The sequence below is a fragment of the Cytobacillus sp. FSL K6-0265 genome (genome assembly GCF_038003465.1).
Classification (GTDB): Bacteria; Bacillota; Bacilli; order Bacillales; family Cytobacillaceae; genus Cytobacillus; species Cytobacillus stercorigallinarum.
The window spans coordinates 288,358-345,455 of the sequence record NZ_JBBOPE010000001.1; the positions used below are offsets into that span (position 1 = coordinate 288,358).

70 protein-coding genes, 2 riboswitches and 1 other annotated feature (2 of these 73 only partly in view) are annotated in these 57,098 nt (G+C 37.4%); of the genes, 57 read left to right on the forward strand and 13 right to left on the reverse strand.

The genetic code is table 11. The features are described 5' to 3' along the window. The 14 genes from MHH73_RS01500 to MHH73_RS01565 form a co-directional block, all read left to right on the forward strand. Positions 1–432, forward strand: partial view of a DUF4256 domain-containing protein gene (locus MHH73_RS01500; protein ID WP_341064157.1) — the 3' portion only. The gene continues 126 nt to the left of window position 1, outside the view; only the last 432 of its 558 coding nucleotides appear in the window; its start codon lies off the left edge, out of view; the stop codon is at positions 430–432. 313 nt (positions 433–745) lie between these two features. Continuing rightward, entirely contained in the window at positions 746–1,066 is a 321-nt protein-coding gene (locus tag MHH73_RS01505) for an HTH domain-containing protein (RefSeq protein WP_341064159.1), read from the forward strand. A 24-nt stretch (positions 1,067–1,090) separates the two neighbouring features. Continuing rightward, the gene (locus MHH73_RS01510; protein ID WP_341064160.1) at positions 1,091–1,405 is read left to right on the forward strand and encodes an antibiotic biosynthesis monooxygenase family protein; all 315 of its coding nucleotides are present in this window, start codon (positions 1,091–1,093) and stop codon (positions 1,403–1,405) included. Positions 1,406–1,486: 81 nt separating this feature from the next. Beyond that, positions 1,487–2,185: a hypothetical protein gene (locus tag MHH73_RS01515; protein ID WP_341064162.1), complete on the forward strand. Its 699-nt coding sequence runs from the start codon at positions 1,487–1,489 to the stop codon at positions 2,183–2,185. A gap of 104 nt (positions 2,186–2,289) precedes the next feature. Then, complete coding sequence (locus MHH73_RS01520; RefSeq protein WP_341064164.1) at positions 2,290–2,439, forward strand: hypothetical protein; 150 nt, start codon at positions 2,290–2,292, stop codon at positions 2,437–2,439. Positions 2,440–2,544: 105 nt separating this feature from the next. Next, complete coding sequence (locus tag MHH73_RS01525; RefSeq protein WP_341064165.1) at positions 2,545–2,772, forward strand: hypothetical protein; 228 nt, start codon at positions 2,545–2,547, stop codon at positions 2,770–2,772. 70 nt (positions 2,773–2,842) lie between these two features. After that, entirely contained in the window at positions 2,843–3,346 is a 504-nt protein-coding gene (locus MHH73_RS01530; protein ID WP_191813842.1) for a phosphoribosylanthranilate isomerase, read from the forward strand. After that, positions 3,340–3,540 carry a hypothetical protein gene (locus tag MHH73_RS01535; RefSeq protein ID WP_341064166.1) on the forward strand — a complete coding sequence of 67 codons (201 nt, stop codon included), beginning with the start codon at positions 3,340–3,342 and terminating at the stop codon, positions 3,538–3,540. The genes MHH73_RS01530 and MHH73_RS01535 overlap by 7 nt, the downstream gene beginning before the upstream one ends. A gap of 240 nt (positions 3,541–3,780) precedes the next feature. Continuing rightward, complete coding sequence (locus tag MHH73_RS01540) at positions 3,781–3,963, forward strand: hypothetical protein (RefSeq protein WP_341064167.1); 183 nt, start codon at positions 3,781–3,783, stop codon at positions 3,961–3,963. A 10-nt stretch (positions 3,964–3,973) separates the two neighbouring features. Continuing rightward, complete coding sequence (locus MHH73_RS01545; RefSeq protein ID WP_341064169.1) at positions 3,974–4,294, forward strand: cytochrome C biogenesis protein; 321 nt, start codon at positions 3,974–3,976, stop codon at positions 4,292–4,294. Between the two features lie 146 nt (positions 4,295–4,440). After that, a complete protein-coding gene (locus MHH73_RS01550) occupies positions 4,441–4,686 on the forward strand; it encodes a DUF4190 domain-containing protein (protein WP_341064170.1) in 246 nt (81 codons plus the stop codon). A 134-nt stretch (positions 4,687–4,820) separates the two neighbouring features. Beyond that, the gene (gene aspA / locus MHH73_RS01555; RefSeq protein WP_341064171.1) at positions 4,821–6,248 is read left to right on the forward strand and encodes an aspartate ammonia-lyase; all 1,428 of its coding nucleotides are present in this window, start codon (positions 4,821–4,823) and stop codon (positions 6,246–6,248) included. 139 nt (positions 6,249–6,387) lie between these two features. Next, positions 6,388–6,690 (forward strand): hypothetical protein, encoded by a 303-nt coding sequence (locus tag MHH73_RS01560; RefSeq protein WP_341064172.1) that lies wholly within the window; start codon positions 6,388–6,390, stop codon positions 6,688–6,690. 1 nt (position 6,691) lies between these two features. Then, the gene (locus MHH73_RS01565; RefSeq protein WP_341064173.1) at positions 6,692–6,886 is read left to right on the forward strand and encodes a helix-turn-helix transcriptional regulator; all 195 of its coding nucleotides are present in this window, start codon (positions 6,692–6,694) and stop codon (positions 6,884–6,886) included. A gap of 352 nt (positions 6,887–7,238) precedes the next feature. Here the strand turns inward: MHH73_RS01565 and MHH73_RS01570 are convergent, their stop codons facing one another. The 5 genes from MHH73_RS01570 to thiT form a co-directional block, all read right to left on the reverse strand. Next, complete coding sequence (locus MHH73_RS01570; protein WP_191813825.1) at positions 7,239–7,553, reverse strand: YbjQ family protein; 315 nt, start codon at positions 7,551–7,553, stop codon at positions 7,239–7,241. Further along, positions 7,534–7,752: a sigma-Y antisigma factor component gene (locus MHH73_RS01575; RefSeq protein WP_191813823.1), complete on the reverse strand. Its 219-nt coding sequence runs from the start codon at positions 7,750–7,752 to the stop codon at positions 7,534–7,536. The genes MHH73_RS01570 and MHH73_RS01575 overlap by 20 nt, the downstream gene beginning before the upstream one ends. Then, complete coding sequence (locus MHH73_RS01580; RefSeq protein WP_341064174.1) at positions 7,739–8,098, reverse strand: YxlC family protein; 360 nt, start codon at positions 8,096–8,098, stop codon at positions 7,739–7,741. Before MHH73_RS01580 ends, MHH73_RS01575 begins: the two co-directional genes overlap by 14 nt. Beyond that, complete coding sequence (sigY, locus tag MHH73_RS01585; RefSeq protein ID WP_341064175.1) at positions 8,052–8,609, reverse strand: RNA polymerase sigma factor SigY; 558 nt, start codon at positions 8,607–8,609, stop codon at positions 8,052–8,054. The genes MHH73_RS01580 and sigY overlap by 47 nt, the downstream gene beginning before the upstream one ends. Positions 8,610–8,960: 351 nt before the next feature. Further along, a complete protein-coding gene (gene thiT, locus MHH73_RS01590) occupies positions 8,961–9,539 on the reverse strand; it encodes an energy-coupled thiamine transporter ThiT (protein WP_341064177.1) in 579 nt (192 codons plus the stop codon). A 104-nt stretch (positions 9,540–9,643) separates the two neighbouring features. Further along, positions 9,644–9,748: riboswitch (TPP riboswitch) on the reverse strand. Between the two features lie 136 nt (positions 9,749–9,884). On the opposite strand from thiT, the gene MHH73_RS01595 reads away from it, so the two are divergent. Next, the gene (locus MHH73_RS01595) at positions 9,885–10,124 is read left to right on the forward strand and encodes a hypothetical protein (RefSeq protein ID WP_341064179.1); all 240 of its coding nucleotides are present in this window, start codon (positions 9,885–9,887) and stop codon (positions 10,122–10,124) included. Between the two features lie 23 nt (positions 10,125–10,147). Beyond that, a complete protein-coding gene (locus MHH73_RS01600; protein ID WP_341064180.1) occupies positions 10,148–11,122 on the forward strand; it encodes a M23 family metallopeptidase in 975 nt (324 codons plus the stop codon). 1,014 nt (positions 11,123–12,136) lie between these two features. Here MHH73_RS01600 and MHH73_RS01605 read toward each other — a convergent pair. From MHH73_RS01605 to MHH73_RS01625, 5 genes are all read right to left on the reverse strand, one after another. Beyond that, complete coding sequence (locus MHH73_RS01605; RefSeq protein ID WP_341064181.1) at positions 12,137–12,748, reverse strand: GNAT family N-acetyltransferase; 612 nt, start codon at positions 12,746–12,748, stop codon at positions 12,137–12,139. A gap of 30 nt (positions 12,749–12,778) precedes the next feature. After that, positions 12,779–13,375 carry a TetR/AcrR family transcriptional regulator gene (locus MHH73_RS01610; protein WP_341064183.1) on the reverse strand — a complete coding sequence of 199 codons (597 nt, stop codon included), beginning with the start codon at positions 13,373–13,375 and terminating at the stop codon, positions 12,779–12,781. A gap of 319 nt (positions 13,376–13,694) precedes the next feature. After that, positions 13,695–15,749 carry a HelD family protein gene (locus MHH73_RS01615; protein WP_341064184.1) on the reverse strand — a complete coding sequence of 685 codons (2,055 nt, stop codon included), beginning with the start codon at positions 15,747–15,749 and terminating at the stop codon, positions 13,695–13,697. Between the two features lie 51 nt (positions 15,750–15,800). After that, positions 15,801–16,640, reverse strand: a complete 840-nt coding sequence (locus MHH73_RS01620; protein ID WP_341069610.1) for an AraC family transcriptional regulator — start codon at positions 16,638–16,640, stop codon at positions 15,801–15,803. A gap of 273 nt (positions 16,641–16,913) precedes the next feature. After that, positions 16,914–17,786, reverse strand: a complete 873-nt coding sequence (locus MHH73_RS01625) for a LysR family transcriptional regulator (RefSeq protein WP_341064185.1) — start codon at positions 17,784–17,786, stop codon at positions 16,914–16,916. A gap of 112 nt (positions 17,787–17,898) precedes the next feature. On the opposite strand from MHH73_RS01625, the gene MHH73_RS01630 reads away from it, so the two are divergent. From MHH73_RS01630 to MHH73_RS01700, 15 genes are all read left to right on the forward strand, one after another. Next, entirely contained in the window at positions 17,899–18,900 is a 1,002-nt protein-coding gene (locus MHH73_RS01630) for a YeiH family protein (RefSeq protein ID WP_341064186.1), read from the forward strand. 89 nt (positions 18,901–18,989) lie between these two features. Further along, complete coding sequence (locus MHH73_RS01635; RefSeq protein ID WP_191813803.1) at positions 18,990–19,403, forward strand: hypothetical protein; 414 nt, start codon at positions 18,990–18,992, stop codon at positions 19,401–19,403. Beyond that, the gene (locus MHH73_RS01640; protein WP_341064188.1) at positions 19,400–20,677 is read left to right on the forward strand and encodes a hypothetical protein; all 1,278 of its coding nucleotides are present in this window, start codon (positions 19,400–19,402) and stop codon (positions 20,675–20,677) included. Before MHH73_RS01635 ends, MHH73_RS01640 begins: the two co-directional genes overlap by 4 nt. Before the next feature lie 7 nt (positions 20,678–20,684). Next, a complete protein-coding gene (locus MHH73_RS01645) occupies positions 20,685–21,131 on the forward strand; it encodes a DUF4275 family protein (protein WP_341064189.1) in 447 nt (148 codons plus the stop codon). Between the two features lie 71 nt (positions 21,132–21,202). After that, positions 21,203–21,688, forward strand: a complete 486-nt coding sequence (locus MHH73_RS01650; RefSeq protein ID WP_341064190.1) for a GNAT family N-acetyltransferase — start codon at positions 21,203–21,205, stop codon at positions 21,686–21,688. Beyond that, a complete protein-coding gene (locus MHH73_RS01655) occupies positions 21,685–22,263 on the forward strand; it encodes a nucleotidyltransferase domain-containing protein (protein ID WP_191813797.1) in 579 nt (192 codons plus the stop codon). Before MHH73_RS01650 ends, MHH73_RS01655 begins: the two co-directional genes overlap by 4 nt. A 39-nt stretch (positions 22,264–22,302) precedes the next feature. Continuing rightward, positions 22,303–22,455: a hypothetical protein gene (locus MHH73_RS01660; protein ID WP_341064191.1), complete on the forward strand. Its 153-nt coding sequence runs from the start codon at positions 22,303–22,305 to the stop codon at positions 22,453–22,455. Continuing rightward, on the forward strand, positions 22,452–22,646 hold the full coding sequence (locus tag MHH73_RS01665; RefSeq protein WP_341064193.1) for a hypothetical protein: 195 nt from the start codon (positions 22,452–22,454) through the stop codon (positions 22,644–22,646). Before MHH73_RS01660 ends, MHH73_RS01665 begins: the two co-directional genes overlap by 4 nt. A gap of 263 nt (positions 22,647–22,909) precedes the next feature. Next, positions 22,910–23,186 (forward strand) — a binding site (T-box leader). A gap of 80 nt (positions 23,187–23,266) precedes the next feature. Next, positions 23,267–24,910 (forward strand): methionine--tRNA ligase, encoded by a 1,644-nt coding sequence (metG, locus tag MHH73_RS01670; RefSeq protein ID WP_341064194.1) that lies wholly within the window; start codon positions 23,267–23,269, stop codon positions 24,908–24,910. A 59-nt stretch (positions 24,911–24,969) separates the two neighbouring features. Continuing rightward, on the forward strand, positions 24,970–25,833 hold the full coding sequence (locus MHH73_RS01675) for an aminoglycoside 6-adenylyltransferase (RefSeq protein WP_341064195.1): 864 nt from the start codon (positions 24,970–24,972) through the stop codon (positions 25,831–25,833). 34 nt (positions 25,834–25,867) lie between these two features. Next, positions 25,868–26,206, forward strand: coding sequence for a hypothetical protein (locus MHH73_RS01680; protein WP_404826088.1), 339 nt, complete (start codon positions 25,868–25,870; stop codon positions 26,204–26,206). Positions 26,207–26,217: 11 nt separating this feature from the next. Then, complete coding sequence (locus MHH73_RS01685) at positions 26,218–26,679, forward strand: helix-hairpin-helix domain-containing protein (protein ID WP_341064196.1); 462 nt, start codon at positions 26,218–26,220, stop codon at positions 26,677–26,679. Between the two features lie 153 nt (positions 26,680–26,832). Then, the gene (locus MHH73_RS01690) at positions 26,833–27,309 is read left to right on the forward strand and encodes a VOC family protein (protein WP_341064197.1); all 477 of its coding nucleotides are present in this window, start codon (positions 26,833–26,835) and stop codon (positions 27,307–27,309) included. Positions 27,310–27,513: 204 nt separating this feature from the next. After that, positions 27,514–29,991, forward strand: a complete 2,478-nt coding sequence (locus MHH73_RS01695; RefSeq protein ID WP_341064198.1) for a peptidase G2 autoproteolytic cleavage domain-containing protein — start codon at positions 27,514–27,516, stop codon at positions 29,989–29,991. An 84-nt stretch (positions 29,992–30,075) separates the two neighbouring features. Continuing rightward, positions 30,076–30,465 (forward strand): DUF2283 domain-containing protein, encoded by a 390-nt coding sequence (locus MHH73_RS01700; protein ID WP_341064199.1) that lies wholly within the window; start codon positions 30,076–30,078, stop codon positions 30,463–30,465. Between the two features lie 12 nt (positions 30,466–30,477). Here MHH73_RS01700 and MHH73_RS01705 read toward each other — a convergent pair whose 3' ends face one another. After that, entirely contained in the window at positions 30,478–31,116 is a 639-nt protein-coding gene (locus MHH73_RS01705; protein WP_341064200.1) for an alpha/beta family hydrolase, read from the reverse strand. 83 nt (positions 31,117–31,199) lie between these two features. On the opposite strand from MHH73_RS01705, the gene MHH73_RS01710 reads away from it, so the two are divergent. From MHH73_RS01710 to MHH73_RS01795, 18 genes are all read left to right on the forward strand, one after another. Next, entirely contained in the window at positions 31,200–32,423 is a 1,224-nt protein-coding gene (locus MHH73_RS01710; protein WP_341069614.1) for an MFS transporter, read from the forward strand. A gap of 64 nt (positions 32,424–32,487) precedes the next feature. Continuing rightward, positions 32,488–32,883, forward strand: coding sequence for a VOC family protein (locus MHH73_RS01715; protein WP_191813779.1), 396 nt, complete (start codon positions 32,488–32,490; stop codon positions 32,881–32,883). A 554-nt stretch (positions 32,884–33,437) separates the two neighbouring features. Next, positions 33,438–33,593: riboswitch (cyclic di-AMP (ydaO/yuaA leader) on the forward strand. A gap of 128 nt (positions 33,594–33,721) precedes the next feature. Next, positions 33,722–34,984 carry a cation:dicarboxylate symporter family transporter gene (locus MHH73_RS01720; RefSeq protein WP_341064202.1) on the forward strand — a complete coding sequence of 421 codons (1,263 nt, stop codon included), beginning with the start codon at positions 33,722–33,724 and terminating at the stop codon, positions 34,982–34,984. Positions 34,985–35,177: 193 nt separating this feature from the next. Beyond that, positions 35,178–35,651, forward strand: coding sequence for a GNAT family N-acetyltransferase (locus MHH73_RS01725; RefSeq protein ID WP_341064203.1), 474 nt, complete (start codon positions 35,178–35,180; stop codon positions 35,649–35,651). Positions 35,652–35,666: 15 nt separating this feature from the next. Beyond that, on the forward strand, positions 35,667–36,677 hold the full coding sequence (locus MHH73_RS01730) for a DUF1835 domain-containing protein (protein ID WP_191813774.1): 1,011 nt from the start codon (positions 35,667–35,669) through the stop codon (positions 36,675–36,677). A gap of 102 nt (positions 36,678–36,779) precedes the next feature. After that, complete coding sequence (locus MHH73_RS01735) at positions 36,780–37,475, forward strand: response regulator transcription factor (protein ID WP_341064205.1); 696 nt, start codon at positions 36,780–36,782, stop codon at positions 37,473–37,475. After that, complete coding sequence (locus MHH73_RS01740; RefSeq protein WP_341064206.1) at positions 37,472–38,824, forward strand: sensor histidine kinase; 1,353 nt, start codon at positions 37,472–37,474, stop codon at positions 38,822–38,824. Before MHH73_RS01735 ends, MHH73_RS01740 begins: the two co-directional genes overlap by 4 nt. A gap of 7 nt (positions 38,825–38,831) precedes the next feature. Further along, the gene (locus MHH73_RS01745) at positions 38,832–39,512 is read left to right on the forward strand and encodes a PepSY domain-containing protein (RefSeq protein WP_341064207.1); all 681 of its coding nucleotides are present in this window, start codon (positions 38,832–38,834) and stop codon (positions 39,510–39,512) included. Positions 39,513–39,618: 106 nt separating this feature from the next. After that, complete coding sequence (locus tag MHH73_RS01750; protein WP_191813766.1) at positions 39,619–40,182, forward strand: PepSY domain-containing protein; 564 nt, start codon at positions 39,619–39,621, stop codon at positions 40,180–40,182. A gap of 214 nt (positions 40,183–40,396) precedes the next feature. Further along, on the forward strand, positions 40,397–41,296 hold the full coding sequence (locus MHH73_RS01755) for an NAD(P)/FAD-dependent oxidoreductase (protein ID WP_341064208.1): 900 nt from the start codon (positions 40,397–40,399) through the stop codon (positions 41,294–41,296). A gap of 18 nt (positions 41,297–41,314) precedes the next feature. Beyond that, the gene (locus tag MHH73_RS01760; protein ID WP_191813762.1) at positions 41,315–41,740 is read left to right on the forward strand and encodes an RrF2 family transcriptional regulator; all 426 of its coding nucleotides are present in this window, start codon (positions 41,315–41,317) and stop codon (positions 41,738–41,740) included. Positions 41,741–41,926: 186 nt separating this feature from the next. Continuing rightward, a complete protein-coding gene (locus MHH73_RS01765) occupies positions 41,927–42,472 on the forward strand; it encodes a glycerol-3-phosphate acyltransferase (RefSeq protein WP_341064210.1) in 546 nt (181 codons plus the stop codon). Continuing rightward, positions 42,469–44,070, forward strand: coding sequence for an aminotransferase class V-fold PLP-dependent enzyme (locus MHH73_RS01770; protein WP_341064211.1), 1,602 nt, complete (start codon positions 42,469–42,471; stop codon positions 44,068–44,070). The genes MHH73_RS01765 and MHH73_RS01770 overlap by 4 nt, the downstream gene beginning before the upstream one ends. Next, positions 44,067–45,908: an LTA synthase family protein gene (locus MHH73_RS01775; protein WP_191813758.1), complete on the forward strand. Its 1,842-nt coding sequence runs from the start codon at positions 44,067–44,069 to the stop codon at positions 45,906–45,908. The genes MHH73_RS01770 and MHH73_RS01775 overlap by 4 nt, the downstream gene beginning before the upstream one ends. A gap of 12 nt (positions 45,909–45,920) precedes the next feature. Next, on the forward strand, positions 45,921–46,208 hold the full coding sequence (locus MHH73_RS01780; RefSeq protein WP_191813756.1) for a DUF4190 domain-containing protein: 288 nt from the start codon (positions 45,921–45,923) through the stop codon (positions 46,206–46,208). 138 nt (positions 46,209–46,346) lie between these two features. Then, positions 46,347–47,162 carry a lipid II flippase Amj family protein gene (locus MHH73_RS01785; RefSeq protein ID WP_341064213.1) on the forward strand — a complete coding sequence of 272 codons (816 nt, stop codon included), beginning with the start codon at positions 46,347–46,349 and terminating at the stop codon, positions 47,160–47,162. A 16-nt stretch (positions 47,163–47,178) separates the two neighbouring features. Further along, entirely contained in the window at positions 47,179–48,210 is a 1,032-nt protein-coding gene (locus MHH73_RS01790) for a S66 family peptidase (protein ID WP_341064215.1), read from the forward strand. A gap of 581 nt (positions 48,211–48,791) precedes the next feature. Next, on the forward strand, positions 48,792–49,055 hold the full coding sequence (locus MHH73_RS01795) for a hypothetical protein (protein ID WP_191813750.1): 264 nt from the start codon (positions 48,792–48,794) through the stop codon (positions 49,053–49,055). Between the two features lie 335 nt (positions 49,056–49,390). Here MHH73_RS01795 and MHH73_RS01800 read toward each other — a convergent pair whose 3' ends face one another. After that, the gene (locus MHH73_RS01800) at positions 49,391–50,020 is read right to left on the reverse strand and encodes a hypothetical protein (protein WP_341064217.1); all 630 of its coding nucleotides are present in this window, start codon (positions 50,018–50,020) and stop codon (positions 49,391–49,393) included. A 349-nt stretch (positions 50,021–50,369) separates the two neighbouring features. Then, on the reverse strand, positions 50,370–51,347 hold the full coding sequence (locus MHH73_RS01805; RefSeq protein WP_341064219.1) for an NAD(P)H-dependent flavin oxidoreductase: 978 nt from the start codon (positions 51,345–51,347) through the stop codon (positions 50,370–50,372). Between the two features lie 336 nt (positions 51,348–51,683). On the opposite strand from MHH73_RS01805, the gene MHH73_RS01810 reads away from it, so the two are divergent. From MHH73_RS01810 to MHH73_RS01845, 8 genes are all read left to right on the forward strand, one after another. After that, complete coding sequence (locus MHH73_RS01810; protein ID WP_191813746.1) at positions 51,684–52,862, forward strand: acyl-CoA dehydrogenase family protein; 1,179 nt, start codon at positions 51,684–51,686, stop codon at positions 52,860–52,862. Between the two features lie 17 nt (positions 52,863–52,879). After that, the gene (locus MHH73_RS01815; protein WP_341064220.1) at positions 52,880–53,359 is read left to right on the forward strand and encodes a flavin reductase family protein; all 480 of its coding nucleotides are present in this window, start codon (positions 52,880–52,882) and stop codon (positions 53,357–53,359) included. A gap of 20 nt (positions 53,360–53,379) precedes the next feature. Continuing rightward, entirely contained in the window at positions 53,380–53,781 is a 402-nt protein-coding gene (locus tag MHH73_RS01820; RefSeq protein WP_341064221.1) for an FAD synthetase family protein, read from the forward strand. Beyond that, a complete protein-coding gene (locus MHH73_RS01825) occupies positions 53,778–54,212 on the forward strand; it encodes a hypothetical protein (RefSeq protein ID WP_341064222.1) in 435 nt (144 codons plus the stop codon). Before MHH73_RS01820 ends, MHH73_RS01825 begins: the two co-directional genes overlap by 4 nt. Positions 54,213–54,246: 34 nt before the next feature. After that, positions 54,247–55,203 (forward strand): 3,4-dihydroxyphenylacetate 2,3-dioxygenase, encoded by a 957-nt coding sequence (hpaD, locus tag MHH73_RS01830; protein ID WP_191813741.1) that lies wholly within the window; start codon positions 54,247–54,249, stop codon positions 55,201–55,203. Between the two features lie 20 nt (positions 55,204–55,223). Next, positions 55,224–56,081 carry an alpha/beta fold hydrolase gene (locus tag MHH73_RS01835; RefSeq protein ID WP_191813739.1) on the forward strand — a complete coding sequence of 286 codons (858 nt, stop codon included), beginning with the start codon at positions 55,224–55,226 and terminating at the stop codon, positions 56,079–56,081. 63 nt (positions 56,082–56,144) lie between these two features. Then, positions 56,145–56,936, forward strand: a complete 792-nt coding sequence (locus tag MHH73_RS01840) for a 2-keto-4-pentenoate hydratase (RefSeq protein ID WP_341064223.1) — start codon at positions 56,145–56,147, stop codon at positions 56,934–56,936. Between the two features lie 64 nt (positions 56,937–57,000). Next, on the forward strand, positions 57,001–57,098 hold the 5' portion of the coding sequence (locus tag MHH73_RS01845; protein ID WP_191813734.1) for an MFS transporter. It continues 1,192 nt past the right edge of the window; the window shows 98 of its 1,290 coding nt (coding positions 1–98); it begins with the start codon at positions 57,001–57,003; its stop codon lies beyond the right edge, outside the window.

Here is a 57,098-nt window from a genome sequence, read left to right on the forward strand (position 1 = left end):
CAACCGGACAAGTTGTGGTCCCTTCATGAAATGGAGAGAACAGAAGGTGAACCTGATGTGGTGGGCTATGATGAATCCACAGGCGAATACCTCTTTTACGACTGCTCTAAGGAAAGTCCAAAGGGGCGCCGTAGTGTTTGTTATGACAGAGAGGCACTTGAGGCTAGAAAAAAACATAAGCCAGAAACGAGCGCGATGGATTTAGCAAATGAGATGGGCATTACCATTCTTACTGAAGAACAGTATGAATCATTACAGCAGCTAGGGAACTTTGACCTGAAAACATCTAGCTGGATACAGACTCCAGAGAATATTAGAAACCTCGGGGGTGCATTATTTTGTGACCGCCGCTATGATCATGTATTTGTCTACCATAACGGCGCCGATTCATACTACGGGGCTAGAGGTTTCCGTGGTGAGTTGAGGGTTTGATTTTGTTAATGATTGATGGTTCGAGAAAAGCTGATATGACTCCAAACCCACGTTTGAAAAATGGCATCTACTCTGTTCTCTAGCTCTTCGGTTGACATCTGTTTATGTAGAGATAGTTCTTCAAGCGTAAAGGTTTCGGTAAGTGGGGAAGACAATCCTTTTACTTGCATGGAGAATGGATAAATACAACCATTATCAAATAGGCGGTGTTGTGATTGAAAGATTCACAAATACTTTTTTCCATTAATGACCCAAGGGATTTTATCACTGTATTGATGAATGAGTTGAGAATGGATGTGCTGGCATTAATCAGATGGCTATAGAGACGTATCGAAAAAAAGACAGTACGTGTGATTGCGGAGAGCTTAATGATGTAAATAGGCGTATGGATTTCGATCGCCTTTTAGCTTTATTAACGACTGGCATGTTTGCTTGTGATATGGATAGTCGTTTGCAAGCGGTCATTGACGTTTTGCTCACGAATAAGAGTTTTAACGTAAAAACGATTTCTATTTATACAAGAGTGAGCGAAGAGGACATCGAGAATTTTCTAGTTGACAGTAACTCGGTGTCTGTTGAAACAAAATATAAGCTTGCTGTGCCTGTACTATTTTTACATTATATTTGTAAATAATACATCATTTAATGGGGGTCAATCATGCAGGAGCTACCACCGTCTTATTATGCTGTGATCTTTACTTCCAAAAGAACAATTGGCGATAACGGGTATGAAAAAATGGCACTGACCATGGAGGAATTAGCGCAAAAGGAAGAAGGTTTCCTCGGTATCGAAAGTGCCAGGGACTCACAATTAGGGATTACTGTTTCTTATTGGGCAACGCTAGAGGATATTAAAAGGTGGAAAGACCACACGGCTCATAAAGTTGCACAGGAAAAGGGAAAGTCGGAATGGTATGAACACTATCAGGTGCGTATTTGTAAGGTGGAAGGAAGTTATAGTTTTGAACGGTGAAGTCTACTTTAGAGGTAGGCTTTTTTTGTAAAATTGAAACTTTTTACCATTTCGTTCGTATATAAACGAAGGGGTGTTTGGTTGGTTAAATTAAATTTATTATTTGTTTTGCTATCGTTAATTTTGTTTGTCCGCTTCATGATGTTTGGTGCATTTAACCCGTGGCATGCGGCTACGATATTTTTATTCCCGGCAACTGCGTTTGTTATTTATTTAGTTAGTAAATGGATGGCTAGAAAAGAAGCCACCTATCAACCTCCTAATCATGAGTGTTGGTCGTTTTATTTTCTGCAACGAACATTCCTGAATAAGAAGCAGCTTTTTAAAGGTGAGGGAAAACGCGGGTCCATTCAGCAATATTTCACGAAGAAATGGCAATATTTTGTGAGTGATTTCTTCGATTTACGCTGGTATTTATCTTTGCGTATTTATATAGGAGGAGATTCCTTTGATGTTCGTTGGAAAAGAAGTAGGAGGTTTTCTCAACAGGAGCAATGGCTGATTTACAAAAATGGTGTCGTAATTGGCAAAGCCAACACAGGAATCAATGTGAAAAATATGGCCAAGCTGAAAGAAGTGATTATTTTTGAACTAGGAGAGGAAACCTGGACCACAAGTGCATTGACGGTCACTTCATCAATCTCGCTGATGAAAGATAATAGGCAGGAAGGTGTCTTGCGGCGTAATCATCTGATAAGTAATGTCCAAGCCATAAATGTAACCGATGATCGCTCAGAATATATCATGTCTCTCATCCTTCACTCTTATTACTTTAAGTAAGATACTGAGATATATGAGGCAAATGGAAGTACATAGAGAGTGTTGTATTAAGATATGAGTGGTGCAAAGGGGAAATCGAGGCAGATAGAGAGTCGGATTAAGGCATGAGCGATGAAAAAGGGGAAAACAAAGCAGATGGAGAGTGTTATCAAGAAATAAGCCACGCAAATGGAAAAATCGAAGCAAATAGAGAGACGCATCAAGATATAAGCCACGCAAAAGGGGAAAACAAAGCAGATAGAGAGTCGGATTAAGGCATGAGCGACGCAAATGGAAAAATCAATGCAAATAGAGAGTGATATCAAGATATAAGCCACGCAAAAGGAAAAATCGAAGCAAATAGAACAGCGTATCAAGATATGAGCGCCGCAAAAGAGGAAAGCAAAGCAGATAGAGAGTGTTATCAAGGTATAAGCCACGCAAAAGAGGGAATCGAAGCAAATAGAGAGACGCATCAAGATATGAGCGCCGCAAAAGAGGAAAGCAAAGCAGATAGAGAGTGTTATCAAGGTATAAGCCACGCAAAAGAGGGAATCGAAGCAAATAGAGAGACGCATCAAGATATGAGCAATACAAACAAAAAATAACCAAAAATATGACCAATCAATATACAAAATCTAGCAATCTTTAACTAAAAAAGTAACAAGGAGGTCCACGGTGAACAATCCAAAATTCAAAGAGTTTCTAAGAATAACAGAAGCGCTGAATCAAGTGAATATCATTCCTTTGTTAATGGGTTCGGTTGGGCTTGAGGTTGTGACGGGAGTGGATTGGCAAGCAAGGGATTTAGATATTCATGTGCCAGGTGATGAGCGAGGGTGGGCAGTACCTCCGGATCAGAATATTTTTGAGTGGTCAAAGATTGTTGATGTGATGGTATCGCTGGGTTATCAATTAGTCGATTTGCATGAACATGAGTTTATGAAAGAGGGTTTGTCGGTTGAGTTTGGAATTATCGATACGTTACCTCGCTTTGCTGGAATTCCTTTAGGAGAAATCATGCTTCAACAAGATAAAAAAAGTAAGTATTATTTATTAAATCGCAAGCAATATTTAAAGGTTTATCAAGCATCTTCTAAAGATAGTTATCGTGCTGAGCAAAATAATGATAAAGATAGGGAGAAAATAACTTATTTACATAAGGGGGGAATATCATGCTGAAGAAAAGCCTTTCTTTTGCAGTGACTTTCTTTTTGGCAAATACGATATGGCAATTAATAAGAAGTCAGCCGATATCTTGGTTTGAGAATACAATGGTAAGTTTGTTGGCATTTCTTATATATTTATTTTTTGAATGGACTGGGATTCCGTTTGATTGGAATAAAAAAAGCAAAAGAATAGAACAGAAAGAATGATTAAAAGGGTCTTTAAATCAAGGACAAAAAAAAAAAGTTAAGAATCTAACGGATGATCTCTATATTGTTTAGCGGTCATCTTTTTTAGACAAATGCCCATAACTAGATTCAACTCATCCTTATGCCTTAACCAAGACTCAGACTTGAGACCAATTTTATCATTTTGAAACTAATTGTCCTGTAAAATCGTATAGAATAGGAGTGAAGCAAATTTAACAAAAATCCTGGGGGGGATGAAAGATGTCTACAGGAATGCTATCAATTATTGCAATCGCATCTATCGTTATTTGGCTTGTGGTATCGAATGAAGTGTTAAAAACGGAGAATAGTCGCTCGAAGTTGATTACTTTGATGACTGCTGGCACTTTATCAACAGTGATATTGACGATTTCACTTTTTCAAAGCGTGTCTTTTAAATGGTAGGTGAAACTTCATGTTATTTGAATATGTAAAAGTTGAAGTTTTAATACCAGAAGAATATATTGTGAGATTAAGAGATGAATTGAATGCCATAGGAACTTTGACAGTAGGGAATTATGATCATGTTATATCCTATTCTGCGGTAAAAGGTTATTATCGACCTTTAGAAGAAGCAAATCCTTACTTAGGTCAAATTGGGAAAATCTCATCAGGAACAGAATGTAAGATGGAATTTTGTTGCCTATATAGTCGGATGGAAGATGTGAAAAACGTCATCAAGCACATCCATCCATATGAAGAGCCGGTGATCTATTTCCATCCGGTGTTTGTTTAATAAAGAAGATGGAGGCCAAACTCGGTCGATTATGCCATTGTGTAATTCTCATCCATAAAACCTCTTAGAATGAAACTCTTCGTATATAAAGACCTATCGTGTAATAAGATGAACTTATAAGCTTGATTTTGAAAAGAGGCGGGCATTTGTTAAAAGTTCATTTCTCCCTTATTTTAGGGGTACTTTCTATCATTACTCCGTATATTGGACTAATCATTGGAATCTTCGGTAGCTTCTATGCATCAAAGTTATTGCACAATATTGAAGAAGCTGAAGGAAGAAAGTTGATTTCTGCTGGGAGAATTTGTAGTGTGATTGGGATTTGCCTCCATACTATTCTGCTCATTTTATTAAGTTTTTCTCTGATTATATATTTCTTAACAAGTGTGTAAGCAGAAAAAATCTTTGTTGCTCCCCGCCTTTATAAAAGAATTAGACTGTGCTATTATTTAGGAGATATATTGTCTTAAAGTAGAGATGAGATATCTATAGTTAAATGATGAAAATAGGCGAGGCGAAAATAAAAATGTCAAATGATAAAGTAAGGATTGAAAACGATTTCTTAGGTTCGAAAGAAGTGCCAATAGATGCATATTATGGTGTTCAAACCTTACGTGCAGTTGAAAACTTTCCAATTACCGGATATCGCATTCATGAAGAGCTGATCATCGCAATTGCTATGGTTAAAAAGGCAGCCGCGTTAGCAAATATGGATACAAAAAGATTATATGAGGGGCTTGGCAATGTTATTGTACAGGCTGCTGATGAAATTATTGAAGGAAAATGGCATGATCACTTTATTGTTGACCCGATTCAAGGCGGCGCTGGGACATCCATTAATATGAATGCCAATGAAGTGATTGCTAATCGTGCGCTAGAGTTACTAGGGAAGAATAAAGGAGACTATGCACTTCACTTAAGCCCGAATAGCCATGTCAACATGTCACAATCAACGAATGATGCTTTCCCAACAGCGATTCATATTGCTACATTGAATGCATTGGAAAAACTTACACAAACGATGGAGCATATGCTTGCGACATTTAAAGAGAAAGCAAAACAGTTTGATCATGTGATTAAAATGGGTAGAACTCATCTTCAAGATGCGGTTCCGATTCGTCTTGGACAAGAGTTTGAAGCATACAGTCGTGTAATCACGAGAGATATTAAACGAATCCAGCAATCCCGTCAGCATTTATATGAAATCAATATGGGAGCAACGGCTGTAGGAACGGGATTAAATGCAGACCCTTATTATATTGAAAGTGTCGTTAAACATATGGCTGAGATTACGGGTCTACCTCTAGTTGGCGCCGATCATCTGGTTGATGCAACACAAAATACGGATGCTTATACAGAAGTTTCTGCAGCGTTAAAAGTCTGTATGATGAATATGTCTAAGATTGCTAATGACATTCGTCTCATGGCATCAGGCCCGCGTGCAGGTCTAGGCGAAATTTCATTGCCTGCTCGTCAACCAGGCTCTTCGATCATGCCAGGTAAAGTGAATCCTGTTATGCCTGAAATGATTAACCAAGTGGCATTCCAAGTTATTGGTAATGACCATACAATTTGCCTTGCTTCTGAGGCTGGTCAGTTAGAATTAAACGTAATGGAACCGGTACTCGTTTTCAATTTATTACAATCAATCAGTATTATGAACAACGCTTTCCGTGCTTTTACAGATTACTGTTTAGCAGGTATTGAAGCGAATGAAACGCGTTTGAAAGAATATGTAGAAAACAGTGCAGGCATCATTACAGCAGTAAATCCACATATCGGGTACGAAGTCGCAGCACGCATCGCGAGAGAAGCAATCATCAACGGCAAATCTGTTCGTGAACTGTGCTTGAAGTACGATGTGCTTACTGAAGAAGAATTGGATCTTATCTTGAACCCATACGAAATGACGAACCCAGGTATTGCGGGTGTGTCTTTGTTAAATAGAGATTAATTTTAATGCTTAGAGTTGATAATGACTCTAAGCATTTTTGTGTTGTTTTAATAAAAAATGTATAAAGTATTTTACATTTTTGGTAGGTGTTAGTATAATAAATGTCAAATACTTTTTACTTTTTGGAGGAGGAATCATCTTGAACGGGATTGTTATTATCTTTTTTTCTCTGCTAGCTTTAAGTTTGCTACTCATTTTTTATACGATCAGTACGTTACCTCAACTTGGTGATGAAAGAAAAAAATTAATTAAAATGAAAGCACAATCTTATTCTTTTGCAGTTGTTATCGTTGGGTTAGTGATTGAAATGGGGGAGAAGGTTTATTCTGTTTTCTGGGGAAGCAACACTTATGAAGGAATCTCACCATTTTCCTTTCTACTAAGTATTTGTATTATCTACTTGATCACTTTACTTTTTTATAAGAGAAAATACGGTAATTAAGATGAAAAACCGAATTCGTGAGTTGAGAAAGTCAATGAAACTATCGCAGGAGGATGTAGCGAAACGTTGCAAAGTAACGAGGCAAACGATTAATGCTATTGAAAATAATAAATACGATCCAACACTGCACTTGGCGTTTAATTTAGCAAAAGTATTGGATACGACAGTAGATGAATTGTTTGCGGGTGAAGAGTAGAAAAGTGGGTTAACACAATAATGAAGGGAGTCGAGGATCTCTGGAAGAAAATCAAAGGTCAAAACTAGAGCTGTATCAGGCGAATTATGGATCACTCGTCACTGCGTTACTTTGTCTCTATAGTGCCTATGTCAGTTGGGGAGAGAATTGGTTTTTAGTATTTTTATTTAGTTCAGGTATTATTATTTGTGGGACATTTGCTTGCTATGATATTAAAAGAATGATTCAGCAGCGGAGGCTTAAGCGTTAGAATTAGGGGTTAGGAATTTGCCCAATCCTTATTCTGAATAGATATAAGTTACTCCGCAGAAAAGCTGTCGAGAAATCGACAGCCAACAAATATATATCTTGTTTACTCCACATACACCGCCGTACCATAAGCCAAAATTTCACTCGCATTGGCCATTATGGCTGACGTTTCTAAACGTACACCGATAATCGCATTTGCTCCTTTTTCTTTGGCATGCTCAACCATGCGTCCAATCGCCTTTTGGCGAGATTCAGTCATCATGTCTGTATATTCAGAGACTTCTCCACCGACAATTGTACGTAATACGGCCACAATATCTTTTCCAATATGTTTCGATTGGACGGAATTGCCTCTTACAAAACCCTTTAACTCTTTAATTTCTTTACCTGGTATCGTTTCAGTAGTCACGATAATCATTCAATTCATCCTCCTCTTTTCTACGAACGTTTCTTACGATGAAATAGAAAATGAGTGGTACTGGTGCTTGAATTAAGGCGATAATACCCCAGAACCAATGATTCATCCCATTTTTCTTCGCATTGGTAAATAGAAAGATACTTTGTGATAGTAAAATAATAGCTACAAAGAATAGTAAATAGAAATCAATATTCTCCATGTTGCACCTTCTCTCTATGTTTTTGGATTTGCAGCAAGGTATAACAAATGACAAGAAGGACTGTAAGACCTTGTAATGTTATAAAGACAACTGGTATTTGGGTTAATGTTGTAAAAAATAAAACGAGAATGAGTGTTGCTATTCCGCTGAATAAGAGTAATTCTTTTCGCCACTTTCTGCTGGCTGCTCCCTTTTCTTCGATGACCATTTTTTCAAACCAATCTTTACTAGGAGTAGAGATGGGGTTATTTTCCTCAAACTTTGCAAAAGAACGCTTTATTTCTTTTGAAAAATCTTCTTCATCCTTGTTTGATCGGGTTTTCCATTGTTCCTGGCCCTTTCTCATCTTCATCCAACTCCTTTCGAATGGTTTTAATTCCGCGGTGAACTCTTGATTTTACTGTTCCTTCAGCGATTCCGAGCATTTTGCCAATCTCATCATAGGCATAGCCATAATAATGTTTTAAAATAATCGGCACTCTTAATTCATCTTCTAATTCACCGAGAGAAGCTAATAAGAAATCCCAATCCTCATTTTGTGACTGTGCCTGCCATTTTAATTTCCGCATATGTTGTGCTTTAAAAGCATCAGCTCGCTTCTGGCGCCTTTTTTGATCGATATATAATTTTGTACCAATGGATATGAGCCAAGTGGAGAATTTCGATTTCCCCTGAAACTGATTTAATTTTTCAATCGCTTTTGTCATCGTTTCTTGTGCCAAATCCTCCGCTTCTTCTCGATTAAGGGTGAGCTTCATTAAATAGTGAACAAGAAGGGGATAACTCTCTTTAAATAAGTGAGCTAACGCTTGGCTATCGCCTTTTTTCGCTGCTTTAATCCACTTTTTCTCTTCCAAACTTTGCCCCCCTTTTCTTTGGATTTACTATTATGACGTTTAGTGTTCTCCTTTCGTTCACGAAAAATAAAATTTTTTTAAAAGGATGGAATGGCTCTTTTTGATCGATAGTGGTTATGTGGTACTTGTTTTGGAAAGTATCTCTTTATGGTGAACATCTCTCTGGTATGTAGAAATTTTAGCAAAGTGCTTGCATATGAATCTGCAAATAGAAGGGTGAGCGACAACAGAAATTGAGTTTTTGCATAGCTATGCTTTTTTATAGGGAATTATTCTTGATGAACGAGTAGACTGAATTTCTCGCCTATCTTGCGAAAAAAGGCTCTGAGTTTCCCCAGAGCCTCTAAGTCATTAATATGCTTTTTTCAAAAGTACTTTATTAGCTGTTGTGTAGAGTGTGACAACAACGAGAGCACATACGATAAAGGTAGGTAGCATGTATGTTCCGTTATATACGAGTGAATACAGTGCGACAGGTTGATCAGCCGGGGCATAGGCGCCAAATAGGATAATGCCTGATAAATAATGGCATAAGAAGCGTAAGAAACTTCCTAAGAAAACGCCAATAATAACATACATATTTGCTTTGGCAAATTGGCCGTCTTGATAATTTTGCACAACTTTATTCATATAGATGCCTGCGAGTCCGACAACAGCAAAGGCTACGAAATAGTCAATAATCCATGAGGCGAAATGAAAAGGAACAGCTCCTGTTAAGATTTGTAGGCCTCCTAATAGTAAGCCCGTTAAGACACCGCCTTTAATACCCCAACGAAAGGCCATTAAGAAAACCGGTACCATAGCAAGTGAGATGGACCCACCTTGTGGCCAAAATCTACCCATTAGTAGTCCCGAAAGAAAATCGAGTAATAATGCCAAAGCTGCAAATATAGCGATTTCCACCATAAAAAGTGTTTTATTTTGTTTCATGTTTTTCCTCCTTCTCCGAAAAAGAGAAGCGAACGAGTAAACCTGTATTACTTTTTGTCATGAAAAAAAGCAATACATAGGCGGTGATGGATGCCTAGTATTGCTCATATCCAAAACCACGATCCCTACGCTAGCATTATCTAACAGGTTCTTAGGGTCAGAACGAACTCGCTCACTCTCAGCCATATTAGGCTCCCCTTGTGGAAGTATTAAATTTAATCCTCGGTAAGAATATACTATGACTTTCCTCAGAATTCAAGAATCTTTTTATTGGTAAGAGAAAAAACAGATTATTTGTGAAACTTATTCCCTAGATAGTCGTAGAATAATCAAGGAGTGATTTATATGAAGAAGGTTTTTGAAGTAAACCATCATGGAAATCATATAGTAATCGAAAATTATTGGATTAACGGAGAAAAGTTGTATGTAAATGGCGAATTACAGGATGAAAATTTAGGTCTAGCATTAAGGGGAGGTTTGAAAGGTAAGTTAGAAGATTCACGTAGAATTAAAGTAACTATAGGCGGTTTCTTTACTGTTAATTGCAAAATATTTCTTGAGAATCGTTTAATTTTTTCATCTTAATAAAACTTACGGGGGTAGAGGGTATGGTCGGGTCAATGGATCCTGATAGGTTTATAGATTATTGGTTAAGAGCAGAGTATAAGGAAATTTACCAAGCCACTTCAAAAGTGTTTCAAGGCATGGTTTCATTATCAGAATTTATTGAGATGAGCGCAGCCTTTAACGAAGGTGTGCGTAGTTATCAGCTTATGTCACGGACGAATGTCTTAGGTATTGATCAGTTCGTATGGGTAGATCACTCAAAAGCAAAAGCAGTAGTGGTTGGATTTGATGATAAAAATACAATTGTCAGTTTCTATATGAAACCTTACTTTGTCTTTCCAGAAACTGATAAGGTCTATACAAAGAATGAATACATTATGCCAGTGATGGATGAATGGTTTGTATTCTGGGGTGGTACAAATGAATTTATTAATTATCATTACGCTTATGAACATCAAAGATACGCGTATGATTTAATAAAGGTGAAGGATGGTTCTACATATAGTGGTCGGCCTGAAAAAAATGAGAGTTATTACGCATTTGCAGAGGAAATTATCGCCCCTCAAGATGGCAAAGTAATAAAAGTGGTTGATGGTCTTGATGATAATATTCCAGGGCAGATGGATGAAGAGCATCCGCCAGGCAACTATATTGTAATTGAGCATGCGCATAAGGAATATAGTATGATTGCTCATTTTAAAAAAGACAGTATCATTGTCCAAGAAGGAGAGGAAGTTCTTCAAAAGCAATTACTTGGCAAATGTGGGAACTCAGGCAACTCATCTGAAGCGCATATCCATTTTCAAATCATGGATTCAGGAGATCTTCGTAAAGGAAAATCAGTTCGCATTCGTTTTAAAAATGGTGTGGAACCGATTCAAGGAGAGATCGTAACGAATCATTTAACGAAATATCGTGATCGATTCGAAGAGAAGTTCGACAAGGTCGAAAATACGATGACAATAGCAGACTATGTTTTTGCCGTTCCGCGAGCAATTATCCAGCTATTTAAATAGGGGAAATACGGTTACAGGGAGTCACTTGTACGGATCTCCCTCGCCCGCACAATTCAATCAAACGTTTGTTTAAATCACAAAAATAAGTGGTTTGATAATGATTGTTGCTCTTTTCGTAAGACTTAGTGCCGTTTTTTAACGCATCAACTAATAACTGGGTAATGTGGTTCAAGTTCGTTCTTTTGGTAACTTCCTTTAGATGTATTTAAATAATAGGTTGCAGATATATTATGATCGGTAAGTTGTGTCATGTGAATAATTTTTAAATCAAACTGTTCGTTCAGTATATTTTTTATTATATTAACGTTCATTAATTACACTCTCCTCGATAATTTATTTTTGAGAAAAGCTATGAACCAGACTTAAACATAAGTTATTCAAACAAAAATCCTCCTTCATTAATCTGTTTAATATTTCTATAAAGCATATAGAGCCATATCAAGTAAAACAAAACGGTAATACCTAAGTTATTTCCGCTAGATAGTCTCTCTTTACACATAATATAGTTCTTTTATTAGTCTGCTCTGGTTGGGTGATAGTTACTTTATTTCTTTAAATAAAGGGAATTCTCTTAGTTATGTTGCTAAAGGGGGGGAGATTAGTGACAATTGATTGATAAAAAGAGAAGACCCCAATCTTTTTGAACTGCACCCCAATAGTTAGACACATCGAACAATTGGAGGTGCAATTTTTTTAGTATGAAAGTTGCTAAAGATAGCACTTGCTAGTACAGTGAAAATTGAGTCCAACATATGATATTGGATCATACCCATTCATGGCAAGAAAGATTAAACTAATTGAACTTGGAATTCCCGCTTTCTTTAGATAGAAGGCTAATTTTAAACCTGCAATTCCGCACCGATATATATATTCTATTTCATTGTTGTTTTCTACTAATGTTTTTAATAGAAAAGATTTATCAATATTATTCGACTGACTGGTCACCTGAATAATGTAGAAAAGAAATTTCCTCTTCTTATACACATCATTATTTTGTTCCCAACATAATCTATTTTACAGGGTTTTACTAAATAAAAAGCAGGTTAATGGAACTTCTTCCTTTGCAACTTCAACCTTTATATTTTCACGCCCTTTTTCTAAAAAGCCACGGTGCATATAGAATTGGTAGGTAGAACCTGAATCTGAATATAAATAAATTTTTTTCCCGGATTCTAACTTTTCTAGTTCCTTTAACAATTTTGTGCCAATGCCTTGCCCTTTTATCTCTGGATTGACAGCAAAGAAATTTAATTCCCCATCTACTTGTTCTGTTCTTTTTAGTTCTTCTAACATTTTCATGTTGACGTGATCGTACTCACTACCTCTAGATTCGTAATTTTGATTAATTATAGATGATGTTAGCTTTAGAAAGAGCTTCGACCATAATGATGAATAATATTTTTGCTCTCCCTTCATATTGACGAGTAAAACACCAACTAATTCATCATCTTTATAAGCCCCTAATGCTCTGGTTGCTTTTGAAATTCCATCATACCAAAAGTACAAACTATAAAAATAAAGTTCGACAGCATTCGTTGTATACCATGACAAATTCATTCCTTTAATCGCAAATTTTCTAGCCTTATTAAAGTCTTTACGTTTTAAATCTATTATCTTAATTGACATAAAAGTAACCTCCCATAAAATAAAGCTGCTTTATTTTATGCCGTTTATAAAGTATGCTATTGCTTCTCTAAACATGTTCTCGACCTTAATATTGTCATCTTCTATATAAACTGAATGAGCAACACTAAGTCCTGTTAATGTAGTGTATAAAATAAAGACTAGATTCTCTTTATTCATCCCCTCGTTAAATTCCTTGTTTTCAATACCTTCTTGAATAACTTGCTCAAACGCTGTATATTCGGGCTTTATTAAATCTAATAATTCTTTTTTTATTGCACTCAATTCAAAGTGTTCTGCTCCTAAAAATTCTGGTATTGTACTTGAAAGAGAATTTTTGGTATCCATAGCGTAAATTTTTCCTAATAAATATAGTTTATCCGTAGCAGTTTTTACTTGTTTTGATTGTTCCGCCCACTCTAAAAACCAATCTTCAGCTGCTACTTTTACACACTCAAGAAATAAGTCCTCTTTTTTCTTAAAATGATAATATAACGTTCCTTTGCTTACATTCATCTTTGTACGTATGTCATCCATAGAAGTGGCTGTATATCCCTTTTTTGCAAATAAGTCTTGGGCAACTGTAATGATATCTTTCCTAGTTGAAGTCTGTCCTACAGGTCTTGCCAAAGTTCATCCCCCCTTGGGTTATTTCTTAATCTTATCTTACCATTAACTGACCATGTAGTCGAATAACTTATTTTTCCTTTTTAACCATATGAAATTAGTAAGAGTCTAAACATATTATTATTAGAATGCTTATAGCTTTAACCTTACAGATCGATTGTTGATACATTAAAATATTTTTTCGAAAACTACATTTGGACCTAATAAGAACAAGCTGATACAACAATTCATCAATTTGCTTAAACAAAATAAAACTGCACCTCCACTGTTAGATCATGTCTAACAGATAGGGTGCAGTTCATTTATAGAATGGGGTCGGTTTTTACTCGTTTTTAATTAAAGGAGTTAATTCGCTTTTCTGGTGCAGTACAGTCAACTTATGCATCGCTCTAGTTGCTGCGATATATAATAAGCCTTTGTCAAATTTAGATTTATATACATCAGCATTTGCAAAAGGAATGAGCACCTCATCAAATTCCAATCCTTTAGCTAATTGGATTGTTGTTACGGTTATCCCTTGTTCAAATGTTTCACTGGTATCACTTAGTTTATTAAGTGTAAAAAACTGTTTTAATTCATCATATAATTGATTTACTTGTGCTTCGCTTTTACAGATGATACCTAAACGATTAAACGAGTTATTTTGGAACTGGCCGATCAATCTTTGTAATTCATCAATCAAAGAGTGCTGATTTGTATACGATATGATTTCTGGCTTTTCGCCATGGCGATCAATTGCTTCGATGGAGTAATCTGGCATAAATTGCTTCGCAAAAGCGATAATTTCATAAGAGGATCGATAACTTTTTTTCAGTTCTACGAATTCCATTCTATCAAATATGTTACTGAATGATTGATCCGAATTTAAACTAAAAGGATTCAACATTTGACCAAAATCACCTAAGATCGTTTTCTTGCATCTAAATATTTTATTGATTACAGCGTAATGAACGGGACTGTAATCTTGCATTTCATCAATAACTAAATGCTTAACTAAGTCAAACGACTCGATCCCCTCGAAATAGTAGATACAATAGATATATGGAAAGACATCTTGATATTCTAGTCTTTCTTTATTCCAATTTAGTGCTTCAGCATGATTTATCACATTAAAGAAATGTATATATATAGATTGCGCATCACTAAATTTTAAATAGCTGCTAAGTCTTTTTTTAAAGTCTATTTTTGAAGGGATTTTTTTAATTTCTGCTGCTTTACTCTTCTTTAAAATGTCTAAGACATCATTAGATAACTCATCCAACCGTTGTTTTACTGGGAGGTTATTATAACTTTGGAATCTTGATAAAAGGTATTCCTTTGTTATGATCGTATCTCCAAAATGCATATTTTCATCCGGTTGGAAGATGTTTGAATCAATATTCTTTATATAATTGCTCAATTGCTTAAAAAAAGCTAATGAGGATTTTAGTTTTACTCGAAGCGTATAGTTAGAATGAGGTTCCTCTATGATTCTTTTGGTTTGTTCGTATAAAGATTCAGCTTTTATATTCTTTGGAAGAAGAGCTGTGGCAATATCATCAAATGTCTGTTCACGAATTGGGTCTTCACCCAGTTCCGGCAAAACATTCGCTATAAAATCAGCAAATATTTTATTCGGTGAGATGATTGTGATCTGATCAGACGATAGCTTTTCTTTGTGCTTGTAAAGCAAGTAGGCAATGCGATGTAGAGCAATGGCTGATTTTCCTGAACCAGCAACTCCTTGAATGACGAGAGTATGAGCAGATTCATTTCGTACAATCTTATTTTGTTCTTTCTGTATGGTTGATATAATTGTTTTCATTCGATCATCAGACGTTGTACTCAATTCTCTTTGAAGGACATCATCTTGGATAGTCATAGAGCTCTCTAATGCATACTGCAATTGCTGATCCTTAATTTTATACTGTCTTTTTCGGCTGATTTCCCCATGTATCATACCAACCTGTGCTTCATAAGCAGCTTGTCCAAGTTCGTATTCATAATACATACTCGATATCGGAGCACGCCAATCGTAAATTAAAATATCGTTATCTCGATCAGCCAAGTTGAACTTTCCAATATAAAATTCTTCTATTTCATCGCCATCCTCAAATCTAAAATCGATACGACCAAAATAAGGTGATTCTAAAAGTTTTTTTACTTTATTTAATTGACTACAGTAAAAGTCAATTGTTTTATCAATATTAGTCATAGACCGATAGTTTTGGTACATCTCCATCGGATCAGCAGTAAACTCGGATAAATAATGCTTTAAATCATGATAATCTTCATCATCTTTTTTAATTTTATGATTGATGTAATCCTTTTCTTCTTCCAAATGCCTAATCATTTCTTTTAATCGTATATTTTCTTCCTGGAATATATCAGATGTCATTATAGCACTCCTTTCTTATGCTTAAGTTTTCATAAATAAAGTGTGACTAGCTTAATCATGTATGTCTCCTTGTTGGTATAAAACCATTTGCTGAGTAGGGTAACCAAATTCAGTCAGAAGTTCTGCTTCATTAAAACCAAGTTGAATTAATGCTTTTCGGTAGCCTAGGTCAGCTTTATCTCCTTTTCTAAAAGACGTGATGTGGACTTTTTTCTGATTTGCCAAATCGGTCATCTTTATAAAAAGATGTATGATCTCTGGTTTATTATATAAAGGATGAACCCCCAGGAAATCAATTCTCCCATTTATGTGGGAAATTAACATATTTCCAATGATTAATCCATTTTCTATCATGATGAAGGCACGCCTGTCCGCAATGTATGTTTGAAGTACCTTTCTATGCTCTGCTTCTTGCAAGTGAGGAAAGCCATCAATTACGAGGCTTACAAAAGCCATCCAAGATGGAACATCATCCTTGGTAGCTTCTTTAATTATTCTTAAGTTCTCTAATTCTTTATTGTTACTCGTCTGAGTCCATTCATGATTAAATTGGAATCGTAACTGTAATGGATAATAGTCTTTTTCCTCACGGTATTGAAGGGGTGATTTCTTATACATTGCTTTAAATATAGTGGTAAATGCTTGCTGACTCTCGTAACCAGCAACCAATGCGATTTCTAGAATAGATTTATCGGAGAATACAAGCATCTTTGCTGCCTCAGTTAACTTTCTTCGTTGCGCATAATCATGAATGGTCATACCTACTGTTTGCGAAAATACCCTGTGCAGATAATACTTCGAATAATGTAAGGCATGTGCTACATCTGCTAGGTTCATTTTCTCTGATAGATGAGCTTCGATATAATCAATGGTATCCATGATTAGCTTCACTTTTTTCAAAGCTGTTACCCTCCCTCACAAATAATAACAAGAAACTCTAATGACCTTTTCATTATTCTTGCTCTTTTCTTACATATATACTAGTGGATGCCAGCATTTTATTTTTAAATACGACGATGAAGGGAGAGTAGTATTCTTTTGTGTTAGAAATGAGGGGAGTGTGGGGAAGTTAATATATTTTGAATGGTATTTTCGAGACAAAAAGTACATTGTTCACGTTCAATCTAACGTTTGTTTAAAATTCCACAGAGTGGATGTACTCCTCTAAGCTTCTGCACCATATTTCAACGTATCGACCAATAATTGCGTATTGCGATTAAGGTTCGTTCCTTTGGTCAGGATATAAGAAAAGGCTCGTTTTGCATAAAGGCCTTCTATCGGTACAATCTTCAATAGACCGTATGTTAATTCCTCTTGTATGGTTGCCTCGGATAGTAAGGCGAGTCCTAGTCCGCTTTTTACGCTACTTTTTATTCCTTGGGTAGAGCTGATGATGAAGGTGGATTTGACTCTAATTTGATGAGATTCAATTAGATGGTCAAATGATTGCCTTGTCCCCGAACCTTCTTCACGGATAATCCACTCTTGATCATGTAAATCTGTTATCGAATGAAAACTTTCTGCATAGGCAGGTGAACAAACAATTACTAAACGATCTTCTGCAAAGGATGTTTGGACAACCTCTTTCGCATAGGTTTGCCCTTCCACTAAGCCGATATCTACTTCTAACCGCCTGACACTATTAATCATCTGATCTGTATTACCAATCGTCACATGAAAGGATAATTGCTCATGAGTTGCTTGTAATTGTGCGATCACGCTCGGCAAAATGTATTCACCAATTGTAAAGCTAGCTCCGATTCGTATGAGCCCTGAGGCGACTTGTTTTTTCTCATATAATGTTTCTTTCAGCTGCTGATAGACTTCCCATATTTTTAAGCCTTGATTATAAAAAAGTTCCCCTTCGGCTGTTAAGTGGACTTTTTTTGTTGTGCGCTGAATGAGCGAGGTCGCAAATTCATTTTCCAGGTTTTTTATATGGACACTAACGGTTGGTTGAGATAACGCCCTTTGTTTAGCTGTTTTCGTAAAATTTTTTTCCCGTGCGAGGACAAGAAACGTCTCAAGTTCCTCCATATGCATCATGGCCACCCCATTTATTAATAAAATGAATAAGTATTATTATATATATTTATTTCCGAAATAAAAAGGACAAAACTATACTGTAATAGAGAAAGGAGAGACAGCAATGGATTTAAAAGCATCTTTGAGAACAGGCTCCTTTTATTTTGGAATAGGGACGACATTGATTATTGCTTTTATGGCTGGGCTTCTCGCCAAATTACCTTACCTGACGATTATCGGTCAGCTCGTTTTAGCCATTTTGCTAGGCATAATTTGGTCACATACGATTGGTTGGAACCGTTCATATAAAGTTGGCGTTGATTTTTCCAGTAAAAAATTATTAAGACTAGGCATTATCTTGTTAGGATTGCGCCTTAATTTATCCGATTTAGCTCATGCAGGTGTTAGTACTTTTCTTTATGCGGCTTTCTTGTTAGGTGTTACCCTTCTTGCTGTTTATAGTTTTGCCCGTATGCTTCATGTTGATAAAACATTAAGTTTATTAACGGCGTGTGGAACGGCCATTTGTGGAGCGGCTGCAATTGTAGCGATTGCATCTGTTGTCAAGGCGAAAGAAAGTGTGACAGCGGTCAGTGTCGGTGTGATTGCTGTGCTTGGTACGCTATTCACCCTACTTTATACTTTCCTGTTTCCGATTTTACCAATAACCGACTATCAATTTGGTATGTTAACTGGTGGAACCCTGCATGAGATTGCTCACGTTGTTGCAGCTTCTTCTGTTGGTGGTGTGGAGGCAGAGAATATCGCCATTATTGTCAAACTGACAAGAGTGATTTTACTCGTGCCAGTGGCCATTCTTATCGGCTATTATATGAAGAAGAAGGAAAGTCAAGAGAGCGGAACAAAGAACAAGTTACCAATTCCATGGTTTATCTTCGGTTTTCTTGCGATGAGTGCCATCAATACGATGGGGTGGTTGCCGGCTGAACTTGTTCAATGGCTTATTAGTGGGTCGTATCTGTTATTAGCAATGGCAATGGCGGGCTTAGGGTTAAATGTAGAACTGTCCGCTTTTAAGAAAATGGGCCTGCAGATTTTTTATGCGGCATTACTTGGTACGATCCTGCTTGTTTTCTTAGGATTGATCATTATTTTTATTATGTAAAGGGTCACATGAAGTGTGGCTCTTTTTTGTGTTCCATTGTATGATAATAAGCATATATTTCCATTTTATATATGTGTGAAGGAGTAAGTATGAAAAGCCTATACATCGCTATTGTTTTAAGCGCATTCATCCTCATCGGTTGTGTAAAAGGAGAGCCGATGGTGTTATTGGACGAGCCCATTAAAGCTATTCATTTTTCAACATCTAAAGGGGTGGGGGAAATGAATGAAACTATTCTTTTTTCTATCAAAGAAGATGCAGGCATAAAAACAATGGAAAAAGTTATTTTAACAGCTGTACAAGAGCCAACAGTAATAAATGAACAACTACCTGATTATGATGTAATGGTTGAGTATAAAAAGGATTTGCCTACTCATGCCATTCATTTATGGGTAGGAGAACAAGATGAACCGAGTGTCCTTATGTATATGGTTAGTGACGGACAGACGTTTTTGACTACGGGGGATATGACAAATTCGTTAAGGGAGATGCTTGTGAAGTGATAGTGAATGAACAAGAGGAGAAAATAATAGAATGGACAAGATTAAAGTTCGGCCTAGCTCATTATGATTTAGGACGTAGCAGTTACAGTCGCCGTGTAACACTGTTCAATGAAACGGTTTACCAATTTTGTATGGAGTGGTTCCCTAAAGAGGCAAGTATTGTTGAAGAAGATCTTAATCCTGAAGGAACGGCTGTCATTGCGATCGATTTGTCAACAAACCAGGTAGAATCGGCTATTTTTGTCGGGGGAGAAACGTATGCAGAGGATGGCATTGTTTTTCAACAGCGGGATGTAGAGAGCATCATTAAATGGATAGAAGCGGAAACGAATTTAATATATGGTAGGCAGTTTCAACTGGATTCTCATAAAGGGGGCAAGTACGTTTTTAAAGAATGTTATAAAGGGATAGACATATTTCCGCCTGGTTATATTGAACTGAAATTAAATAGTGATGGGGAACTCGTTTTTTATAGTGTTTATGGGCAATTCCCAACTGAAGAAGTAGTGAAAGAAGAGGAATATACACTGACCGTTAAGCAAGTGAAAAAAACTGCCCAAGCACAAATCCGACTGATACATGATCCTTCCTTTAAGGATGAAAAAATCTATCCCACTTATGCTTTAGAGGAAATCTATATAACCAATGACCTTTCGAAAACCATTCCTTTTGAAGGTTTTACCGATAGAGGTGGGCGTATTGAATTAGAAGAGTTATTGGTTTGGTCGGAGCCGTTACAAAATAACTTCACTCAGAGTGAGTTGGTGTTGATTGAAGATATTTCAGCAAAACAGGCATTTACGAATGAACCTAGTGCTGATATAGAACCGATTAATGAAAGTGAAGGTACTGCTTATATTGACGTCGTTAAAACGTTTTTAAGACAAGTATATCCAGCGTATTCAGGGGAATGGTTATTAACTTCTTTCAATCGCGATACTGGTTATATTCACGCCAATTTAAAAGGAAGTAAGAGCCACTCGTTTATTTTCCAGCGGAAACTGAAAGTAATCATCGATCCCCATTCATTAGAGGTGATCACTTATATAGATAACCAGTTATTATCTGATCAATTTAAAACGTATGATGACCCGGAAGAGGTCGTTCTATCAAAAGAAGAAGCCTATGAAAAAATCAAAGAATTCATCGAATTAAAACCTTGTTATGTGTATTACGATGACACGCAGAAATATATTTTAGGTGCAATGATCGATAGTTCGTATGGGGTTGATGCCCATACGGGTGAGGTTTTCTTGTTAGCGGATCGGGAGTGATGGAGTGGTGGATTTAGTAACAAGATTGAGAGATCGGGGAGTAAAAGTAACCGAGATACCGAAATGGGGCCCTTATTTACAATATCGCTGGGAACAGTCTTTTGCTAGTCACTTGAATAAGAGTGAAAAAGAAGCGATTCATTTATATGAAAAAGGGAGAATATGTGGGTTTCTATGGCATGTTTTTAGTTATGAGACAGTCGTTTGTCTAGAAGGAGAACAGGCTAGAGGAAGGTTAGAACAAATGAAAAATATGTCTTGTTATATTTTTTACGAGATGGAGGATGCTGCGTATATCATTGATCGGGTAACATCACTCAAGGCGATTGATTTCGAGAGAGAAAGAGATATTTATGTGGTGGATGTTGATTTTACTTGGACATATATAAGGCCACATGAATCCCCATGGTACGGTCCTTATTTTTATTGTCACAATGAGGTTGAGAGAAGATGACTGATAAATCTTTGATTGGTACTTAAACGGGAATTAGGTGGTAGAACACTAGTGGATAAGGAGTAGATAATATGAAAGTAATGAAAGAAAATGCTGTTGTCCATTACAAAAGTGCAACAGTAGAGAACTATCCCGTTGTACGAGAATTATTTACAGAATATGCAGACTCGTTGGGGATTAATCTCAATTTTCAAGATTTCGAAGGCGAACTAGCCTCCTTACCGGGTAAGTATGGTTCGCCGGATGGGTCGATACTTTTAGCGATTGTTGATGGTAAAGTTGCTGGTTGTATCGCTTATCGTAAGCTAGCAGACAAGGTTTGTGAAATGAAAAGACTGTATGTGCGCAAAGCTTATAGAAATCTAGGTATTGGCAAAGAATTGGTTTTAAGACTGATAGAAGAAGCGAAGGGCATCCCATATGAATCTATGAGACTCGATACATTAGCGACTATGAAGAGTGCGCAAAAACTTTATCGCGCCATTGGATTTTATGAGATTCCGCCCTATACGTACAATCCGGTAGCAGGAACTTTATTTATGGAGTTGAAATTATGACGGAGTTCCAACTTTGTCATAGAATAAGGAATCTTATGTCGGGGTTTGATAAACCGTGGTTTATTGCGGGAGGTTGGGCGATTGATTTGCATATTGGCCAAAAGACGAGGGAACATAAAGATATTGAAATCGCTGTATTTCGTCATGATCAAGCACATGTAAAAAATCACCTTAACAAATGGACATTTCAGAAGGCGGTGAATGGTGAACTAGTTACTTGGAAAGGGGAAAACTTACAGCTACCGATTCATGAAATTCATTGCCAGAACGTGATAGATGGTACTTCATTAGAGGTATTGTTAAATGAAATCCAACATAATGATTGGATCTTTAGAAGAGATGAGCGTATTCATTATTCATTTGAAAAAATGAAGTCTGTACACAAAGAAGGCATTCCTTATTTGAGTCCCGAAGTGGTGTTGTTATATAAAGCGAAAGATACGAGAGCGAAGGATCAAGAGGACTTCCTTCGAGTGGTCGATTCCTTATCTTCTGAACAGAAAAAATGGCTACAAACAGCGATTCAATTACATATGCCACATCATAAGTGGTTAGAATTACTTGTAACATACTGAGAAACACTTACTTTAATGGATCTAGGAGGATACCTAGTGATGGATATAATGAATATGACAGTAACCTTAGCATTATTAGGCGGGCTGTTGGCATTTTTTTCTCTCTATCTTAATGAGAGGAATCAATCGCCGGTTGGAACTAGAAAAGAAGAGATATTTATAAACAAAAACAAAGGAGGGGTAGCAGGGTGAGTCAATTTGATTGGAAAAACCCAATTGTCCGCCTATTTGTCTTCAGTATGTTCCCTTTAATTGCCCTAACTACCGTGTTATTTATGACACTTTCAAGTGAGTGGTATTTCATCCCAAATGGGCTGTTGGTTATCGGGACGATCATGATTTTTTTCATTATTTACTTACGCTATAAGAAAAGTAACGAATGAAAAAAGTGTTTTCAGCAATCTCCAAAAAATTTGCTTACCCATTAAAAACCGTCAGTGATGAGAGATTCAATGGTCAAGATGGTTCCCCCTATTTTTTCATTAGGATCTTATATACTCTGATTTATTTATTAAGATTCTAAATAAGTTATCCTCCGCCAATTTTTATCAAACTGTAAAGAAAGTAATCATTAAAGGTGTCCCACCCGATTTTAACTATTGACTTTTATAAGCCTACTGATTACAATGATTTTAATATTTTTCAACTAAAGGCAATGAAGAGAAAAAGTAGAATGTGTCGTTTTTTTATCAGAGAGCTTCGGTAGCTGAGAAGAAGCAAAAAGCAATCATTCGAAAAATGGTCTCTGAGCTGTGTACTGAACATACTTGTTTATAAGTATAAGTAGGCTACACCGAGTTTTGGCACTCGTTATCAATGTCACAGTATAAAGGCCGATTGGGACTGGCGTACTTGATGAGGCAAGTAGGGTAACCTATTTGTAAAATAAGGTGGTAACGCGTGGTATAAACCTCGCCCTTAGCTAGAAATAGCTATGGGGCGAGGTTTTTTGTTTGCAGTCCTGTCTCAATCAATCAGGCTAACAACTTAGGGGGAATAGAAGATGAGTATTTTTATTGGTGGGGCGTGGGCTTATGCAAATGGATCATTGCATCTTGGTCATGTTTCAAGTTTGCTACCTGGAGACATTTTGGCAAGATATTATCGTTTGAAAGGAGAAAAAGTGCTATATGCTTCAGGCAGTGATTGTAATGGTACACCGATTACTGTGAAAGCAAGACAGGCGGGGGTTGAGCCTCGGGTGATAGCAGATTACTATCACCGGGAGTTTGTTGATTGCTTTACGCAATTAGGTTTTTCCTATGATATTTATACAAGAACGGATACAGCTCATCACCATCATGTGGTACAAGAAATATTTTTAGCGCTTTTAGAAAAAGGCTTGATTTACAAGCGAAAGGTAGAGCAAACCTATTGTGACGATTGTCAGCAGTTCTTGCCAGACCGTTATGTGGAAGGGTTATGTCCAGTATGTAGTGAACCTGCCAGAGGTGATCAATGTGATCATTGTGCAACAATCTTAGAGCCACTTGAACTTCATGAACGCAGCTGTAAAATTTGTGGTCACACACCGACGACAAGGGAGACAGAACATTTTTATTTTGCACTAAGTGACTTACAAGCTGATTTGGAAAAATATACACAACGAGCCGAAGAGCAACATTTATGGCGAGATAATGCGCTCCAATTAACGAAGAGATATTTACGTGAAGGCTTGCAGGACCGAGCGATTTCAAGGGATTTACCAATCGGTGTCAGTGTTCCTGTTGTTGGTTATGAAGATAAAAAGGTGTATGTATGGATTGAGGCGGTTTCAGGCTATTATTCGGCAAGTAAAAAGTGGGCAGAAGAAAACAATCAGGACGATCATCATTTTTGGTCAAGTGAAACAACCTCGTATTATGTACACGGAAAAGATAATATCCCGTTCCACACAGTAATCTGGCCCGCCATTTTACAAGGAATAGGAGTAGCGGCATTGCCGACAAGGGTGATTTCCAATGAATATGTTACTTTAGAAAAAAAGAAGTTATCGACGAGTAAAAATTGGGCTGTTTGGGTGCCAGACTTTTTAGAAAGATATGAACCAGATTCGATTCGCTACTTTCTTACGATTAATGCACCGGAGAATCGCGATGCCGACTTTTCTTGGAAAGAGTTTATCTATAGCCATAATAGCGAATTGCTTGGTGCATATGGGAATTTCGTGAATCGTACGTTGAAATTTATTGAAAAATCATTTGCCGGTGTCATTACAACGATGGATATAGATGAAAAGATAAAAGCCGAAATGAACTGCTTATATCAAGAAGTTGGAAACCTTATTGAACAAGGAAGCATGAAGCAAGCACTAGAGAATATATTCGCCTATGTGCGAAAATCTAATAAATATTTTGATGAGCAAAAGCCATGGCAACAATGGCATGAGAATCAAGGGTCTTGTGAAAAAACATTAGCTAACTGTGTTTATTTGATTGCTAACCTTGCTCAGTTGCTTTCTCCTTTTTTACCGTTTTCAAGTGAAAAGGTATTCGAATGGCTTAATGTCCAAGAACAGAGATGGAAAGAAGTTGTTTTGAATGGTGTGACGCTCACTGCACCAGTTGAACCATTATTTGCCCGCATTGATGTCGAGAACATTGACAAAGAATTAGCGAGATTACAAGCGCAATCCCTTGCCGAATGATTGTTGCAAAGCAGGACTTCTCTTAGCAAATAAAGAACCCATACATGGGTGGTGAAGTAATGAGGTCTGAAACAGAAATGATGGCTACCATTATAGATTTTGCAAAAAACGAAGAAAGGATTTTTGCTGTCTATATGAACGGTTCCAGAACAAATAGAAATGTCCCAAGAGACCAGTTTCAAGATTATGATATTGTTTATGTCGTTGAAGATACTGAGCCTTTTATTAAAAATCAAAATTGGATCGCCTCTTTTGGCGAGTTGATGATGAAGCAAGAACCGGATAAAAATGATTTTGGTAAAGGTATAGTGCCAGACTTCAAGAGCTATGGTTTCCTCATGCTATTTACAGACGGCAATCGTATCGATCTTCGCTTTCAAACGAAGGAAGCGATGCGAGATGAATATGGGGGAGATAAATTGACTGTTCCTTTATTGGATAAAGGTGCGTACTTGCCCATTATTCCTTCTCCAACTGATGTCGATTATCACGTGCAAACACCGAGCGAAGGTGAATATGATGCTTATACAAATAACTTCTGGTGGTGTTTACAAAATGTGGCGAAAGGCATTTGGCGAGATGAGTTGCCATATGCTCAAGCGATGTTTAACACGGACATAAGAGACGCGTTAAACAAAATGGTCGACTGGTGGATCGGTATTCAAAATGAATTTCGCATTTCCACTGGTAAGTTAGGAAAATATTATAAATGTTATCTTCCTCCTGATTACTGGGAGATGTACAAAAGAACTTATAGTAATGGAGATGAGGAAAATATGTGGGAAGCGGTCATGGCCACATGCGAATTGTTTCGTGCGTTAGCTCATGACGTGGCTAATCACTTTCGATTCTCTTATCCTATCAATGATGACAGTCGCATGTTGGCGTATTTGGAGTCAGTTAGGCTATTACCGAAAGCGTGAAGAAGATAGGCTGCTTAAAGAATGAGAGGAAAAAGTGTTAAAAGGGATTGAAGCCTTTTCGTATAAGGGTAAAGAATTGTACGACTTAAAAACAAAGGGATGGATCCACACAATGAATATTCTTTCCTATTCTTATAAAAAACGGGGAGCGCTTGAATTTACTTTCGATGCTTTCCCCCATTCAAAAGTAGTCTTTCACCCAATTAAAACGTATTATTTCATTCGCACGGTTCGCTGGAATGCGGCGGATCCTGTTGTGACAAGAAGAGATTTAGAGATAATGGAAATGGTAGCTAACTTAGAGATGGGTACACTTGATCATTATAAAAAAAGAAAAGGATATAAACCAATAACCTTAAATGAATACCAGTAAGGAGGAAGTCGATGCCATCTTATCAACCTAAATTACCTTTAACGGCGGATGAAAGGTCTGAACTTCGAAACGCCAGATTGAAGGTCAGCCAAATCCATACACTTGCGATAAAAGAAATCGGTCAGCATTTAAATATATCAGATGAAAGGGCACGAAAGATTAAGGGATGGGCAGACTTTCAATTGGTGCCCTCGATTGGTTTTGAATTAGCGGATAAACTTGTTCAATATCTCCAAATCTATTGTTTAGAAGATATAAAGAATGAAGACCCGGGAAAACTATTTGATCTGTTGGAAAAGGAAATGGGTGTGAGGACGGATGGTTGTGTGGAAGATCAAATTCGCTGTGTCATTCATTTCGCTAACAATAAGGAATTTCCTAAAAAATGGTTTGAGTTCACGGATGAGAGGAAGGCGTATCGCAGAACAAATGGCTTTCCACCAGATCGCCCAGAGAAATCGTGGCGGGAATAGAGGGGGATGAGGGTTGGAGGTTGTTCAAGAAAGTGGCATACTGGCAAAGTCCGCTCTCCATCAAAAGTCGTAAGTAAGATACAGCTTTGATCGGTCGCGATTTGTTCTCTTTTGATTGAAAATATAACTAGATAAAGGAGGACTGATGATGCAATGATAGAAGGTCTGTATGAAGCTCATTTACCAGTCAAAAATCTAGATGACGCGATTGAATTTTATACGAATCTAGGGTTAGAAGTGGCATTAAGGGATGAAGAGACAGTATTTCTTTGGATTGAAAAGGATAAAAGTTGGTTAGGGCTATGGCAAGGAGAAGAGTACAAGTTGCCCTATCATCCTTCTGTTAGACATGTTGCCTTTCGGGTTTCCTATGAAAATTTAAAGCGTTCATTAAAATGGTTAGAAACAAAGGGGATAAAAGCCGTACCCTTTGGCAACAGAAAGTCGGTGGCACCATTTATTCGGTCACATCAAAGTAATGCTTCAGTTTATTTTAAAGACCCAGACGGCAATAGTTTAGAGTTGATGTGTACGGTGGATACACCAGAGGAATTGCAGAAAGTTTATAAAAAGTGGTCTATAACTGAATGGGAAGAATCTTTGAAAGTACTTAAGTTACAAGTTAAATAAAGTGAAAAATGGAATAAACGAAAAAATGTTGCTTCATTTATCATTTTTTCGTTTTCTTTTTTTGCCTTTAAAGAATTTAAATAAATGGCGAGAGATAAGCCGGTCATAAAGTGATAAGATTAGGTTCTTGTCCACACGAAAATGAATTCCTTTTAATAAACTATCAGGATAAAGAATAAATTCTTGTGGAAAGGAGTGCTAAATTTGGCTGATTGTAATAGAAATGCTTTAGGAACATGTTCCGATGCAGGTGGCTATAATACTATTGCAAGTGGCGTGGCTTCTCATGCGGAAGGGAGTACAACAGAAGCTGCTGGCACAGCGTCCCATGCGGAGGGCTATAATAGTATAGCGAATGGAGAGATCTCTCATGCCGAGGGTTATGCATCCACAGCGACAGGTGCCGCTTCTCACGTGGAAGGCTCAAGTACTAATGCAGCGGAGGTCGCTGCACATAGTGAGGGGTTTAATACACTTGCGAGTGGGCAAGCGTCCCATGCGGAGGGAAATTCGACGGAAGCTTTAGGAACAGCCTCTCATGTGGAGGGCTTTGCGAATATGGCGATTGCTGATAGTTCACATGCAGAAGGTTATGGAACAGTAACAGCAGGAATTGGTTCACATACAGAAGGGGCTCAAACGAATGCAAGTGGAACCGCTGCGCATGCAGAAGGTTTTAGTACGACTGCAAGCGGCGAAGGTTCTCATGCGGAGGGAAATTCGACGAATGCAATAGGGACAGCCTCCCATGCAGAAGGGTTTGAAAGTTTGGCCACGGGCGGTGTATCACACGCAGAGGGACATGGGACTGAAGCAAGTGGATATGCCTCTCATGCCGAGGGAATTAATACGTCAGCAATTGGAAATGAGGCACACGCTGAAGGAACAAATACGTCGGCGATTGGAGATAATAGTCATTCAGAAGGTTATGCAACAACGGCTAGTGGGGAAACCTCTCATGCCGAAGGTTCAGAAACAAATGCAAGTGGAGATGTTTCGCATGCAGAAGGTTCTGGATCTACAGCAAGTGGAAGTGCTGCGCATGCAGAAGGATTAAATACAACAGCGAGTGGAGATGCCTCTCATGCGGAAGGAGATGGCACGTTAGCTTCTGGTATTGGCGCACATGCTGAGGGTTTATCTACTAATGCTACCTCTACCGCTTCCCATGCCGAAGGGGGTTCGACAAATGCAATAGCATATGGTGCTCATGCCGAGGGCATTCAAACAACTGCATCCAATTCTGGCGCACATGCCGAGGGTTTTCTAAGTGTAGCAAGTAACTTTGGTACTCATGCCGAAGGTTACAATGCTCAAGCGATAGGAGCCTACTCTCATGCAGAAGGAGGTAATACACAGGCACAAGGTGACTATTCTCATGCGGAAGGTTACTTTACAACAGCGAGTGGAGGTGCGGCTCATGCAGAAGGTACTTCAACAATCGCTTCGGGAACTTGGTCTCATGCGGAGGGTGATGGATCAGAGGCGTCTGGTTACAATTCACATGCGGAAGGAAATTCAACAATTGCTTCAGGCACTTTTGCACATGCCCAAGGTCAGAGTACAGTAGCGGCGGGCACTTCTTCCCATGCTGAGGGCTACTTATCTAGCACAACATTTGATGCTCCTTATGCACATGCCGAAGGATTAGGAACAGTTGCTAGCGGAAATGCTTCTCATGCGGAAGGAACTGAAAATACTGCAAGTGGCTTTTCAGCACACGCAGAAGGAGGTTCAGATGGTGTAAACTTGCCTGCACCTAACACAGCAAGTGGAAATAGTTCTCATGTTGAAGGTTTTAACAATGTGGCGAGTGGATTAGCAAGTCATGCGGAAGGAACAGGTACGATAGCTTCAGGTGATTACTCTCATGCGGAGGGACTTGGTACAAGTACAAATGATCAAGCGGGCGCGCATATTATGGGCCGATACGGTGATGCTGAAGAGCCTTATTCATGGTTTATTGGCAACGGAACAGCTCCAGGGACAAGAGGCCTTGGTGCCAAATGGTTAGCTAGTAATGGTGAAATGTACATTGATGGAGCTACGTATAACACTGGTGGGGCAGATATAGCGGAGATGTTTGAAAGTTTAGATGGGTCTGCAATTGATGTCGGTTACTTTGTTACGTTAGAAGGTGATAAGATACGAAAAGCAACTTCATCAGATAGCTATATACTAGGTATAACAAGTGCGACCCCAAGCTTGTTAGGTAATAGTGCAAGCTTGAGTTGGCAAGGGAAATATGAATTAGATGATTGGGGACGTAGAATGTATACCGATATCGAGGTACCTTTGCCAGCTACAAAAAGAGGAGATAATGGCCCATCTGTAAAAGAAACAAGGCCGATTATTAGTACGAAGTGGGATCCATCACAACCTTATGTTTCAAGACAAGATAGACAAGAGTGGTCTGCAGTAGGGTTATTGGGACAATTAAGAGTAAGAGATGATGGTAGCTGTCAAGTAAATGGTTATTGTTTACCAAATGATGAGGGTATAGCGACAATTTCGCAGCAAGGATATCGTGTGATAAAAAGAACGGCCGCTAATCAAGTCATTATTATGATTAAAGGCAATGAAAGTGAAATAATTGAGCTTGCTAACCGATACCAACAAGAACAACAAGAAATGAAACAAATGCTTGCCCAATTGGTTGATACGTTAAATAACAGTAAATAAGCCATTAAAAATGTAGGGTTTCTATACAGAGGAATCCTATATATACATAATAAGCATTAAACTGAAATTTGAGGGGGAGAACGATTGAAATCTAGAATTACATTTGATATAGAGGCAGGAGTTGGCTATATCTATTTGCTACCTGATACAGAAACGTATACCATTCAAGCAACAGAAGACGTAGGTGATTCCCCATTATTAGTTGATATTGATGAGGATGATCGCATCGTTGGTATAGAATGTTTTGAAGCGAATGCGAAAAAGTTATCCCCGATAGCAGGATTAGAAAAAATATATCACGAGAATGGTGAAATTCTTTCTTTCCGGCTATCTGAAAAACCTGTTAAGAAGCATTATCTATTAAAAGGCATCCAATTTTATTTTGCTGATGAGCGGTCTAAATACTTTATCGGTTTCGACATTGTTGATTTTCAAAAATATAAGAAGCAGATTTTAATAAGTATGATAAAATAATTTTTAACCCTATCAAAAAATAAACCTTTGCACTTCATTCATTACTGTTTGTAACGTTTGAAGTGATTGACCAGTATGATTGCCGATGTCGAGTGAGTGATTGGCGCCATCGATTATTTTTACTTGAACAGAATGTCCCTTCAATTCTTCGATCGTTTCATGATGGAAATATAGATCTTGATTACCAATGATGAGTAACACTTGTTGCTTTAATAATACAGTTGCCTTTGCAATTGTCGGAAATGTTAATAACGGTGTTAAAAGAATAATCTGTGCCTTGCAGAAAATTTCATCTCTCGCAAGGTGTAAAGTAATCGGTATCGTACCAAGAGACTTGCCCAACAGGATGGTTTTTTGATAGGTATGTTTTTTAAATATATCCGTAATAACAAGGTGAATATCTTCCATCATTAAAGATGAAATGTCTTCTACTCTATGTGTTTTTAATAAATTTGTTTCATATTGATAATGAATATGAACAACATCAATCCCCTGCTCAATCATCATCATTGTAGCGTAGTAAAACAATGGATGATTATAGTTGTATCCCGCTCCTGAAAACATGATACATACGGACGAAGCACCTAAATTTATATGAGTATATCTAACTGTTTTTTCCTCTTTTTGTAAGTTTATTTCATGAATTTCCATCAATTTCCCCTTGTTATTTTTTATAAGTAGTGTAACATATTTCCTGTACTGTATTTTCTGAATCTTATATTTTTTTGCAAGGGGTGATACCTATCGGTTGGAGAAATCCTGCGCTGCTTATATTGGGTATAGGCGTTTCTTATTTAGGGAATTGGATTTATTTGATTGCGTTGAACGTATATATTATTGACTTAACCGGTTCTGCAGCTGCAGTTGCGGGTCTTTATATTATTAGACCTTTAGCTATGCTTTTGACCAACCTTTGGTCAGGAAGTGTGATTGATAGAGTAAATAAGAGAAGGTTAATGATTTTTACCGATATTGTACGAGGTCTTTTAGTTGTCTGTTTACCATTTGTACATTCATTATGGTTGATTTACTTTTTATTGTTACTCATTAATTTGGCTGGTAGTTTCTTTGGACCAAGCTCACAAGTATACATAACCAAATTAATTCCAGAGTCAGAACGTAAGCGAGTCAACTCACTTATCGGAATGGCAGGTAATGGGGCAATTATGATTGGTCCAGCAATTGCAGGGGTATTAATGACGACGGTTAGTTTGGCGGTCTGCTTCTATATAAATGCCGCTACTTTTATTATATGTGCTTTCTTTATTTTCTTACTTCCGAATGTAGATGAGCAGAATAATCATGTAAGAGAGAGAATTCGTTTTAAAACATTGGTAGAAGATTGGCGGACGATTATTCGCTTTTCTAAAGGAGCCAAGTATTTTATATCTGTCTATTTGTTATTCCAAACGACGATGCTCATATGTGTCGCCCTAGATTCTCAAGAGGTTACCTTTCTAACGAGAGATCTTGGCCTGTCCAATGAAGCGTATGGCTATATTGTAGCCATGACAGGTATTGGTGCTATACTTGGAGGTTTATGTTCGAGTTTATTAGCGAAAAAATTATCATTAAAACTATATATTGGTGCGGGAATGTTATTGACATCGATTGGTTACATTGTCTTCTATGCATCTACACATTATTTAACTGCAACCATCGCCTTTGTCGTATTAGGGTTCTTCTTTACATTTGCCAATGCTGGTTATGTGACTTTTTTCCAAAAACAAGTACCTGTCGACATTATGGGGAGGTTTGCAAGTGTGGCTGATCTCCTGCAAGGAATCGTTCAAATTGGTTTGACATTATTACTTGGTCTCCTAGCAGAGTGGTTTACCTTACAAGAAGTAAGTGTTGTCTTTGCAGTGATTAGTGGAGTGGTTTCCATTGCATTAGTCGCGACTATCTATCGACCATCAAAAGCAAGTTATTTTGAAGATAAGGCTGTCTCTAGCTAATGATTTGCTCCTAACTTCTTCTTGAAGTATGATGGATGAAAATGAGAGATAAAGGAGATTAGCGATGAAAAGTGTCATGCCCTTTCTAATGTTTCAAGATGGACAGGCAGAGCAAGCGATGAATTACTATACATCAATTATTGAAGACTCAAGCATTATAAATATTGCCCGCTATGGTGAAAATGAAGCGGGTGATGAAGGCACAGTAATGAATGCGATATTCAAGCTAAAGGATCAAGAAGTGATGTGCATTGATAGTAATATCGCCCATCAGTTCAATTTCACACCCAGCTTTTCCTTTTATTTGAATTGTGACACTGCGGAAGAGCTACGTAATGTCTACGAAAAACTAGTAGACGGTGGTACGGAATTAATGCCTTTAGGTGATTATGGTTTTAGTCAGCAATTTGTTTGGATTAATGATCGCTTCGGTGTGTCTTGGCAAATCAATCTACCTTAATTAAAAAAGATGGCAAGGGTTATACATTCCCTTTTGCCATCTTTTTCTTTTTGTGTCCCCAACTTTAGTAAACCTGAAGTCACTCCTGCAGCGCTCCTGTGATTGTTGAGTCTCCTTATTTGATTCCACATTTTATTGCTAAATAAAAACGTGAGAATATCTACATGAATCATCAAACGATGTTTAATGATAGGCATGGGTATTAGTGATAACAAAAGCATTCGCTAAAAAATCAACCACTAACAAATAAGCTCATTGAGGTAACAGCTGAGTAATTATTTATATTTAGGGAGTCTAAATAATTGATATTTCAGAAAAATTAGTTTTGTAAATTTTATGTATATTTTTCTTTAATTTTTATTTAAAAAAGAGCTGTAATAGGGTGATTTAAATTTAATTATGCAGTAGTAAACAAGAGAAAATATAAGTATTTACGAGAATTATAAAGGTTTTGATAGATAGGTGCGCGATAGTGAACGCACAGCTTTAAATATCCTCGGTAATTCTTTCTATTTACAATTTCAATGTATTAATAATATAATAGAAAAGTATTTTGTAATAAATTGCTTAATCTTTTTTCTAAGAACGGGGGACCCAATTTTTACAGCGGACATGTCCGTTTGGGGTGAATCTATGTATGTTAGAGGGGCTTACTGTTTCCCTTAGCCCTAACCCGAAAGCTAACCTCGTCAGCATTAAAGGAAACAAAAGGAGTTTATATGATTGCGGGAAAATAACTGAAAAGGCTTTTTTTTTGGTTTATTTTCACCTTAAATTAATTAACCTTGTTTCCCTTGCCTAAGCACTTGATCAAATTTATAGAAGGTGAGGTTTTTTTATGAAAAAAATATTTAAAATGAGTCTAGCTACTCAAATTTTGATTGGTCTTATTTTAGGTATCGTTATCGGTGGTATTTTCTACGGAAATGAAACCGCTCAAAGTATTTTACAGCCTTTTGGTGATTTATTTATCCGTTTAATTAAAATGATTGTCGTACCGATCGTCCTTTCAACAATCATTGTTGCTATTGCTGGTGTGGGTGACATTAAATCAGTCGGTAAGCTCGGCGGTAAATCACTGTTTTATTTCATTGGAATGACAATGGTAGCGATTGCAATTGGTCTTATTTCCGCTAATATATTCCAACCTGGAGCAGGTTTGGATATGGAGAGCCTAGAACAGAATGATATTTCTGGCTATGTTGAAACAAATGAAGAGCAAGAAGGAAAAACAATAGCCGAAACACTATTGCATATTGTACCGACAAATCCGGTTCAAGCGATGGTTGAAGGCGACATGCTTGCGATTATTTTCTTTGCCGTTGTATTTGGTCTAGGAGTCGCAGCAATTGGTGAAAAAGGGAAACCAGTATTAAGATTTTTTGAAGGCACAGCTAAGGCAATGTTTTATGTAACAAACTTATTTATGAAGTACGCGCCGATAGGGGTTTTTGCGTTAATCGGTGTAACTATTTCAAAATATGGTTTTGAATCATTGATTCCGTTAGGGAAATTAGCGTTAACAGTGTATGGAACAATGGCATTCTTCGTGGTCGTTATTTTAGGTATTATGGCTAAAATAATCGGTGTAAATATCTTTAAATTACTTGGATCCATTAAAGAAGAATTACTTCTAGCTTTCTCAACAGCGAGCTCAGAGACAGTTCTTCCAAGAATTATGGACAAGATGGAACAAGCAGGAAGCCCGAAACATATTGCTTCTTTTGTTATTCCAACTGGTTATTCGTTTAACCTCGATGGTTCCGTATTATACCAAGCCATTGCAGCATTATTTATTGCACAAATGTTTGGTATTGATTTAAGTATTGTTGACCAAATCACATTAATGCTTGTACTAATGATTACTTCTAAAGGTATGGCAGGTGTACCAGGCGTTTCGTTTGTTGTTCTACTAGCTACTTTCAGTACAATTGGACTGCCTGCAGCAGGTCTTGCTTTTATCGCAGGTATCGACCGTATCCTAGATATGGGTCGTACAGCAGTTAACGTAGTTGGTAATTCACTTGCAGCACTTGTTATCGCAAAGTGGGAAGGCCAATTTAACCCGCCAACTGATAATAAAGTTCAAAAAGCTTCTTAAAAGTGATTATAGATTGAAATTGCATGCCACAGAATTTAATTCTGTGGTATTTTTTTTGGTTTGCGATCAATAGTCGATTTTGGCTACCTAACCTTAGGAAATACCTCCTTCTCTAATTGATCATTTTATGTTTTCCAATTGCGTTTTATACAAGAAAAATATGGTATAATTTTCTAAATAAGGAGGAGTCTATATGCCGTTTCAATTTAATAGAATGGCGCAACAAGAAGCTGAACAAATTGCTTTTACTTGGCTGTATGATGCCCCTTATGATTTTTATAATATGGAGGAAGATGAGGAGGATTTAGCAGCATTTTTGGATGACAAAGAACGGGGAGAGTTTGTTTTTTCTGTCAAAGATGGAGAAGAGCTTATCGGCTTTTTGATGATTGAGCACAAAGGTGACACATTGGATATAGGTCTTGGAATGCGACCGGACTTAACTGGTCAAGGAAAAGGAGTAACTTTCTTAAAGGCGGCGATGAGCTTTTTAAGAAAGACTTATGAACCTAAACAGTTGACATTATCTGTAGCTACTTTCAACAAAAGGGCCATTAAACTGTATAAACGAATGGGGTTTCACACGAGCCACATATATATACAAGAAACGAACGGAAGTACATATGAGTTTATGAGCATGGTTTTTGATTGTTATAAAAGTGAATAGGGAGAGTGTTTGCCTTTGCAGATTAAACGACAAGTAGATAAATTATCGGAACATGAGGCAAGGTCTATACTATTACAAATGTTATTACGTACTGAAATGCTTCAATCGGGAAACTACCCTAAAGAGGATTATATGACTAGCATGAATGACATTTATCAAGCAGTGTTAACCTTTGATAAGGCTATTCCTCCTCTTCAAGGAGGGAATATCCATATTGTTTTCAGCGATTCGAGTGCGGGGAGTTTAAAACAAGCAATAAAGGAATTAAAGATAAATGATATAGTCATTACGATTCCGATTAATTTTTCGATAGGGCCATTATGGCAATTGCATCAATTAGAGGGTCTTGAGAAGCGTAGGGATTGGTTGCTTGAACATATTAATTTAGAGGATGAATTTATTTTTGACTATATTCCACGGATAGAAGAAAGTTTGATGAAGTTACAGGCATTTCCTGAACAATGTAAAATTTTTATTTGGGGATGCGAAAATGCGCATGAACAGGCAGGAGCAGCCTATGCAGTCTATTTATTACGGGAGACAAGCAATCAAATATATATAGGTTTAGATCAGGAGCGCCAGAAAAGGTTAACACGTCAAGATATTTTACATACGGGTGAGCTTACGCCCGAGCAGTGGGTGGAATATATAAAAAATGGCGAGAAGTATTTCTGTTTATCTATTGATGAACGTCAAAAATGGGTACAACAGTGGGTTACGCTTGCTCAATCGAAGGACGTCTTTTTAAGGATATGGAAAGAAGGACGGTTGACTTCTATCAGTGAAAACTATTTTGATGAGATGATTATTGCTAAGGCAAGAGAACTTCAAAAGGGAAATGATTTTATAAAGTCTGCCCGCCTAATTGGTGAGGTCATCGGGCACCTAGACCAACCTATTGAAGATCTGTTTATTGAATATCGTTTGAGAACGCTAGCGTTATTAGGTATTTTTGAATTGAAGGGTGTGCCGAGGGCAATGAGATATTATAGTGTACGCCTCAAGCCCAAAGAATCATCAAAATGATAAGTCCTCCCACAAAAAGGAGGTTTTTTTTATTGAAAATTTTAATTTGTTTTTAATGTTCTTTTGGTAAGCTAATAATAACTGTAAAAGGAGGCGTGGTGGATGGCAGAGGAGATTTTGATTGTTGAGGATGAGGAAAAAATTGCGCGCTTATTAGAGCTTGAATTAACGTATGAAGGTTATCAAGTGACAAAGGTGTATGATGGCATGGAGGCGATGCATCAATACCGAGAAAAAGAGTGGGATCTTATCCTCTTAGATGTGATGTTGCCAGGTTTAAGTGGGATGGAAATTCTACGTAGAATTAGAGGGAATGACACGGTTACACCGGTTATATTACTAACGGCTAAAGGGGCAGTAGAAGATAAAGTAACAGGACTTGATTTTGGAGCGAATGACTATGTCACAAAGCCTTTTCAAATAGAAGAGTTACTAGCACGAGTGAGAGCAGCTTTGCGATTGAAACAAAAAGGAGGTAAGGAAGAAGGGGGGAAATGGTTAACTTGTAGCGATTTAAAAATGAATGAGCAGACGAGAGAAGTCATGCGAGGAGAACAAGCGATTGAGTTGACTGCTAAGGAATTCGATCTGTTGCTTTATTTAGCTGAGAATGAACGCCAAGTGCTGACACGAGACCAAATATTGTCTAAAGTGTGGGGGTACGATTACAGTGGTGATACGAATGTGGTCGATGTGTATATTCGTTATTTAAGAAGGAAGTTAGAAGTATCTAATGAAGTGAAACCGCTGATTCAAACAGTAAGAGGTGTAGGCTATACCCTCAGGCAACCAACATGAAAATCAAAAATAGAATTCATTTATATACTGCGGTCTTATTTATTGTTTTACTCATTGTAATGAACTTAACAATATACTTTATCTTTCAATCAATTACGCTAGAAGGTGAGAAGGCACAGGCAAAAGATGAACTAAATAAAGTTTTAACTGAGTTCCATCAATCCTTGGGCACTCTCCCTCAAGGTAGCTTATTACGGGCATATGTACCGGTTGATGGGTTTATAAGAATCATTCATGAAAATGGAGAAGCAACGACAACAACCTCGATGGATAATGAAAAGGTAGATAAGCTGGCTTTTCAGTTTGGAGCAAGTGATAAGACAGAAATCCTTAAGAACAACCATATCGTTATTAGTTCAACGCCAATGATTTTACCTAGTGGAGAAGTGGCAAACTTACAAATAGGAAGAGATATTGAAGCAAGTTTTCAAAATTTAAATATATTAAAGACCGTTCTCATTATCGTAACACTAGTTGCAACAATCCCTGTATTCCTTTCTAGTAGGTTTGTCGGCAATGTGATTATTACGCCCATTCTTTCCTTAACGGCAACAATGAGGGAAATTAGAAATAGTGGGCAATTTAAACAGTTGAAGCTCCATCGAAATGCAGACATAGAATTGAGGGAAATGGGTGAAACCTTCAATCATATGATTACACTGCTTGAGGAGAATGATGAGAAACAAAAGCAATTTATTGCTAATGCTTCTCATGAATTAAAAACACCATTAACAATCATAGAGAGTTATGCTAATTTGCTTAAAAGACGTGGGTACCAAGATAAGGATTTAGTTGATGAGTCTATTGAAGCTATCCACTCAGAGGCAATAAGGATGCGAGAACTAACTGAACAATTGCTTCTATTGGCAAAGAATAACGAAGAATGGAATGTACAAAAACAAGAGATTGCGCTCTCCCCGTTCCTTTCTGAAATTAGCCGTTCATTTGAGAGGGCGTATCAGCGGCATATTATAATATCTGGATTAAAAGAAATGACGGTCACTTCTGATGAACAGAAGCTTAAGCAACTATTATTTATCTTATTAGATAACGCTAGGAAATATAGTGAGAATAACATTGAAATTGTTATCGGTAAGGCAAATGAGCAAACATTTATTGAAGTGATTGATACAGGAGTTGGTATTTCTAAAGCTGATCAGGCGAGAGTGTTTGATCGCTTTTACCAAGTAGATCCTGCAAGGAAGCGAGGGAAAAATGGTAGTGGGCTAGGTTTATCTTTGGCAAAAGAAATCTCAGGAGCGATTGATGTTCAGTTAATGCTTCAAAGTGAATTAGGGATAGGGACGAAAGTGAAAATACTTTTTGATAAAGGGCGAAGTCAGGAGTGATGAGAAAATGAAGAAGAAGGTGATTAGTAGCTTAGGATTTATTCTGGTTTTTTTCATTATGATCATTATTGTCTGGCTCTTGCTCAAACAGTTTGTATTGACACCAGATGAATTAGCTGAGAGCGAGGTAAAACAGATAGTTGAGGAACGATATGGAGGCGTTATCCAAGAAACAGAGAATAAGGGCAAAGAATTTATCGTTTCTTTCGATCGTGCAGGGCAAATGTACCAACTACACATTAATCGTGCAAGTGGTGAAATAGAAGAAATGTCAAGAATAGGAGGAGAAAAGCAACGTTTAACGGAACAAGAAGTCAAGGAGTTGGTGCAAACTGCTTCTTTAGGGGAAATTGATTCAGTCAACTTAAAAGAAAAGTCTGGCGAAGAAGTATTTGTCGCTCAAGTGGTTAAAGACGGCGAAGCACGTGAAATCACCTTACATGCAGTAACTGGGAAGGTTCTTTCAAATGAGCTAGCCAATGAACAGCCTCCAAGAAATACTATTTTGACAGAAGAGGAAGCGATAGAAATCGCTCTCCAAGCTGTTCAAGGCGAAGTGGATGATGTCGACTTGGAAAATGCAGACGATCATGTTTTTTATCTTATCGAAATTGAAACCAATGATGAAAAAGAGGCTATAGTTGAAGTGAATGCTATTACAGGTGAATCAACTGTGACTTGGGATTAATAAAAAATAGTTGAATTTTAATCTTATTTTAATCTTCCTCACAATCTTCTCTCATGATAGCTGTTTAATATAACAGTATAGACATAACAAATAGGAGGAAATTAAAATGAAAAAAGTAGGAGTAGGTTTATTAGCAGGAGCTATTACATTAGGAGGCGTTTATGCCGCAACCGCATTTGCCAATGATGATACCCCAAAAGCAACGGTAACAACTGGTGAAGAAGTGAAACAAAAACAAACAAGTAATACAAATGAAGAAATCCTTTCAATTGAAGAAGCAATCAAGATAGCACAAGAGGAAGGGAAAGGAAACGTAACTGATGTTGAATTAGAGTGGGAAAGAGGAAATCTCGTATATCATGTTGAGTTACAAGGGAATGGTACTGAAACAGATGTAGAGTTAAATGCAAAAACTGGTGAAGTGTTTAAAGTAAAATTAGAGAAAGAAGATGACCAGGACGAAGAAATTACACTGGATCAAAAGCTATTCTCTGCAAATGAAGCCATTCAATTAGCTGAAAAAGAAGCAGACGGAAAGTTCAATGAGCTGCAACTTGATGACGATCATGGGACACTTATTTACGATATTGAATTAGAAGGCAAACAAGAAGCAGAAATAAAAATTGATGCTTTAACTGGTAAAGTACTAGAAGTTGAACTAGATGATTAATGAAAAAATTATAAGAGAGTGCTCATCTTCTGGTGAGCACTTTTATTATGAACCAAAGTACAAATAACGAGTGTATATCACTAACAGCTGAAATTGTTTGTTACCTAGTAAAACCGCTTTACTCTCAAGTGCGAGTTGTTTTCCTTGTTTTTAATTGTTATACTCTCTATTATAGATATTAAGGGTCTATAATATATTTATATTGGAGAGTGATATGATGTTAGATTGTGTGATTATTGGTGGCGGTCCAGCAGGGATGAATGCGGCACTTGTATTAGGGAGAGCAAGAAAAAAAATTATGCTTTTTGATGAAGATAAACCGAGGAATAGTGTGACACATGAATCACATGGTTTTATTACACGAGATGGAATTGCACCAGCTGAATTTAAGCGTTTAGCAAAAGAAGATCTTCAGAAATACCCAAGCATTTCATTAAAGAACGAAAAGGTGACGGGGCTTAAAAAAGAAAACAATATCTTCCTAATTAAGACAAGCTCAGGTAATTTTATGCAATCGAGAAAAGTGATTCTAGCAACGGGAGTGAAGGATCAGTTACCTCCTATTAAAGGATTAAAAGAGTTATATGGCAAAAGTGTTTTTCATTGTCCTTTTTGTGATGGTTGGGAGTTACAGGAGAGAAAACTTGTGGTTGTATCAGAAATGGAAGGTATTACCCATATGGTGAAATTACTGACGAATTGGAGCGATGATATTATTGTATGCTCTAATGGGAAACAGATTTTAACAGGGGAAGAAAAAGAATTGTTAGCCTCGAAAGGAATCCGCGTATTAGAGGATGAAATTGCTTACTTACATGGTGAAGATGGACAATTGCAAGAAGTTGTCTTTACAAATGGAGAAAGAATAGAAAGAAATGGTGGGTTTGTTGGAATGAAGTCAAAGCAAGCTTCTCCTTTAGCTGATATAATAGGTTGTAAAGTGAATGAAAATGGTGGCATTATCACAGACGAATTTGGTAGAACAAATATAGAAGGTGTTTATGCTAGTGGTGACACTTCGACAATGCCAATGGCTCAACTTATATTTGCGGCTAGTGACGGAAGTAAGGCGGGCATTGCTGTCGTAAGTGATTTATTAGCCGAAGATTTTTAGAAAAAAGGAGTAGTAAAAATGAAATATTCAAGTGCGACGAATTATGGTTTACACACAATGGCGTTCTTATACTTGGCTCCAAAAGGTGAATCTGTCGGAGTAGATGTGTTAGCAAAAGTGCAAGATCTCTCGCCGACTTATTTATCAAAAATATTAACAAAGCTAGTAAAGGCGGGTTTAATCGAATCCACACCTGGAGCAAAAGGTGGTTACCGTATAGTTAAACGTAATGGAGATATTTCATTTTTACAAGTGATCCAAGCGATAGAAGGAAGTAATCATCTGTTTCACTGTTCACTTGATCACGACCATCCACATAATGAAGACTGTTTAATTGAGCAGGCAATGCTTAGAGCAGAAGAGCAAATGGTGAAACATCTAGAGCAAACCTTCATTAGTGACATCGCTGAACAAATGAAAGCATCTCAAGAAGCAGTCGATTAAATTAAGTGAAAATAGACTACAACTTTAAAGAAAGCATCAAAAGGCTCGAGACTCTAAATGATTGATAACTTGAGCCTTTTTTTTATGTAAAAAATGACATTTAGGGCATTCCTACACATTGGATAAAAATGTTAAGATAGGATGTATATGTAGTTATGTTAAAAAGAGAGGTGACCCTCCCTGAATTTGGTTTTATGGGTTCTTTTTGCGTATGCTTGTGGTTGTTTCAATGGGGCCTATTATATTGGCCGATTTTTATATGGTGAAGATATTAGAGTAAAGGGAAGTGGTAATGCAGGTGCACGTAATGCTGGTAGAGTGATGGGTAGAAGAGCATTTGTGTATACCGTAATAATTGATGCACTCAAAACCATTTTCCCGTTATTAGTAGTCATTTATTTGGGGGAAGCTAGTAATCTAGTGATCGCTTGCGTTGTGGTAGCAATCTTATGTGGGCATATCTGGCCGGTGCAATTACATTTCCATGGGGGAAAGGGAATCGTTGTCTATCTAGCTGCCTCATTGGTACTGTTGCCAAAGGGTTTACTAATCGTTGGTGGACTCATTTTTCTGTTATATATCATCACAAAGAAGTTGACTATACCTACACTAACTAGTTTTTTTATCATGCCTATTCTATTCATGTTAAAAAGTAGTTGGATGTTAGCAGCGGCATACTTTTTTATGCTGTTCATTATTGTAAGGCTGCATAGAAGTGGAGGAGTGGAATGATGACAGCAATTGTTTATAAACGGGCAGATCAAAGGTCTGAGCTGGAGCAGATTCATCAATTAAACTATGAAACATTTGTAGAGGAAATACCGCAACATAGAGTGAATGAACAGAGAATATTAGTTGATCGCTTTCATGATACCAATACATATATTATCGCTAAAAAAGACGATGAAGTCGTGGGGATGATTGCTGTGAAAGGAACGAGGCCATTTTCATTAGACGAAAAGCTTGATCAATTAGACTCGTACCTGCCAAAGAATGAAACATTATGTGAGATACGATTATTATCTATCAAAACACCTTTTCGTGGGAGTCGCGTATTTTATGAGTTAAGCAAAGCATTAGTTGATTTCTGTCTTGAAGAGCATTATACGATGGCTATCATCTCTGGGACATTAAGACAGACAAAGTTATATAAACATCTTGGATTCCGTCCTTTTGGTCCTTTAGTAGGTACAAAGGAAGCGCCATATCAACCAATGTATTTAACAAAAGAAAGTTTTGAGGCAGCATCTAAGCTTTTTCAAAAAATGTTGAAGCGAAATAGGAAAGGGAATGGAACTTATTTCCTCCCTGGACCCGTTTCGATAGCGGATAAGGTGAAGGAGGCGTGGGGAAAAGAGCCAGTATCTCACCGTTCTCATGAAGTAAGTTCCATGTTGAGTCAGGTGAAAAAGAAGCTTTGCGCATTAACGAATGCTAATGAAGTCGAGATAGCCGTTGGTACAGGAACAATGGCAAATGATATGGTTGCTGCTCATTTATCAATAGGAAATGAGAAGGGACTCATCTTAGCAAACGGTGAATTTGGGTACCGACTCATTGAGCATGGCAAGCGTTTCAAATTACCGTTTACGACAGTTGAGAAACCATGGAACACACCTGTGGATATAAGCGAAGTAGAGAACGTCTTACGGAACAATCGAGATATTGGCTGGATATGGACTGTACACTGTGAAACATCAACAGGTTATCTTTTTCCATTAGAAGAATTGGAACAGCTCTGTCTTCGTTATAATGTGAAGCTTTGTGTAGATGCTTGCAGTTCGCTAGGAATTGTTCCGGTTCATCTAAAGAATGTGTATATCACGAGTGCAGTTAGTGGGAAGGGTTTAGGTTCTTATCCTGGATTAGCACTGGTTTTTCATCAAACTCAAATACAACCTCATCACCAATTACCGAAATATCTTGATATTGGCGTGTATCATGCTAATGGGAGTATTCCGTTTACACATTCATCAAATGGACTGTATGCACTTTCTGTAGCAATAGAGAATCATCATTTTGCCAGTCATAATTTATATGAATTAGTACGTCAAAAGTTAGTAGAGGCAGGCTTAAGCGTGTTAGGTGGGGAAAATTACTCTCCGGGTATTTTGACTGTTCAATTAGAGACAGAAATGAGTTCGAGAGAGTTTGGCGATCAATTGAAGCTGTTAGGGATTTATGTCAGTTATGAAAGCAACTATTTGCTAGAGAGAAACTGGTTTCAGATTGCACTAATGGGGGAACAGAAAAAGGCAGATGTTGAGTATGCGGTGATTCGCTTACTTAAAGTCTATGACAGCTTTCATAGTAGGAAGGAAATGGGATGAAAAACTTCATAAATTGGGTTGGTAAGCATTATCTCACCGTACTCTTTGTCATGCTATGGGTAAAGGTAGTGGTTGTTACATGGGTAGGCTTCAATTTAACTGTCGAGACATGGCTAGATTTTCTCGTACTTCTCATTAATCCAATGGGTATTAGCCTGCTACTTATGGGTCTTGCCTTTATATTTAAAAAAAGATTTTCTATGATAGGCGTGTTAATTGCCTATGTGTTGCTTATTGGTTTATTATATGCAAATTTACTATATTATCGTTTTTATATTGATTTTGTAACAGTATCTGTACTTATGCAGCTAAATAATGTTGGTGGACTTGGACCAAGTACGTTAGAGTTAATTTCGCCTTTCGATCTGCTATTATTCTTAGATATTATCTTTTTTGTTTATGTATGGCGAAAAACAAAACACACAAAGTGGCAACCAACGATGCCTCATAAAAAGAAGTATGTCGCCTTGTCCATGGTCCTAATCATGATGACCTTTTCCCTCGCCTTAATGAGAAATCCTTACGTGCTTCAAGCGAACTATGACAGGGAACAGCTTGTTGAGTCATTAGGGCTTTATAATTATCAAGTGTTCAATATTATTAATAGTTTGCAATCACCAATGATGAAAGTAGTAGCTAGTGATAAAAGTGTTGAGCCTGTAACTAGCTATTTACAGGGGATGTCTGATGCTAAATCAGACTATTTTGGTCTTGCTGAGGGAAAAAATTTAGTATTGATTAGCTTAGAGTCTACGCAGAATTTCGTCATTAACCGTAAAGTCAATGGGGAAGAAATTACCCCTTTTCTTAACTCCTTAATAGAAGATAGTTATTATTTTTCAAATATATATGAGCAAGCAGCACAAGGAAAAACGTCCGATGCAGAATTCATGATTCATACGGGCTTATATCCTTTATCTAGCGGTTCTGTCTTTGTTAGACGTCCTGAGAATGAGTTTATTTCTTTACCTAAATTATTAAAAACAAAAAATAATTATAGTGCTGCCACTTTCCACGGTAACAGCATTAATTTTTGGAATCGAAAGCAAATGTATCCGAGCTTAGGATATAATCAATATTTTTCTGAAGAGGACTATCATATTACAGAAGAGAATTCCGTAAACTATGGTATTAAAGATATTCCATTCTTTGAACAATCAATCACACATCTTTCAACGTTGACGGAACCCTATATGGCTAGTTTCCTTACATTAACCAATCATTTTCCTTTTCTATTAGAAAGTGAGGACCAACGTATTCCCCCTGCTGATACGTCGGTTGACGTTGTTAATCGCTATGTGACAACGGTTAATTATGAAGATGCAGCGATTGAGAGATTCTTTGATTTGTTAAAAAAAGAAGGAATGTATGAAGATACGATTTTCGTTATATATGGTGATCATTACGGGATTTCCCAAGAATTTGAAGAAGGCGTACATGAGTTATTAGATCAACCGGAAACGCCGATTAATCATCTCCAATTGCAGCAAATTCCAGTCATCATTCATATACCTGGCCAGGAAGGTGCGACGTTTGAGACAATCGGTGGCGAAATTGATATCCATGCCACTATCCTCGAATTAATGGGTATTGATGAGGATCAAAGAACAAACTTTAGTGAAAACCTATTTACGAGAGATCCTGATAAACCTGTTGTCTTTCGTGATGGCAGTATGGTAGCCAGTGAATATGCCTATCTTAACAATGCTTGTTACAGCATGCATACTGAATCACTGACTGAAGAAGAAAACTGTGCAACGTATCTAGAAACGGTACGTAAAGAACTTAAGCTATCTGATGAAATGATTTTAGGGGATTTATTGAGGTTTATAGAATAGGGGAGGAATACGGTGGAACAACAAAAAACAAATACAAAAGCAGTGGTTTCCCTAACACTAGGGATTCTCTCACTGCTCGTTCCATTTATCGGCTTCATATTAGGGATTATTAGTATTGTGTTTGGTAGGTTGTCAGCAAAAGAAATCCCCCAAACGGGAGAAAAAGGGAAATCGCTAGCAACGGCCGGTCTTATTTGTAGTATTATTGGGATCGTTCTTACGGTTATTTGGATACTATTTGCGTTGCTTGGTATCTTTGCTTTTACTACATTTGAAACTGAAATACAAGAAATGCCTTAACGGGAAATGCGCTTCTTCATACGGAAGGAGCGTTTTTTATGCTCAAAAAGCGGATGGAAAAGGGTGGGTTTTTATTGTTAATTTATCCCACTTCAATTATAATTGCTGTTAATAAAAAGAGCTGGAGTGAACAAGTTAATGGCAGAATTGATCACAGAAAAATTACTTTTGATCGCATGTTTTTTATTAATCGTTACATTAATAGAGACTTTAGCTTATTCAACGAGGATTGCTGGAACAAGAGTGAGGTTGATTGCTACAGCGATCTCACTGTTTAGTACATTAGTGATTGTTTCGCGGTTTTCGACGATGATTCAGCAACCAATGACGGCGAAGCTGATTAATGAGGCACCTGAAGGGAATGTCATGAAGTTCATTGAAGAACAGTATCGTCTGTTAATAGGTGTGACTTCAATCGGTGTATTGCTAGGCATGTTACTTTTCCCTACATTTATATTGATATTTTCAAAGGCAATCGTGCAAATGTCAGAACAACGGGGGTCAATCCCCGCATTATTCAAGAAAAATATGAATTTACGAGGAATCAAGCGTATGCTTTCATGTATAAGAATCCCTCGTTTCAATTATTTAAAAGGAATTACGTTACAAACCATTCCTAAGCGTTTATTTTGTTTGAATGTAATTGTCACAGCGGTGTTTACGACAGGGGTGCTTCCTTCTATCTATGCATCTATAATTGCACCAGAGTATGCGCAAGCAGCTTTAATGTCGTCAGGTATTATAAATGGTGTCGCAACCATTATTTTGACATTATTTATTGATCCCAAAGCTTCAGTATTAGCTGATAGAGTGATGACTAACCCAAGCAAATATATTTATTTGAAAAGTTATTCACTAACAATGGTCAGTTCTAAGTTTGTTGGCACATTGGCAGCGCAAATCATATTCTTGCCTGCTGCTTACTATGTAGCTTGGTTTGCAAGTTGGATATAACAATGGGGGGATACATATGTTAAAAAAACCACAAAGGTTGCAAAGAGGCGACCGAGTAGCAACGGTAAGTCCTTCATGGGGAGGTGCAGGAGAAGAAGAAATTAGATGGCGTTATGAGCAAGGGGTTAGGCGGCTTGAAGAGGTGTTTGGCCTAGAAGTAGTCGCAATGCCGCACAGTCTGAAGGGGGCAGATTATTTATATCATCATCCTGAAGCACGCGCCGAAGACTTAATGACAGCTTTTTCTGATCCTCGTATTAAAGCCATTATTGCCAATATTGGTGGAGAAGACAGCATTCGCTTGCTGCCCTATATTGATTTTAATGTGATAAAAGAAAATCCTAAAATATTTATGGGCTATTCAGATGTCACGATTACTCATTTATTCTGTCATAAAGCAGGGCTATCGTCTTTCTATGGACCTGCGATTTTAACAGATTTTGCTGAGAATGTAGAGATGGATCCGTACACTGTTGAAAATATCGAACGTACGCTATTTTCCTCTTCTACGATTGGTGAATTGTCGCCTGCTCCGCATTGGACGAGTGAGAGGCTTAAGTGGATAGAGGTCAATAAAGAGACGCGACGAAAAATGAATAAGAATAACGGCTATGAGGTCCTGCAAGGAAGCGGTATGGTGCAAGGACCGTTAATCGGCGGCTGTATTGAGGTGCTGGAGTTTGCTAAGCAAACCATTCTTTGGCCAGAGAAAGCGTATTGGGAAGGTAGTATTTTGTTTTTTGAAACGTCTGAAGAGAAGACGGCCCCTGACTATGTGAAGTATTGGCTCAGGAATTATGCAGCGCAAGGGATATTACAAGCCGCAAACGGAATCGTATTTGCTAAGCCTTATGATGAAGCATACTATGAAGAATACAAGATGGTTATATTAACCGTTTTACAGGAATACGGTTTAACGGATGTACCTGTCCTTTATAACTTAAACTTTGGACATACGGAACCAAAATTCATTTTGCCGTATGGGGCAACTGCTCAGATTGATGCTGATCGTGGGTCCTTTGCCATCTTAGAGAGTGGTGTGAAGTAGTGTTCGTTTACAACTATTGGATGAGTTCATTAATTGGTTTTATTTTATTGCAATTTATTGTTGAAGTTTGGTTGTTAACCAAAAAAGTAAATAAAGCAAAGAGAAGTTTATTTTTCTCCATACTATTTACATTCTGGATGCTTTTGAATACGGTGTTTTTCTATCAGTTCGCTGGTACATCAAGGTCTTTTTGGGGATCACTATTGTTTTTCTTAATCGGGGGCTTACTTATAATTTATTTTTTGAAACGTCAGAATAAGGAATGAAAAAAATGGAGAGACGGTGAAGGATATGGGTTTGTTTTTTGAAGAAAGGAAAGAAGAACCTATCAAGGCTTTCACGATACTACGGTTCATTCTCGCTTTTTTGCTATTATTCTATGTCATAATAGGAATCAAACACACTGAATTCCTTATATCAGGTTGGTTTTATTTCATACTTGCCTCTAGTTTTCTACTAGATTCAATAGAGGCGTGGATACAAAAAAGTAAATATATATTTCTAAATATGATAATAGGTCTACTTTTTTTGTGGCTGTTTTTCATTAGTTGAAAGAAACCCGATTTAGGATGGTGATAGAGGTGGGGCAGTACAAAGGACAGAAAATGCTTATTCCTTTATTGTTGTTGCTGGTAAATATCGTTCTTATTTCTTTAATTATTCAAGAGTTTTTAAATGGTAAAGTCTATGGCATCTTGGGATTGCTCACCCCCATTTTAGCTATCATTTCTTTCTTTTATATTAGAAATAAAAATAGCATGAGCCCGCTCATTATCTTTTTGCAAGGGTTAAATGGTTTTTTTGTCCTTTTTCCTATTTTTGTTTTGCTTGTCTCTTTTGTTTGATTGTGAGTATGGCATTTGGTCGCCTTGATATTGGAATCGGAACTGAGACGTTGCAAATTGCCGGTCTCAGAGAGAAAAAGGATAGAACTGCACACAAGTTGAGTTTACGAGTAAAAGTCATTATTAAAAGGCAAGAGAATAGGTAGTATAACCTCAAAATAAGTGTTGATATAAAATGTCACACATTATATTAGGTGAAAATAAAAGGATAGGTAAGCAGAAATAAATACTGCTTTTCCTATCCATTTTTGTACTACAAACGACTTCATTTACTACAACAACTCATTTTTTGTTCTTCAACTAAGCCCCCGTTAGTTCAATAGGGGCGTAAATAGTTATTTTGATAACACACTATATATTGCAGTGCTTTCAACAATAGCACCAACAACTAGGAACAGAAGCGAAACAATTATAAATCCGATTTCTAGTTTAGAGAAAAAAAGTTGTTTCCATTTTATGGTTGTTGTTTTCTTTCCTGTAGTGAAAACCAATGATTTATTTGAGAATACAGATGTCATCATGATAATACTAGTTATTTCCCAGATTGCTGAGCGTTGAGTTACATCAAATAAACCAAGAATTTTATAGAGTAGTGAGACATTTTCTACTTGAATCCCAAACGAATTTGTTCCTAATACTAAACCAAAAAGAACAGCTAAAACAATCAAAACATTTGCTCCGTATGAATGATAAACATCCTTTTCATTTTTCCTTCTTGCAAATAAACTTCCAATGACAATACATATAATTGAAATCAAATTATAGGTTAAGATTTGAAGTGTAGAGACAAAAAAATTTGAAGATAACTCTAAGTTTCCACCAGTTGTTTTTCCTAACAGTAATCCTTCAGGTAGAGATAAATGACTAATTACTATAGTAGTAACAAATAATACCCAAAATGTAAGAAGAAAGGCGGAAAATCTAGTAAGCAAACCCTCTGTAAATAATAACTTTTTATAATTCATATATTTCTCCTTATTTTAGTTCTTCGTTTATTACATTAAATCGCAAATTATTCCTAGTTTATAGAAGGCTACACTGTATTAGGGTAACATATAAACTAAATTATTTACGAAAGGAGTATATTTATTCTTTAATGCTTAAACTTATAGAATAATTATAAATAACTAGTTTGTGAATAAGTTCACTTAAACTAACTAACCTGCCCTTATGTGACATAAGAAAGGAACAATACCATTCATCAAGTATTGCCCCGTTAGTTTATGTATTTTATTTCACAATCTTTGCTTTAATAATAAAAATGGTTGCACAACAACCATTAACGATTCAGATAACGTCCATAATAATAAATAATTATCGATGAGTCTGCTCTCCGATAATATTACCAATACGGCTTAATCCTTTTTCTGCTGTTAAAATCATTTCATCAAATAATTCCTGAACAGTAGGAATATTATTGATAATTCCGATTACTTGTCCAGCCCATCCAAAACCTTCATCTTCATTTCCATCATAGATATATCTGCAATTAGCATTTCCGCTAATTATTTCTTGCAGATCTTCATAGGTGGCTCCTTCTTTTTCACGTTCGATAATATCCAGAGTAAATTCACTTTTCAAGACTCGGCCTGGTGAACCTATTGTTCTCTTAATAACGACTGTATCCGACTCTTTCGCATTAACAATTGCCTGCTTATATTTCTTGTTTGCATGAACGCACTCTTTAGTAGCAATAAAGCGAGTACCCATTTCAATTCCTTCTGCCCCAAGTGCAAAAGCTGCCAATAAACCTCGTCCATCGCCAATCCCACCGCTCGCTAACACTGGAATCGATATGGAATCGACTACACGAGGAATAAGTACCATTGTACCAATATCGTCTCGCCCTAAATGTCCACCGCCTTCCTGTCCAACTGCCATTACAGCGTCAGCACCAAGTTGTTCTGCTTTCTGTGCCTGTCTAGCGCCTGCAACAAGAACAAGCGTCCGAATATTTTCTCCTTTTATACGTTCAAAAATAGGTTGAGGATTAGCTCCTGTAATAGAAATTGCAGGTACCTTTTCTTCAATAGCAACTTCAAGCAATTCCTTATATTGTCCATCGTGCCTTGCAATGGCAAAGTTTATGGCGAATGGATTATTTGTAAGTGTGCGTAATTTACGAATTTCCTCCCGAAGTTTTTCAGGTGAACGCAATGTTGCCGCAGTAATTTGTCCCAGTCCTCCAGCATTCGAAACCGCAGCCGCCAGTTCAGCATAAGCAAGGTAAGCGAGCCCTCCTTGTACTATTGGATATTTAATTCCAAAAATCTCGGATACGCGTGTTTTCATAGTTTATCCCACTCCTTTTCAGATGTTCTATGTATGAAGTTAAACATTCCACACAAAAGATTATTAATCCTGCAAAGTAAGCTCTTGTTGGGCTATTCTGCGACGTTAGTTTAGATCGCTTCTTTTTAATTTTACGCCAGTTATTTTGTGAAAAGTTCCCAATATGAACAAATAAAGACGAAAAAATCAAAAATCATGAACAATTTTTGTTCTAGTTTGAATTTTCATTTTTCACTACACTAACAGTAGAAACTTAATTAAAGGGAAAATTTGAATCAACAATGTAAGCGATGTCAAATTAATTGTTTTTATATTCTATAAATGGGGTGTGTAACAATGAATGTTAAGACGATGGACAATGTGACGGAAGAAGCGTTATTACAGGGAGCGGAGAAGATTGGTAAGCTCGCTGAAGAAGAAGCGCATGAGGCGGATCAAAATGCCACGGTTTCAGCAAATGTCGTAAATTTAATAAAAGAAACACAAATTTCAAGGATGATGTTACCGAGGGAATATGGTGGGCCACAAGCGAGTTTATCTACCTTTGCAAAAGTGATTCAAAAGGTGGCAAATTATAATCTTTCTGCTGCTTGGTTAACCTTCCTTTACCCTTTACACAATTCATTACCATCTTATTTACCGAAAGCAGGAAGAGATGAAATAGTTAATCAAGGTGGCTTGATTGCAGATATCTTTGCCGCATTAGGTACAGCAGAACCTGATGGAGATGGATTAAGGATTAGTGGAAAATGGAATTTCGTCAGCGGGATTCTTCATAGTGATTGGGTTGGTGTTGGGGTGAAAGTTAAATTACCTGGACGTGATAAACCAGTAGTTTGCCTACCCATTTTGAAAACATCTGAAGTTGAAATCGTCGAAAATTGGGATACTTTTGGATTAAGAGGAACGGGAAGTAACCAAATTATTGCAGACAATGTGTACGTACCGAAAGAGCGTATTCTCGATTTAGAAAAAGCGGAATCAACAAGAAGGCCACCAGATGAAGATTATGATAAAGATTATCCGTTTTATCATGTGCCATTTTATCCGGCATTTTATATCGGATTCCCAGCGATTGCAATCGGTGGTGCAGAGCGAGTGATTGAAGAGTTTAAAATGTTAACTGAAAAACGTGTTCGTTTGATGGATGGTGTGAGAGAAAGCGAATCTCCTCGAAGCCAACGTGTAATAGCAGAAATTTCTACCGACTTGCATTCAGCAAAAGGATTAATGGCTCAATACATTTCGTTATTAGAAAATTACGAAAAGGATGGCGAGATCACACCACTCGGGGAGTTTTTTGCCATTCGAACGAAAATTATAAAGCTTTGTACAGATATCGCTGTTCGTGCCATGTTAACACTTGGTGGGGCTGCACTGTATAAGGGTGGCACTTTAGAAATGTTTATCCGCGATATTTTATCCGTGGCTACACATAAAACATCACTTTATGAAGATTCTGTTGCAGCGTACGGACAAGACTTATTTGGTTTTGAGAGTGGCGTTAGAGGTTAATGAAGGGAGAGGTAAAGATGGATGATCGTTTATTTAGAAATGCGATGAGTAAGTTTGCCACCGGCGTAACGGTGATTGCAACTGAAACAAATAGGAAAGTTCATGGGATGACGGCCAATGCTTTTATGTCGGTATCACTTGATCCTAAATTAATCGTTATCTCTATTGGGGAACGAGCGAATATCCTTTCGAAAATTAAGGATAGTGGGATATTCACCGTTAATATATTGGCTGATGATCAAAAAGAACTGTCTATGAATTTTGCTGGTCAGTTAAAAGAAACGAAGGAAGTGTCATTCGCACGATTAAATGACATGCCGGTGATTGACGGGGCAGTGGCACAGATAGCTTGTGAAGTATCAGCCATACACGTAGAAGGTGACCATACGTTATTTATTGGTCGCGTGAAGGATGTGTATTTAGAAGAAAAAGATCCATTATTATTCTTTAACGGGAAATACCGTTCAATGATAGCAGTAGAAGAACCCATTTCTTAACAATAAAGGAGGGAAGTCAGATGAAAACCATCGTTTTAAATGAGGAAGAACGACAAGGCGTATTAGCTAAAAACGCAGAACCTTGTGTGATGGCGCTCGGATTTTTTGATGGCCTTCATATTGGTCATCAAGAAGTCATTCGCCAAGCAAAGGTAGAGGCAAATAAGCGCAATCTGCCACTAGCCATCATGAGTTTCTTTCCTCATCCGAAAACGGTGTTAATGAAGCAATCTGACTTTCCTTATTTAATGCCATTAGATGAGAAGAAAAAGAGCATGAGTTCTCTTGGTGTTGACCTTTTCTATGTCGTTCCTTTTAATCAGGCATTTGCTAGCCTCACACCAGAAGCATTTGTTAAGCAGTATTTACTAGCCTCACACCAGAAGCATTTGTTAAGCAGTATTTACTCACACTCGGCGTGAAACATGCAGTCGCTGGCTTCGACTTTCATTATGGTAATAAGGGAGTCGGTCATATGGACAGATTAGCTGCTGATTCAGGATATTTAATAACGACAACATCCGTTTCAAAATTGAGCAGAAATGGGTTGAAAATTAGTTCCTCTTATATCCGCAGCTGTTTACAACAGGGGGAAGTAGATTTAGCAAGTGCACTTCTTGGTAGACCGTATCAAGTGGAGTTGCAAAGGAAGGGTAGCACGTACTGGGTTAAACCTTATTATACATTACCTGCACTTGGTGAATATGAAGTGAATTGTCAAGGGGATAAGGGTATGCATACAGTCAAAGTCCTCAGTAAAGAAGAAGTAGAATGGCAATCGGGTAAGACCTTACCAAAAGAATTAAGCATTCATTGGTTGAAAAAAATAGAAGCAAAAGAGCAAATCAGTTAAATCCATATATTGATCAATAGGAGAGTGAAGAGTAATGATTCTTCGTTTAGGGCAAATCGAACTGTTTGTAACAGATTTAAATAAGTCAAAAGATTTTTATGTAGATGTACTAGGGTTTATTGAAGTAGAAAGAACAGAGTCCAGTCTATATCTACGTGCTATTGATGAATTTGATCGCTATTCTTTAATTTTAACGCAAAAGCCAAAAGCAGCTCTTGGTAGCTTTAGTCTTCGTGTATCTAGTCCTGAGTATTTAAGAGAGTTAGAGAAGCAACATCAAGAAATGGGAATTGCTACGCAATATGTCGAGAATAGTATCCACCCAGGAAAAGGACCGGTTCTTAAAGTTGCTGAGCCAAATGGTCATCCGGTTGAATTCTATCATGCAATGGAAGAGATAAATGTAGGGAATAAAAGTGGTGGTGTCGATGCTTTGCCAATGAGATACTCCCATTTACATCGTGGTATACCACCAGTAGCAATCGATCATATGAATCTGCGTGTAACAAATGTAGATAAAGCGTTAGAATACTGGCAAGCAATTGGCTTCAGCATTTCAGAATATGTTCAAGGAGACGAGGGGAAATTCGCTGCATGGACAAGAGCGAAAACATCGACTCATGACGTGGCCCTTGTGCAACATAAAGAAACATCTCTTCATCATATTGCTTATATTGTAGACGGTATTTCTTCCGTTGTGAAAACGGCCGACTTACTTGCAGATGCTGGCTACCGTGCAAATATCGATTATGGACCAGGTCGTCATGGGGTAACAAATGCTTTCTTCTTATATGTAAGAGACCCAGACGGTCATCGTATTGAAATTTATTCTGGTGATTATAAACGTGATACTGATTTACCACCAATTGGTTGGACGAAGGAAGAATATGATACAAAGGGACGTCTATGGTGGGGACCATCAGTACCGGATTCTTTCTTTGAAACAACACCAGTCAATGATGAGTGGATGAAAGAGAAAGTTACAAAATAAAGAGAATAGGAGAGGATTAAATGTCTATTTGGAACGATTTAGCAGATATCGAATTTAAACTTCATTTTGTCGATGCAGATGGTGTGAAAACGAGAGTACTAGAATCGGGAACCGGAGAGCCTCTTTTGCTTTTACACGGTACAGGGGGTCATATCGAGGCTTACGCAAGAAACATCAAAGGATTGGCTGAGCACTTCCGCGTGATCTGTATCGATATGTTAGGTCATGGATATACAGAAAAGCCAGACTATCCGTACGGTATTGATAGTTACAGTGACCATTTATTAGCTGTAATCAAAGCGCTTGGTTTAGAGAAAGTATATTTATCAGGAGAGTCTCTTGGTGGATGGGTGGCTGCTTGGTTTGCTGCTCACCATCCGGAATATGTGGAATCCATGGTGCTCAATACGCCTGGTAATGTAAATAACAAACCTGAAGTGATGGCTGGGCTAAAAGCTTCAACATTAAAAGCGGTACTTGAAGCAAACTATGAAAATGTGAAAACGAGATTAGAATGGTTAATGTATGATAAATCACAAGTAACAGATGAGTTAATAGAATCTCGTTACAATATTTATACGCAACCTGCTTATCAGGAAGCTGTCCATCATATTGTCCATTTGCAAAATATCGAAGCTAGAAAGCAATTTAGTTGGGATCCATCATGGTGCGGCAAAATCAATGTACCAACATTACTCGCTTGGACTGACCATGATCCGACTTCAACAGTGGAAGAAGCACAACCGATTAAAGACATGATTCCAGGGAGTGAACTGACAGTAATCAATGATGCGGGTCACTGGCCACAATGGGAAAAACCAGAAGAATTCAATCAGGTGACTATTGATTTTTTAAAAAAACAAGTGGTATCTAAATAAATATTTAAACACCCGTCACTTAACAAAGTGGCGGGGTCTTTCCATATAGAAGGAGGTTCAATTATGAAACTACAGTTAAATGACCAATTAAAAGAAGCTGCTCAAGCGCTTTTAGAAGCGGAGAAAACAAAGAAATCCCTCCAACCATTAACAGATAAAATCTCGCATCTATCAGTTGATGAGGCTTATCAAATTCAGATGGAAAATATTGATGTGAAGTTGGCACAAGGAGAAAAGGTTGTTGGAAAGAAAATCGGTTTAACCTCACTAGCTATGCAAAAGGCATTAGGGGTTGATCAGCCAGATTATGGCCATTTATTAAGTAGCATGGATGTCACAATGCAAAAATCGGCTATTCCTATGGATCAATTATTTGAGCCGAAAATTGAGGGAGAAATTGCGTTTGTATTGAAGCATGATCTTCGGGGACCGAACGTAACAGAGGACGATGTTGTAGCAGCCACTGCTTATATTATCCCTGCTTTAGAAATTGTGGACAGTCGAATCGAAAATTGGCGGATTAAACTTGAAGATACTATTGCTGACAATGCCTCAAGTGCCCAATTTGTCTTAGGTGAAGGACGATATACTGTCGATCGTGAGAAGCTAAAAGAATTGGAAATGAAATTATATAAAAATAATAAATTGATTAATAAAGGCTATGGTGTAGATGTATTAGGCAATCCGATAATTTGTGTTGCTTGGTTAGCTAATAAGCTTTCTGACTATGGAGTTCACTTGAAGGCAGGAGAAGTCATATTATCAGGTGCATTATCTGCAGCAATCCCTGTTGAGAAAGGCGATACATTTAAAGCAGCATTTAGTGGACTTGAGAGTATAGAAGTAAGTTTTTAAAAGCCTAGCGGAGCGTTGGTCTTCGCATACTTTTCTTAAAAATTTTGAGAGTGAGGTCATATAAATGGCAAAAAATCCTCGTGCGAAAGAAGGTAAAATCTCGCGTCAGGCTTTTCTAATTATTATCTTATTATTTTTACTGACAGTTATTAGCAATGCAGA

What these genes read in the sequence shown, in the direction of transcription:
- MHH73_RS01505 (WP_341064159.1), top strand. Translation starts at nt 746, where the DNA reads ATGGCTATAGAGACGTATCGAAAAAAAGACAGTACGTGTGATTGCGGA.
- MHH73_RS01510 (WP_341064160.1), top strand. Translation starts at nt 1,091, where the DNA reads ATGCAGGAGCTACCACCGTCTTATTATGCTGTGATCTTTACTTCCAAA.
- MHH73_RS01520 (WP_341064164.1), top strand. Translation starts at nt 2,290, where the DNA reads ATGAGCGATGAAAAAGGGGAAAACAAAGCAGATGGAGAGTGTTATCAA.
- MHH73_RS01525 (WP_341064165.1), top strand. Translation starts at nt 2,545, where the DNA reads ATGAGCGCCGCAAAAGAGGAAAGCAAAGCAGATAGAGAGTGTTATCAA.
- MHH73_RS01535 (WP_341064166.1), top strand. Translation starts at nt 3,340, where the DNA reads ATGCTGAAGAAAAGCCTTTCTTTTGCAGTGACTTTCTTTTTGGCAAAT.
- MHH73_RS01540 (WP_341064167.1), top strand. Translation starts at nt 3,781, where the DNA reads ATGTCTACAGGAATGCTATCAATTATTGCAATCGCATCTATCGTTATT.
- MHH73_RS01545 (WP_341064169.1), top strand. Translation starts at nt 3,974, where the DNA reads ATGTTATTTGAATATGTAAAAGTTGAAGTTTTAATACCAGAAGAATAT.
- aspA (WP_341064171.1), top strand. Translation starts at nt 4,821, where the DNA reads ATGTCAAATGATAAAGTAAGGATTGAAAACGATTTCTTAGGTTCGAAA.
- MHH73_RS01565 (WP_341064173.1), top strand. Translation starts at nt 6,692, where the DNA reads ATGAAAAACCGAATTCGTGAGTTGAGAAAGTCAATGAAACTATCGCAG.
- MHH73_RS01570 (WP_191813825.1), bottom strand. Translation starts at nt 7,553, where the DNA reads ATGATTATCGTGACTACTGAAACGATACCAGGTAAAGAAATTAAAGAG.
- MHH73_RS01575 (WP_191813823.1), bottom strand. Translation starts at nt 7,752, where the DNA reads ATGGAGAATATTGATTTCTATTTACTATTCTTTGTAGCTATTATTTTA.
- MHH73_RS01580 (WP_341064174.1), bottom strand. Translation starts at nt 8,098, where the DNA reads ATGAGAAAGGGCCAGGAACAATGGAAAACCCGATCAAACAAGGATGAA.
- thiT (WP_341064177.1), bottom strand. Translation starts at nt 9,539, where the DNA reads ATGAAACAAAATAAAACACTTTTTATGGTGGAAATCGCTATATTTGCA.
- MHH73_RS01595 (WP_341064179.1), top strand. Translation starts at nt 9,885, where the DNA reads ATGAAGAAGGTTTTTGAAGTAAACCATCATGGAAATCATATAGTAATC.
- MHH73_RS01600 (WP_341064180.1), top strand. Translation starts at nt 10,148, where the DNA reads ATGGTCGGGTCAATGGATCCTGATAGGTTTATAGATTATTGGTTAAGA.
- MHH73_RS01605 (WP_341064181.1), bottom strand. Translation starts at nt 12,748, where the DNA reads ATGTCAATTAAGATAATAGATTTAAAACGTAAAGACTTTAATAAGGCT.
- MHH73_RS01615 (WP_341064184.1), bottom strand. Translation starts at nt 15,749, where the DNA reads ATGACATCTGATATATTCCAGGAAGAAAATATACGATTAAAAGAAATG.
- MHH73_RS01625 (WP_341064185.1), bottom strand. Translation starts at nt 17,786, where the DNA reads ATGGAGGAACTTGAGACGTTTCTTGTCCTCGCACGGGAAAAAAATTTT.
- MHH73_RS01630 (WP_341064186.1), top strand. Translation starts at nt 17,899, where the DNA reads ATGGATTTAAAAGCATCTTTGAGAACAGGCTCCTTTTATTTTGGAATA.
- MHH73_RS01635 (WP_191813803.1), top strand. Translation starts at nt 18,990, where the DNA reads ATGAAAAGCCTATACATCGCTATTGTTTTAAGCGCATTCATCCTCATC.
- MHH73_RS01650 (WP_341064190.1), top strand. Translation starts at nt 21,203, where the DNA reads ATGAAAGTAATGAAAGAAAATGCTGTTGTCCATTACAAAAGTGCAACA.
- MHH73_RS01655 (WP_191813797.1), top strand. Translation starts at nt 21,685, where the DNA reads ATGACGGAGTTCCAACTTTGTCATAGAATAAGGAATCTTATGTCGGGG.
- MHH73_RS01660 (WP_341064191.1), top strand. Translation starts at nt 22,303, where the DNA reads ATGGATATAATGAATATGACAGTAACCTTAGCATTATTAGGCGGGCTG.
- metG (WP_341064194.1), top strand. Translation starts at nt 23,267, where the DNA reads ATGAGTATTTTTATTGGTGGGGCGTGGGCTTATGCAAATGGATCATTG.
- MHH73_RS01675 (WP_341064195.1), top strand. Translation starts at nt 24,970, where the DNA reads ATGAGGTCTGAAACAGAAATGATGGCTACCATTATAGATTTTGCAAAA.
- MHH73_RS01685 (WP_341064196.1), top strand. Translation starts at nt 26,218, where the DNA reads ATGCCATCTTATCAACCTAAATTACCTTTAACGGCGGATGAAAGGTCT.
- MHH73_RS01690 (WP_341064197.1), top strand. Translation starts at nt 26,833, where the DNA reads ATGATAGAAGGTCTGTATGAAGCTCATTTACCAGTCAAAAATCTAGAT.
- MHH73_RS01705 (WP_341064200.1), bottom strand. Translation starts at nt 31,116, where the DNA reads ATGGAAATTCATGAAATAAACTTACAAAAAGAGGAAAAAACAGTTAGA.
- MHH73_RS01715 (WP_191813779.1), top strand. Translation starts at nt 32,488, where the DNA reads ATGAAAAGTGTCATGCCCTTTCTAATGTTTCAAGATGGACAGGCAGAG.
- MHH73_RS01720 (WP_341064202.1), top strand. Translation starts at nt 33,722, where the DNA reads ATGAAAAAAATATTTAAAATGAGTCTAGCTACTCAAATTTTGATTGGT.
- MHH73_RS01725 (WP_341064203.1), top strand. Translation starts at nt 35,178, where the DNA reads ATGCCGTTTCAATTTAATAGAATGGCGCAACAAGAAGCTGAACAAATT.
- MHH73_RS01735 (WP_341064205.1), top strand. Translation starts at nt 36,780, where the DNA reads ATGGCAGAGGAGATTTTGATTGTTGAGGATGAGGAAAAAATTGCGCGC.
- MHH73_RS01740 (WP_341064206.1), top strand. Translation starts at nt 37,472, where the DNA reads ATGAAAATCAAAAATAGAATTCATTTATATACTGCGGTCTTATTTATT.
- MHH73_RS01745 (WP_341064207.1), top strand. Translation starts at nt 38,832, where the DNA reads ATGAAGAAGAAGGTGATTAGTAGCTTAGGATTTATTCTGGTTTTTTTC.
- MHH73_RS01750 (WP_191813766.1), top strand. Translation starts at nt 39,619, where the DNA reads ATGAAAAAAGTAGGAGTAGGTTTATTAGCAGGAGCTATTACATTAGGA.
- MHH73_RS01755 (WP_341064208.1), top strand. Translation starts at nt 40,397, where the DNA reads ATGATGTTAGATTGTGTGATTATTGGTGGCGGTCCAGCAGGGATGAAT.
- MHH73_RS01760 (WP_191813762.1), top strand. Translation starts at nt 41,315, where the DNA reads ATGAAATATTCAAGTGCGACGAATTATGGTTTACACACAATGGCGTTC.
- MHH73_RS01770 (WP_341064211.1), top strand. Translation starts at nt 42,469, where the DNA reads ATGATGACAGCAATTGTTTATAAACGGGCAGATCAAAGGTCTGAGCTG.
- MHH73_RS01775 (WP_191813758.1), top strand. Translation starts at nt 44,067, where the DNA reads ATGAAAAACTTCATAAATTGGGTTGGTAAGCATTATCTCACCGTACTC.
- MHH73_RS01785 (WP_341064213.1), top strand. Translation starts at nt 46,347, where the DNA reads ATGGCAGAATTGATCACAGAAAAATTACTTTTGATCGCATGTTTTTTA.
- MHH73_RS01790 (WP_341064215.1), top strand. Translation starts at nt 47,179, where the DNA reads ATGTTAAAAAAACCACAAAGGTTGCAAAGAGGCGACCGAGTAGCAACG.
- MHH73_RS01800 (WP_341064217.1), bottom strand. Translation starts at nt 50,020, where the DNA reads ATGAATTATAAAAAGTTATTATTTACAGAGGGTTTGCTTACTAGATTT.
- MHH73_RS01805 (WP_341064219.1), bottom strand. Translation starts at nt 51,347, where the DNA reads ATGAAAACACGCGTATCCGAGATTTTTGGAATTAAATATCCAATAGTA.
- MHH73_RS01810 (WP_191813746.1), top strand. Translation starts at nt 51,684, where the DNA reads ATGAATGTTAAGACGATGGACAATGTGACGGAAGAAGCGTTATTACAG.
- MHH73_RS01815 (WP_341064220.1), top strand. Translation starts at nt 52,880, where the DNA reads ATGGATGATCGTTTATTTAGAAATGCGATGAGTAAGTTTGCCACCGGC.
- MHH73_RS01820 (WP_341064221.1), top strand. Translation starts at nt 53,380, where the DNA reads ATGAAAACCATCGTTTTAAATGAGGAAGAACGACAAGGCGTATTAGCT.
- hpaD (WP_191813741.1), top strand. Translation starts at nt 54,247, where the DNA reads ATGATTCTTCGTTTAGGGCAAATCGAACTGTTTGTAACAGATTTAAAT.
- MHH73_RS01835 (WP_191813739.1), top strand. Translation starts at nt 55,224, where the DNA reads ATGTCTATTTGGAACGATTTAGCAGATATCGAATTTAAACTTCATTTT.
- MHH73_RS01840 (WP_341064223.1), top strand. Translation starts at nt 56,145, where the DNA reads ATGAAACTACAGTTAAATGACCAATTAAAAGAAGCTGCTCAAGCGCTT.